General features: G+C 52.5%; 65 protein-coding genes, 1 tRNA gene and 1 other RNA gene (2 of these 67 only partly in view). 9 read left to right on the top strand and 58 right to left on the bottom strand.

Annotation, left to right across the window (positions count from 1 at the left end; all coding sequences use genetic code 11):
* From LKE88_RS01070 to LKE88_RS00940, 27 genes are all read right to left on the bottom strand, one after another.
* A protein-coding gene (locus LKE88_RS01070; protein WP_231086261.1) for an MgtC/SapB family protein crosses the window boundary here: on the bottom strand, positions 1-345 show its 5' portion. The gene continues 336 nt to the left of window position 1, outside the view; the window shows 345 of its 681 coding nt (coding positions 1-345); its start codon is at positions 343-345; its stop codon lies off the left edge, out of view.
* Positions 346-385: 40 nt separating this feature from the next.
* Complete coding sequence (locus LKE88_RS01065; protein ID WP_105325710.1) at positions 386-2,101, bottom strand: proline--tRNA ligase; 1,716 nt, start codon at positions 2,099-2,101, stop codon at positions 386-388.
* A gap of 5 nt (positions 2,102-2,106) precedes the next feature.
* Positions 2,107-3,174: a flavodoxin-dependent (E)-4-hydroxy-3-methylbut-2-enyl-diphosphate synthase gene (gene ispG / locus LKE88_RS01060; RefSeq protein WP_105325711.1), complete on the bottom strand. Its 1,068-nt coding sequence runs from the start codon at positions 3,172-3,174 to the stop codon at positions 2,107-2,109.
* Between the two features lie 13 nt (positions 3,175-3,187).
* The gene (gene rseP, locus LKE88_RS01055) at positions 3,188-4,204 is read right to left on the bottom strand and encodes an RIP metalloprotease RseP (RefSeq protein WP_105325712.1); all 1,017 of its coding nucleotides are present in this window, start codon (positions 4,202-4,204) and stop codon (positions 3,188-3,190) included.
* The gene (locus LKE88_RS01050) at positions 4,198-5,370 is read right to left on the bottom strand and encodes a 1-deoxy-D-xylulose-5-phosphate reductoisomerase (protein WP_105325713.1); all 1,173 of its coding nucleotides are present in this window, start codon (positions 5,368-5,370) and stop codon (positions 4,198-4,200) included. Before LKE88_RS01050 ends, rseP begins: the two co-directional genes overlap by 7 nt.
* A 12-nt stretch (positions 5,371-5,382) precedes the next feature.
* Complete coding sequence (locus LKE88_RS01045; protein ID WP_105325714.1) at positions 5,383-6,213, bottom strand: phosphatidate cytidylyltransferase; 831 nt, start codon at positions 6,211-6,213, stop codon at positions 5,383-5,385.
* 9 nt (positions 6,214-6,222) lie between these two features.
* Positions 6,223-7,014 carry an undecaprenyl pyrophosphate synthase gene (gene uppS / locus LKE88_RS01040; protein ID WP_105325715.1) on the bottom strand — a complete coding sequence of 264 codons (792 nt, stop codon included), beginning with the start codon at positions 7,012-7,014 and terminating at the stop codon, positions 6,223-6,225.
* A gap of 66 nt (positions 7,015-7,080) precedes the next feature.
* The gene (gene fdxA / locus LKE88_RS01035) at positions 7,081-7,254 is read right to left on the bottom strand and encodes a 4Fe-4S ferredoxin (RefSeq protein ID WP_105325716.1); all 174 of its coding nucleotides are present in this window, start codon (positions 7,252-7,254) and stop codon (positions 7,081-7,083) included.
* Complete coding sequence (locus LKE88_RS01030; protein WP_105325717.1) at positions 7,238-7,486, bottom strand: hypothetical protein; 249 nt, start codon at positions 7,484-7,486, stop codon at positions 7,238-7,240. Before LKE88_RS01030 ends, fdxA begins: the two co-directional genes overlap by 17 nt.
* Entirely contained in the window at positions 7,486-8,049 is a 564-nt protein-coding gene (frr, locus tag LKE88_RS01025) for a ribosome recycling factor (protein ID WP_105325718.1), read from the bottom strand. Before frr ends, LKE88_RS01030 begins: the two co-directional genes overlap by 1 nt.
* Complete coding sequence (pyrH, locus tag LKE88_RS01020; RefSeq protein ID WP_105325719.1) at positions 8,049-8,774, bottom strand: UMP kinase; 726 nt, start codon at positions 8,772-8,774, stop codon at positions 8,049-8,051. The genes frr and pyrH overlap by 1 nt, the downstream gene beginning before the upstream one ends.
* 113 nt (positions 8,775-8,887) lie before the next feature.
* On the bottom strand, positions 8,888-9,769 hold the full coding sequence (gene tsf / locus LKE88_RS01015; protein WP_105325720.1) for a translation elongation factor Ts: 882 nt from the start codon (positions 9,767-9,769) through the stop codon (positions 8,888-8,890).
* Between the two features lie 33 nt (positions 9,770-9,802).
* Positions 9,803-10,552, bottom strand: a complete 750-nt coding sequence (gene rpsB / locus LKE88_RS01010; protein WP_105325721.1) for a 30S ribosomal protein S2 — start codon at positions 10,550-10,552, stop codon at positions 9,803-9,805.
* 166 nt (positions 10,553-10,718) lie between these two features.
* Positions 10,719-11,924, bottom strand: a complete 1,206-nt coding sequence (locus tag LKE88_RS01005; protein WP_105325722.1) for an alanyl-tRNA editing protein — start codon at positions 11,922-11,924, stop codon at positions 10,719-10,721.
* Positions 11,905-12,903, bottom strand: coding sequence for an elongator complex protein 3 (locus LKE88_RS01000; protein WP_105325723.1), 999 nt, complete (start codon positions 12,901-12,903; stop codon positions 11,905-11,907). The genes LKE88_RS01005 and LKE88_RS01000 overlap by 20 nt, the downstream gene beginning before the upstream one ends.
* Positions 12,904-12,961: 58 nt before the next feature.
* Entirely contained in the window at positions 12,962-13,660 is a 699-nt protein-coding gene (rnc, locus tag LKE88_RS00995; protein WP_105325724.1) for a ribonuclease III, read from the bottom strand.
* Between the two features lie 11 nt (positions 13,661-13,671).
* On the bottom strand, positions 13,672-14,919 hold the full coding sequence (fabF, locus tag LKE88_RS00990; protein WP_105325725.1) for a beta-ketoacyl-ACP synthase II: 1,248 nt from the start codon (positions 14,917-14,919) through the stop codon (positions 13,672-13,674).
* Positions 14,920-14,931: 12 nt separating this feature from the next.
* Positions 14,932-15,885 carry an NAD(P)H-dependent flavin oxidoreductase gene (locus LKE88_RS00985; RefSeq protein WP_105325726.1) on the bottom strand — a complete coding sequence of 318 codons (954 nt, stop codon included), beginning with the start codon at positions 15,883-15,885 and terminating at the stop codon, positions 14,932-14,934.
* Positions 15,886-15,968: 83 nt separating this feature from the next.
* Positions 15,969-16,214, bottom strand: coding sequence for an acyl carrier protein (gene acpP, locus LKE88_RS00980; protein ID WP_105325727.1), 246 nt, complete (start codon positions 16,212-16,214; stop codon positions 15,969-15,971).
* Positions 16,215-16,254: 40 nt separating this feature from the next.
* Positions 16,255-16,998, bottom strand: a complete 744-nt coding sequence (gene fabG, locus LKE88_RS00975) for a 3-oxoacyl-[acyl-carrier-protein] reductase (protein WP_105325728.1) — start codon at positions 16,996-16,998, stop codon at positions 16,255-16,257.
* Between the two features lies 1 nt (position 16,999).
* Complete coding sequence (gene fabD, locus LKE88_RS00970) at positions 17,000-17,947, bottom strand: ACP S-malonyltransferase (RefSeq protein WP_105325729.1); 948 nt, start codon at positions 17,945-17,947, stop codon at positions 17,000-17,002.
* Positions 17,944-18,957 (bottom strand): beta-ketoacyl-ACP synthase III, encoded by a 1,014-nt coding sequence (locus LKE88_RS00965; RefSeq protein WP_105325730.1) that lies wholly within the window; start codon positions 18,955-18,957, stop codon positions 17,944-17,946. Before LKE88_RS00965 ends, fabD begins: the two co-directional genes overlap by 4 nt.
* Before the next feature lie 2 nt (positions 18,958-18,959).
* On the bottom strand, positions 18,960-19,976 hold the full coding sequence (plsX, locus tag LKE88_RS00960) for a phosphate acyltransferase PlsX (RefSeq protein WP_105325731.1): 1,017 nt from the start codon (positions 19,974-19,976) through the stop codon (positions 18,960-18,962).
* Complete coding sequence (fapR, locus tag LKE88_RS00955) at positions 19,960-20,550, bottom strand: transcription factor FapR (protein WP_276802432.1); 591 nt, start codon at positions 20,548-20,550, stop codon at positions 19,960-19,962. Before fapR ends, plsX begins: the two co-directional genes overlap by 17 nt.
* Before the next feature lie 346 nt (positions 20,551-20,896).
* Positions 20,897-21,076, bottom strand: coding sequence for a 50S ribosomal protein L32 (rpmF, locus tag LKE88_RS00950; protein ID WP_105325733.1), 180 nt, complete (start codon positions 21,074-21,076; stop codon positions 20,897-20,899).
* A 24-nt stretch (positions 21,077-21,100) separates the two neighbouring features.
* Complete coding sequence (locus LKE88_RS00945) at positions 21,101-21,604, bottom strand: YceD family protein (protein ID WP_105325734.1); 504 nt, start codon at positions 21,602-21,604, stop codon at positions 21,101-21,103.
* A gap of 66 nt (positions 21,605-21,670) precedes the next feature.
* Positions 21,671-22,864: an acetate/propionate family kinase gene (locus LKE88_RS00940; RefSeq protein WP_105325735.1), complete on the bottom strand. Its 1,194-nt coding sequence runs from the start codon at positions 22,862-22,864 to the stop codon at positions 21,671-21,673.
* A gap of 248 nt (positions 22,865-23,112) precedes the next feature.
* Between LKE88_RS00940 and LKE88_RS00935 the strand changes: the two genes are divergently transcribed.
* Positions 23,113-24,327: a tRNA(Met) cytidine acetate ligase gene (locus LKE88_RS00935; protein ID WP_105325736.1), complete on the top strand. Its 1,215-nt coding sequence runs from the start codon at positions 23,113-23,115 to the stop codon at positions 24,325-24,327.
* A gap of 61 nt (positions 24,328-24,388) precedes the next feature.
* Here LKE88_RS00935 and LKE88_RS00930 read toward each other — a convergent pair whose 3' ends face one another.
* From LKE88_RS00930 to rsmD, 3 genes are read right to left on the bottom strand one after another with little or no spacing between them, the layout of a single operon-like run.
* Complete coding sequence (locus LKE88_RS00930) at positions 24,389-24,940, bottom strand: F0F1 ATP synthase subunit B family protein (protein ID WP_105325763.1); 552 nt, start codon at positions 24,938-24,940, stop codon at positions 24,389-24,391.
* 39 nt (positions 24,941-24,979) lie between these two features.
* Positions 24,980-25,465, bottom strand: a complete 486-nt coding sequence (gene coaD, locus LKE88_RS00925; RefSeq protein WP_105325737.1) for a pantetheine-phosphate adenylyltransferase — start codon at positions 25,463-25,465, stop codon at positions 24,980-24,982.
* 54 nt (positions 25,466-25,519) lie between these two features.
* A complete protein-coding gene (rsmD, locus tag LKE88_RS00920) occupies positions 25,520-26,083 on the bottom strand; it encodes a 16S rRNA (guanine(966)-N(2))-methyltransferase RsmD (RefSeq protein ID WP_255419929.1) in 564 nt (187 codons plus the stop codon).
* Positions 26,084-26,267: 184 nt separating this feature from the next.
* Here rsmD and LKE88_RS00915 point away from each other — a divergent pair, with 184 nt between their 5' ends.
* Positions 26,268-27,917 carry a DUF4127 family protein gene (locus tag LKE88_RS00915; RefSeq protein ID WP_105325739.1) on the top strand — a complete coding sequence of 550 codons (1,650 nt, stop codon included), beginning with the start codon at positions 26,268-26,270 and terminating at the stop codon, positions 27,915-27,917.
* A 32-nt stretch (positions 27,918-27,949) separates the two neighbouring features.
* Positions 27,950-28,026 (top strand) — tRNA-Pro (locus tag LKE88_RS00910).
* 120 nt (positions 28,027-28,146) lie between these two features.
* Here LKE88_RS00910 and LKE88_RS00905 read toward each other — a convergent pair.
* On the bottom strand, positions 28,147-29,133 hold the full coding sequence (locus LKE88_RS00905; RefSeq protein WP_105325740.1) for a diaminopimelate dehydrogenase: 987 nt from the start codon (positions 29,131-29,133) through the stop codon (positions 28,147-28,149).
* A gap of 236 nt (positions 29,134-29,369) precedes the next feature.
* Positions 29,370-29,915: a glutathione peroxidase gene (locus tag LKE88_RS00900; protein ID WP_105325741.1), complete on the bottom strand. Its 546-nt coding sequence runs from the start codon at positions 29,913-29,915 to the stop codon at positions 29,370-29,372.
* A 202-nt stretch (positions 29,916-30,117) separates the two neighbouring features.
* On the opposite strand from LKE88_RS00900, the gene LKE88_RS00895 reads away from it, so the two are divergent.
* The 3 genes from LKE88_RS00895 to LKE88_RS00885 all read left to right on the top strand — a co-directional run bounded on the left by LKE88_RS00895 (position 30,118) and on the right by LKE88_RS00885 (position 32,403).
* A complete protein-coding gene (locus LKE88_RS00895) occupies positions 30,118-30,576 on the top strand; it encodes a MarR family winged helix-turn-helix transcriptional regulator (RefSeq protein ID WP_105325764.1) in 459 nt (152 codons plus the stop codon).
* Between the two features lie 151 nt (positions 30,577-30,727).
* Complete coding sequence (locus LKE88_RS00890; protein ID WP_105325742.1) at positions 30,728-31,489, top strand: helix-turn-helix domain-containing protein; 762 nt, start codon at positions 30,728-30,730, stop codon at positions 31,487-31,489.
* On the top strand, positions 31,486-32,403 hold the full coding sequence (locus tag LKE88_RS00885; protein WP_105325743.1) for an IS3 family transposase: 918 nt from the start codon (positions 31,486-31,488) through the stop codon (positions 32,401-32,403). The genes LKE88_RS00890 and LKE88_RS00885 overlap by 4 nt, the downstream gene beginning before the upstream one ends.
* Before the next feature lie 230 nt (positions 32,404-32,633).
* Here LKE88_RS00885 and ftsY read toward each other — a convergent pair whose 3' ends face one another.
* The 8 genes from ftsY to LKE88_RS00845 form a co-directional block, all read right to left on the bottom strand.
* Positions 32,634-33,548, bottom strand: a complete 915-nt coding sequence (ftsY, locus tag LKE88_RS00880; RefSeq protein ID WP_105325744.1) for a signal recognition particle-docking protein FtsY — start codon at positions 33,546-33,548, stop codon at positions 32,634-32,636.
* Positions 33,545-37,105, bottom strand: a complete 3,561-nt coding sequence (smc, locus tag LKE88_RS00875; RefSeq protein WP_276802425.1) for a chromosome segregation protein SMC — start codon at positions 37,103-37,105, stop codon at positions 33,545-33,547. The genes ftsY and smc overlap by 4 nt, the downstream gene beginning before the upstream one ends.
* A 14-nt stretch (positions 37,106-37,119) precedes the next feature.
* The gene (gene pyrR / locus LKE88_RS00870; protein WP_105325746.1) at positions 37,120-37,671 is read right to left on the bottom strand and encodes a bifunctional pyr operon transcriptional regulator/uracil phosphoribosyltransferase PyrR; all 552 of its coding nucleotides are present in this window, start codon (positions 37,669-37,671) and stop codon (positions 37,120-37,122) included.
* Positions 37,672-37,687: 16 nt separating this feature from the next.
* Positions 37,688-38,650, bottom strand: coding sequence for an RluA family pseudouridine synthase (locus LKE88_RS00865; protein WP_276802424.1), 963 nt, complete (start codon positions 38,648-38,650; stop codon positions 37,688-37,690).
* Complete coding sequence (gene lspA, locus LKE88_RS00860; RefSeq protein WP_105325748.1) at positions 38,602-39,051, bottom strand: signal peptidase II; 450 nt, start codon at positions 39,049-39,051, stop codon at positions 38,602-38,604. Before lspA ends, LKE88_RS00865 begins: the two co-directional genes overlap by 49 nt.
* A 46-nt stretch (positions 39,052-39,097) precedes the next feature.
* A non-coding RNA gene (gene ssrS / locus LKE88_RS00855) (6S RNA) lies at positions 39,098-39,280 on the bottom strand.
* A 59-nt stretch (positions 39,281-39,339) separates the two neighbouring features.
* Positions 39,340-40,038: an aspartate/glutamate racemase family protein gene (locus LKE88_RS00850; RefSeq protein WP_105325749.1), complete on the bottom strand. Its 699-nt coding sequence runs from the start codon at positions 40,036-40,038 to the stop codon at positions 39,340-39,342.
* A 307-nt stretch (positions 40,039-40,345) separates the two neighbouring features.
* Positions 40,346-41,143: a PhzF family protein gene (locus tag LKE88_RS00845; protein WP_105327527.1), complete on the bottom strand. Its 798-nt coding sequence runs from the start codon at positions 41,141-41,143 to the stop codon at positions 40,346-40,348.
* Between the two features lie 272 nt (positions 41,144-41,415).
* Here LKE88_RS00845 and LKE88_RS00840 point away from each other — a divergent pair, with 272 nt between their 5' ends.
* Positions 41,416-42,420 (top strand): gamma-glutamyl-gamma-aminobutyrate hydrolase family protein, encoded by a 1,005-nt coding sequence (locus LKE88_RS00840; protein WP_105327528.1) that lies wholly within the window; start codon positions 41,416-41,418, stop codon positions 42,418-42,420.
* Between the two features lie 113 nt (positions 42,421-42,533).
* Here LKE88_RS00840 and LKE88_RS00835 read toward each other — a convergent pair whose 3' ends face one another.
* From LKE88_RS00835 to LKE88_RS00795, 9 genes are all read right to left on the bottom strand, one after another.
* On the bottom strand, positions 42,534-43,424 hold the full coding sequence (locus LKE88_RS00835) for an IS3 family transposase (RefSeq protein WP_255419934.1): 891 nt from the start codon (positions 43,422-43,424) through the stop codon (positions 42,534-42,536).
* A 23-nt stretch (positions 43,425-43,447) separates the two neighbouring features.
* Positions 43,448-44,209: a helix-turn-helix domain-containing protein gene (locus LKE88_RS00830; RefSeq protein ID WP_105325742.1), complete on the bottom strand. Its 762-nt coding sequence runs from the start codon at positions 44,207-44,209 to the stop codon at positions 43,448-43,450.
* Positions 44,210-44,754: 545 nt separating this feature from the next.
* Positions 44,755-45,393 carry a flavodoxin family protein gene (locus tag LKE88_RS00825; protein ID WP_276802421.1) on the bottom strand — a complete coding sequence of 213 codons (639 nt, stop codon included), beginning with the start codon at positions 45,391-45,393 and terminating at the stop codon, positions 44,755-44,757.
* 372 nt (positions 45,394-45,765) lie between these two features.
* On the bottom strand, positions 45,766-45,984 hold the full coding sequence (locus tag LKE88_RS00820; protein WP_276802419.1) for a hypothetical protein: 219 nt from the start codon (positions 45,982-45,984) through the stop codon (positions 45,766-45,768).
* A gap of 65 nt (positions 45,985-46,049) precedes the next feature.
* Positions 46,050-46,265 carry a hypothetical protein gene (locus LKE88_RS00815; RefSeq protein ID WP_276802417.1) on the bottom strand — a complete coding sequence of 72 codons (216 nt, stop codon included), beginning with the start codon at positions 46,263-46,265 and terminating at the stop codon, positions 46,050-46,052.
* A 197-nt stretch (positions 46,266-46,462) separates the two neighbouring features.
* The gene (locus tag LKE88_RS00810) at positions 46,463-47,044 is read right to left on the bottom strand and encodes a hypothetical protein (RefSeq protein ID WP_276802415.1); all 582 of its coding nucleotides are present in this window, start codon (positions 47,042-47,044) and stop codon (positions 46,463-46,465) included.
* A gap of 5 nt (positions 47,045-47,049) precedes the next feature.
* Positions 47,050-47,646: a peptidoglycan recognition protein family protein gene (locus LKE88_RS00805; RefSeq protein WP_276802413.1), complete on the bottom strand. Its 597-nt coding sequence runs from the start codon at positions 47,644-47,646 to the stop codon at positions 47,050-47,052.
* Entirely contained in the window at positions 47,606-47,959 is a 354-nt protein-coding gene (locus LKE88_RS00800) for a hypothetical protein (protein ID WP_276802412.1), read from the bottom strand. The genes LKE88_RS00805 and LKE88_RS00800 overlap by 41 nt, the downstream gene beginning before the upstream one ends.
* Positions 47,932-48,213 carry a hypothetical protein gene (locus tag LKE88_RS00795; protein WP_026385459.1) on the bottom strand — a complete coding sequence of 94 codons (282 nt, stop codon included), beginning with the start codon at positions 48,211-48,213 and terminating at the stop codon, positions 47,932-47,934. The genes LKE88_RS00800 and LKE88_RS00795 overlap by 28 nt, the downstream gene beginning before the upstream one ends.
* A 56-nt stretch (positions 48,214-48,269) precedes the next feature.
* Between LKE88_RS00795 and LKE88_RS00790 the strand changes: the two genes are divergently transcribed.
* Positions 48,270-49,238, top strand: coding sequence for a tyrosine-type recombinase/integrase (locus tag LKE88_RS00790; protein WP_276802410.1), 969 nt, complete (start codon positions 48,270-48,272; stop codon positions 49,236-49,238).
* 549 nt (positions 49,239-49,787) lie between these two features.
* Here LKE88_RS00790 and LKE88_RS00785 read toward each other — a convergent pair.
* From LKE88_RS00785 to LKE88_RS00770, 4 genes are read right to left on the bottom strand one after another with little or no spacing between them, the layout of a single operon-like run.
* A complete protein-coding gene (locus LKE88_RS00785) occupies positions 49,788-50,081 on the bottom strand; it encodes a hypothetical protein (RefSeq protein ID WP_276802408.1) in 294 nt (97 codons plus the stop codon).
* Complete coding sequence (locus tag LKE88_RS00780) at positions 50,063-50,683, bottom strand: phage baseplate protein (protein ID WP_276802406.1); 621 nt, start codon at positions 50,681-50,683, stop codon at positions 50,063-50,065. The genes LKE88_RS00785 and LKE88_RS00780 overlap by 19 nt, the downstream gene beginning before the upstream one ends.
* The gene (locus LKE88_RS00775) at positions 50,680-50,811 is read right to left on the bottom strand and encodes a hypothetical protein (RefSeq protein WP_276802404.1); all 132 of its coding nucleotides are present in this window, start codon (positions 50,809-50,811) and stop codon (positions 50,680-50,682) included. Before LKE88_RS00775 ends, LKE88_RS00780 begins: the two co-directional genes overlap by 4 nt.
* A complete protein-coding gene (locus LKE88_RS00770) occupies positions 50,786-51,253 on the bottom strand; it encodes a hypothetical protein (protein WP_276802402.1) in 468 nt (155 codons plus the stop codon). The genes LKE88_RS00775 and LKE88_RS00770 overlap by 26 nt, the downstream gene beginning before the upstream one ends.
* A gap of 27 nt (positions 51,254-51,280) precedes the next feature.
* Between LKE88_RS00770 and LKE88_RS00765 the strand changes: the two genes are divergently transcribed.
* A complete protein-coding gene (locus tag LKE88_RS00765) occupies positions 51,281-51,583 on the top strand; it encodes a hypothetical protein (protein ID WP_276802400.1) in 303 nt (100 codons plus the stop codon).
* Here the strand turns inward: LKE88_RS00765 and LKE88_RS00760 are convergent.
* The 5 genes in view from LKE88_RS00760 to LKE88_RS00740 are tightly spaced (at most 13 nt apart) and all read right to left on the bottom strand, a layout consistent with a single transcriptional unit that may run on beyond the window.
* Complete coding sequence (locus LKE88_RS00760) at positions 51,580-52,728, bottom strand: phage baseplate protein (RefSeq protein ID WP_276802398.1); 1,149 nt, start codon at positions 52,726-52,728, stop codon at positions 51,580-51,582. The two genes, LKE88_RS00765 and LKE88_RS00760, sit on opposite strands and share 4 nt — an antisense overlap.
* 4 nt (positions 52,729-52,732) lie before the next feature.
* Positions 52,733-53,512: a putative phage tail protein gene (locus LKE88_RS00755; protein WP_276802397.1), complete on the bottom strand. Its 780-nt coding sequence runs from the start codon at positions 53,510-53,512 to the stop codon at positions 52,733-52,735.
* Positions 53,509-54,546, bottom strand: coding sequence for a baseplate J/gp47 family protein (locus LKE88_RS00750; protein ID WP_276802395.1), 1,038 nt, complete (start codon positions 54,544-54,546; stop codon positions 53,509-53,511). The genes LKE88_RS00755 and LKE88_RS00750 overlap by 4 nt, the downstream gene beginning before the upstream one ends.
* Positions 54,539-54,964, bottom strand: a complete 426-nt coding sequence (locus LKE88_RS00745) for a DUF2634 domain-containing protein (protein WP_276802394.1) — start codon at positions 54,962-54,964, stop codon at positions 54,539-54,541. Before LKE88_RS00745 ends, LKE88_RS00750 begins: the two co-directional genes overlap by 8 nt.
* A 13-nt stretch (positions 54,965-54,977) precedes the next feature.
* Positions 54,978-55,175 carry the 3' portion of a DUF2577 family protein gene (locus LKE88_RS00740; protein ID WP_276802392.1) on the bottom strand. It continues 198 nt past the right edge of the window, so only the last 198 of its 396 coding nucleotides appear in the window; its start codon lies beyond the right edge, outside the window; it ends in the stop codon at positions 54,978-54,980.

Here is a 55,175-nt window from a genome sequence, read left to right as displayed (position 1 = left end):
CCCGCAGCCCACCGCCAGACCAATGGCTGAAACAATCCACAGGCTGGCTGCCGTGGTGAGCCCCTTCACCGTCAGGCCCTCATGGAGAATAGTGCCGGCACCCAGAAACCCGATGCCGCTGACCACCTGGGAGGCAATCCGGGAAGGATCCCGGTACTGGGTATAGCCATCGGCGCCGTAAATGGAGACAATCATCAGAAGGGCCGAACCGGTAGCCACCAGAATGTGGGTACGCAGCCCTGCCGGCCGGTCCCCTGCACTCCGCTCCAGACCGATGAGCCCGCCCAAAATGGCGGCCACCAGAATCCGCAGCATCAGTCTCAGCACTTGTTCATCCCACAACATGACAATCCCTCCTAACGCCGTTTTACTGCCTAACTGCTTCTTATAAAGCCTTTGCCAAGAGAGCCTTGATGGCCTCTACGTAATTTCCTTCCAGGGAGATATCCGTCATTTCGCCCGTAGCACGCAGCTTGGCTTCCAGTGCATTTCTCTTTAAGGTCTTGGGACCTACTACAATACGCAGGGGAATCCCAATCAGGTCGGCATCCTTGAATTTTACCCCAGCCCGTTCGTCCCGGTCATCAATCAGGGTTTCAATGCCGGCAGCATTCAGGGCAGCATACACTTCTTCGGCCTTGCCGTTGGATTCCGCATCTTGGGTATTCACCGGCAGCACAATTACCTGATAAGGAGCAATGGCTTTGGGCATAATGATGCCGTCCTTGTCGTGGTGCTGTTCGATAACAGCAGCCAGGGTCCGGCCTACGCCGATACCGTAGCAACCCATGTACATGGGTTGTTCCTTGCCGTCCGCATCCAGATAGGTGGCGTGCAGGGCGGCGCTGTATTTGGTGTTCAGCTTGAAGACCTGGCCCACTTCAATGCCCCGGGCTTCCAGCAAGTGGCCGCCGCAGTGGGGGCATTTATCCCCTGCTACCGCGGTGCTGATATCCGTTACCAGGGTATACACAAAATCCCGGCTGGGTTCTGCGTTTACATAGTGGAGGTCCTTCTGGTTGGCGCCGCAGCAGATGTTGTGCATATTCATCACCGTTTGGTCGATGATGATGGTGCATTTATTGGTATCCAGGCCAATGGGGCCCATATAGCCAGGCACAGTGCCGGCTGCCCGAATCATATCATCGGGAGCCATTTCCACTTCCGGTACGCCGACCGCATTGGCCACCTTGGTTTCGTTGACAGTTTTGTCACCCCGGACAAAGCACAGGATCAGCTTGCCCTGTTCAGAGGTAAAGGCCACTGCCTTGACGCTTTTAAGAATGGGCGCCTTTAAGAATTCGCACACAGCTTCAATGGTGTTGCAGCCAGGGGTTTCCCGGGTTTCCAGGGGCAGCGCTTCTTCTGCAGGAGCTTCCAGGGCAGCACATTCTGCCTTTTCCACGTCCGCAGCATAATCGCAGGTATCGCAGTACACAATGCCGGCTTCACCACTTTCTGCCAGGCCCATAAATTCGTGGGTGGCATTGCCGCCGATGGCACCGCTGTCTGCTTCCACCGGCCGGTATTCCAGCCCGCAGCGGGTAAAGATGGCGCTGTAGGCATCGTACATTTTCTGATAAGCCACATCCAGCCCAGCCGGATCGGCATCAAAGGAATAGGCATCTTTCATGATAAATTCCCGGCTGCGCATCAGGCCAAAACGGGGTCTCTTTTCATCCCGGAATTTGCTTTGGATCTGGTACAGGTTCACCGGCAGCTGGCGGTAGGAACGCAGGTCGTCCCGCACCAGCGTAGTAATCAGTTCTTCGTGGGTAGGTCCCAGGCAGAATTGACGGCCATGACGGTCTTTGATCCGGAACATTTCTTCGCCGTAGACGGACCAGCGGCCGCTTTCTTCCCAGATTTCAGCAGGCTGCAGAATGGGCATCATAATTTCCTGGGCACCCTTTCCGTCCATTTCCTCCCGGATAATGGTTTCAATCTTTTTGATGCTTCTCCAGGCCAGGGGCAGGTAGGTATACAAACCGCCGGCAGCCTTGCGCAGATAACCGGCCCGGAGCATCAATTTGTGGCTCTCGATAACCGCCTCCGCAGGAACCTCTCTTAAAGTGGGTGCATACAATTGGGAAACGCGCATTCTATTTACTTCCTTTCTGCCAATATTTTTTGGATTTCCAGCATTAATTGGTCGACCAGTTGGTCTTCCGGAACTTTACGAATAATTTCTCCCTTGCGGAAGATCAGTCCCTCATTCTTGCCTCCGGCAATGCCCACGTCAGCTTCCCGGGCTTCTCCCGGGCCGTTGACCACGCAGCCCATAACGGCTACGGAAATGGGTTCCTTGATGTCCCGGAGTTTTGCTTCCACCTGGGAGGCCATGTTGTCCAGGCACACACTGGTCCGCCCGCAGGTGGGACAGGAAATCAGGGTGGGACCGTACTCCCGAAGGCCCAGGGACTTTAGGATTTCAAAACCGGCGTCAATTTCCGGCAGCGGGTCCCCGGTAAGGGATACCCTGATGGTATCCCCAATGCCTTCGGCCAAGAGGGTGCCAATCCCCACTGCGGACTTGATGAGCCCGGTGTGGAGGGTGCCTGCCTCAGTAATTCCCACATGCAGGGGATAATCGCACTCCTGCGCCATCAGCCGATAGGCTTCCAGGGTCAGGGGCACATCGTGGGCTTTCAGGGAAATCACAATATCCCGGAAGTCCATTTCCTCCAAAATCCGGATATGCCGCCAGGCCGCTTCCACCAACCCTTGGGCAGTAGGATGACCGTATTTGGCCAGCAGGTCCTTGGGCAGGGAGCCTGCATTCACCCCAATCCGAATGGGTACCCGGTGCTCCTTGGCGGCCTTCACCACCGCTTCTACCCGGTCCCGGCCCCCAATATTTCCCGGGTTGAGCCGCAGGGCGTCCACCCCGGAATTGATGGCCTCCAGGGCCAGTCTGTAATCAAAATGGATATCTGCCACCAGGGGAATATGGATTTTTGCCTTGATGGTCTTTAATGCCTTGGCCGCTTCCAGAGTGGGAACGGCACAGCGGATAATTTCACAGCCTGCCGCCGTCAGCTGGTAAATCTGCTTTACAGTGGCTTCTATATCTTCGGTTTTCGTGTTGGTCATGGACTGGACAGCCACCGGGTAACTGCCGCCGATAGAAACGCTGCCAATCTGCACCACACGGGCATTTCTGCGTTTTAGCACAGTACGACCTCCTTTAGTGAATCAAATCGTGGAGCGTTGCGTAAATGGTCAAAAACAGGATGCAGCCTACACCAATCATCTGAATAATACCCTTGGCCCGGGGTGCCAGCGGCTTGCCCCGCAGGCCTTCCACCACAAGGACCAGGAATTGTCCTCCGTCCAGGGCAGGAATGGGCAGCAGGTTTAAAACCGCCAGATTGATGCTGAGAAACGCCATAAAGCCCAAATAAGGAATGGCGCCCTGGGCAGCTACGTCCCCAGCCATTTGGGCTACCCCAATAGGTCCGGAAAGCTCTGCCGATACCTTGCGGGTGACCATCAGCTTGATGCCCTGCAGCATTCCCACGGTAATCCGGCTCACTGCCTTCACCGCCGTAGAAGCACTTTGTACAAGGCCCAGGTCCTTATGGTTCAGTTTGGGGGTAATACCAATCAGATACCGGTTGGTTTCGCTTTCGTATTGGGGCTTCAGGGTCAGGTTCTGTACCTTGCCGCCCCGTTCCACCACCAGCTTGCTGGGCACCGGCCCGCTGGCCTGCACCTGCTCACTGATTTCCTTCCACTGGGTAAGCTTGACGCCATTAATGGACACAATGCGGTCCCCAGGCACGACGCCGGCCTGCTCAGCAGGATACCCGGCCATGGTGGAGCCCACAATGGGCTGGTCCACGGGAATATCAATGCCGGAGAGGGCATACATGCCAAAGAAAATCACCACTGGCAGCAGAAAATTCATAAAGGGTCCTGCCAAGATGGTAATCATCCGGGCCCACAGGGGACGGCTGCCAAAGCCCCGGGGCAAGTCTTCCTCCCCAGGCTCCATACCGGCAATCCGGTTATAGCCCCCGAAAGGAATGATCCGCAGAGAATACAGGGTCTCCCCCACCTGACGCTGGTAAAGCAGCGGGCCAAAGCCCACGGAAAACTCCGTCACCAGCATGCCCGTGGCCTTGGCTGCCAAAAAGTGGCCCAGTTCATGCACGGTAATTAGTACACCAAACAGCACAATGGCTGCCAAAACTGTCAGCAAGGGATTCCCTCCCGGCCTTTCCGGGCCACCCAGGCTTCGGCGGTTTCCCGGGCTTTCCGGTCCGCTTCCACAATGGTTTCATAGGACTGAACCGACTGCTGGGGAGTCTTTTCCAGCACCTGTTCAATCAGGTCGGCGATTTCCAGGAAGGAAATCTGCCCCTTCAGGAAAGCAGCTACTGCCACCTCGTTGGCAGCGTTAAAGGCGCAGGGCAGGATGCCCCCGGCCTTCCCTGCCGAAATGGCAAGGGGCAGAGCCCGAAACACCGTCGTATCCGGCGCTTCAAAGGTCAGGTTCCCGGCCTTCACCAGGTCAAGCTGGTCAAAGGCCACGGGCCACCGGTCCGGATAACTCAGAGCATATTGGATGGGCAGCTTCATGTCCGCTGCTCCCAGTTGGGCAATCACAGCCCCGTCGCAGTATTCCACCAGAGAATGGACAATGCTTTGGGGATGGATGACCGGCACAATTTTGTCGTAAGCCGTATCAAACAGCCAATGGGCTTCAATCACTTCCAGGCCCTTGTTGGCCAGGGTGGAGGAATCAATGGTCACCTTGGTGCCCATACTCCAGGTAGGATGGTTCAGACACTGGCTGACCGTGACCTGTTCCAGTTCTTTCCGGCTTTTCCCCCGGAAGGGTCCGCCGGAAGCCGTCAGGAGAATCCGTTTGATATCCTTATGCTGGTTCCCCTGAAGGGATTGGAAAATGGCGCTGTGCTCACTGTCCACCGGGGTAAGCCCTACCCCCTGCTGCTTTACCGCAGCCATTACCAGGCTGCCAGCCGCCACCAGGGTTTCCTTGTTGGCCAGGGCAATGTTCTTGCCGGCAGCGATGGCGGCAAGGGTCGGTTTCAGCCCTGCGTAGCCCACCATGGCCCCCAGCACCGTATCGGCACCGCTGTAGGTAGCCACGGCCATGAGCCCCTCCTGACCTGAGAGGATTTCCGTTTTGCCCACGTCCAGCTTGGCCAGCTGAGCCGCCGCTTCCGGATCCGTCAGGCAGGCCAGGGCCGGCTGGAACAGGCGAATCTGTTCGGCCGTTAAAATCACGTTACTATGGGCAGCCAGAGCCACTACTTTCAGGCGCTCAGGATTGGCTGCCACTACCTCCAGGGTCTGGGTTCCAATAGAACCCGTGGACCCTAAAATTGCAATATTCTTCATAGGCGACTCCTTTTACCCTAGCAGCAGCTGGGTAATAAAATAGTAGGCCAAGGGAACGGAGAAAATCAGGCTGTCGCACCGGTCCAGCACGCCCCCGTGTCCGGGAAAGAAGTTCCCAGAATCCTTGATGCCGCAGGAGCGTTTCAAGATGGATTCCACCAGGTCTCCCAAAGGAGCGAAAATCCCGATGCCGACGCCCAGTACCAGCATGGGCAGCAGCCCATACCCCAGCCACAGGCAGCCCATGAGCAGCACCGTAGCCACGCAGCCGATAAAGCCGCACAGGGCCCCTTCCCGGGTCTTCTTGGGACTGATTTTGGGAGCCAATTTTGTCTTGCCCCAAAGCCGTCCTCCAAAATAGGCAAAGGTATCGCTGGCCCAGGTGGCAAACATCACCACCCACAAAAGGGCTTCTCCCAGGCTCATGGCGCCCCACACAGGAATGGTATGCACCGGTCCTGTAATTTCCCTCAGCAGGATAAAATGGGCAAAAGGAAGGCCCAAATAGACCAGGGACATGCAGGTAAGTCCTACCTTCTCCGGCCAATGGCCTTCCTCATAGAAATAAAGACCTTCCAGCATTACCAAAAGGGAAAACAGGGTCACCAGGGGCAGCAGCAATGCTTTAATTCCCAGGCCGGCCGCCAGTATCAGGAGAGCCGTACCCAGGCAGCCCGTCAGGGCATAGACCTTAAAGCCAGCCGCCTGGAGCATCCGGGCAAATTCCCGCCAGCCCACCAGGCCCAGCAGCAGCACCCCGGCCGCAAAAAACAAACCACCCATTTTAATCAAAAACAAAGCAATGGGAATGGCCACAATCGCAGTTCGTATTCTTTGTCCCATGTTCGCCTCTTATGCCTTGGTTAAGCCGCCAAATCGGCGGTCCCTTTTTTGAAAGCTGCCCACTGCCTCTACCAGCATCTCCTCGGAAAAATCCGGCCAATAGGCAGGAGTCGTCCAAAGTTCAGCATAGGCAATCTGCCACAGCATAAAATTGCTGACCCGCAGATCTCCCCCCGTCCGGATTAAAAGGTCCGGAGCAGGCAGGCCATGGGTGTTCAAATAGTCTTCAACCGTTTTTTCATTTATATCATCCGGCTGGAGGGTACCGTCTTTTACCAGTGCGGCAATTTCCCGCACAGCGCTGACGATTTCCCGCTGCCCGCCGTAATTGATTGCAATATTCAAGATGATGCCCGTATTGTTCTTGGTCACTTCCAGGGCATGATCCATTTTTTCCAGCACCACCGGCGGCAAGCCTTCACGGCTTCCCATAAAACGAATCCGCACGTTGTAGCGATGGAACTCCTCCAGTTCAATGGTCAGATACCGGCTGAGCAGCTCCATAATGAAGCGAACCTCCGTAACCGGCCGTTTCCAATTTTCCGTGGAAAAGGCATACACACTTAAAATCTCAATGCCCAGCTTATCGGCAAATTTTACAATTTTGCGCAGGGTCTTGGCCCCTGCCGCATGGCCGAAGGTACGGGGCTGGCCTTGGGCTTTGGCCCATCTGCCATTGCCATCCATGATGATGGCTACATGCCGGGGGATTCTTTTTCCGTCCAGCTTGGACAGGTCTACAGACCCGTAGTCGGGCAGTTCCGGCAGAGTATTCGTTTTTCCGAAGAATTTTTTCAGCATACCGTTTCCCCCTATAAAAAAATTTGCGCAGCCTGCATAACGCGGGCTGCGCAATCCGCTATCAGCTTATTCAGCAGAAATAGCGCCTACCGGGCAAGCGCCGGTGCAAGCATCGCAGTCGATGCAGCTAGCTTCATCAACTTTATACTTGCCGTTGTCTTCAGAAATTGCACCAACGGGGCAAGTTCCTGCGCAGGAACCGCAACCGATGCAATCGTCTTGGTTAATCTTGTGTGCCATCTTGAGTACACCTCCCTTCAAATTTGCAACCAACAATTAATTGTAATGTATGGTCAGACAGTATGCACTGCTTCAACACATAAGCGTGATCATCCTGCCAGACTTGCGAAGCACGGTGAAAATAGGGCTCTGCCCGCACCACCTGTACCTGCCAGCCCTGCTGCTCCAAAACCTCCAGAGCATACGGGAGAGGACGGGCCAGAAGATCCGGGACTTCCTTGGAGAGTTCCATCACACCGACATAACTTCTTTCTCTTTTTTGGCCAAAATATCATCAATTTTCTTGATGTACTTGTCCGTAAGTTTTTGGGAAGTTTCCGTTGCGTCCTTGGCGTCATCTTCGGTAATGGTTTTGGCCTTTACCTGTTTCTTGATGGCGTCATTGAAGTCGCGGCGGATGTTGCGGATTTCAACCCGGCTGGCTTCCCCTTTTTTATTGACTACCTTCACCAGATCCTTCCGGCGTTCTTCCGTCAGAATGGGCAGGTTCAGGCGAATTACAGTACCATCGTTGCTGGGGTTCAGACCCAAATCAGAGGTCATAATGGCCTTTTCAATATCTTTCAGCAGGCCTCTGTCCCAGGGTTTGATTTCAATCATTCTGGGTTCGGGCACGGAAACGTTGGCTACCTGGTTCACAGGGGTTGCCGTTCCATAATAATCCACCCTTACCTGATCCAGCAAAGAAGGAGTAGCACGGCCAGTACGAATAGCGGCCAGCTCAGTCAGCAGAGCTTGAATGGCTCTGTCCATTTTTCCTTCGGTCTCTTTTTGCAGTTCCTCAATCGTTGCCATCAAAATCCTCCTACCAGGGTTCCGATTTCTTCGCCGGCAGCTGCTTTCAGGATATTGCCTTCCTTGTCGATGTTGAACACAACGATGGGAATGTGGTTATCCATGCACAGGCTGATAGCGGTAGAATCCATGACACCCAAATTTTTCTGAATCACTTCAATGTATTCCAGATGGTCAAATTTTTTGGCATTGGGATTTTTGGCAGGATCGCTGTCATAGACACCATCCACACCCTTCTTGGCCATCAAAATGGCGTCTGCTTCGATTTCAGCAGCCCGCAGGGCAGCTGTAGTATCGGTGGAGAAATAAGGGTTCCCGGTGCCTGCCGCAAAAATGACGACCCGGTTCTTTTCCAAATGACGAACGGCTTTGCGCCGGATGTACGGTTCTGCAATGGCTCTCATTTCAATGGCCGTCTGCACCCGGGTAGCAACCCCGCGGTTTTCCAGAGCATCCTGGAGTGCCAGGGAATTGATGACCGTAGCCAGCATGCCCATATAGTCGGCCGTTGCCCGATCCATGCCTTCAGAAGCGCCGGAGAGACCTCTCCAGATGTTGCCGCCGCCGTTAACGACTGCCACATCCAATCCGCTTTCCCGTACAGCCTGAATCTGTGCTGCAATGTTGTCAACCGTAACAGGATCAATCCCGTAGCCTTTAGGGCCTGCCAGGGCTTCACCACTGAGTTTCAAAATTACGCGCTTGAACTTTCTATTTGCCGACACTGAACGTTACCTCCTACAGAACTCCGTTGTCTATTTGCTATTATATTTGAATTTGCCGCTTCATGCAAGCTTAATAAATAAGAGAACACCATTAAGTGTTCTCTTATAGGTCGTTATTTTACGAAGCTCATTACTTCAGAAGCGAAATCTTCCTGTTTCTTTTCAATGCCTTCGCCCAATTGATAACGAACGAATCTCTTGGCTTTGGCATTGTGTTCCTTCAGCAGGCCGGCAATGGATTTATCCGGATCCTTGATGAATTCCTGGTCAACCAGGCAAACTTCCTTGTAGTACTTCTGAATGCGGCCCAGAACCATTTTTTCAATGATTTTTTCAGGCTTGCCTTCGTTTTTAGCTTGTTCGGACAGAACTTCCTTTTCGTGATCCAGTTCAGCTTCAGGAACTTGGGTACGATCCAGGTAAGCAGGGTTGGCTGCAGCAATGTGCATAGCCACGTCCTTGGCAACTTCAGCGTCGCCGCCTTCCAGTTCAACCAGAACGCCGATTTTGCCGCCGCCATGGATGTAATGGCCAACGGTGTCATTGCCATATTCGTAAACGGTGAAACGACGGATGTCGATTTTTTCGCCGATTTTGGCAATGGCTTCGGTGATTACGTCGCTGACTTTCTTGTCAGTGCCCAGGAAGGTTTGGTTTGCCAGTTCAGCCACATCAGCCGGTTTGTTGGCAGCGATGTGTTTGGCCACGGACAGAACCAGGTTTTTATAGTCATCGGTGTTGGCCACGAAGTCAGTTTCGCAGTTGACTTCCAGCAGGACAGCGATTTTGTTAGCTTCGTCAACGTAAGCGTCAACAATGCCTTCAGCAGCTACGCGGCTGGCTTTCTTGGCAGCCTTGGACAGACCTTTTTCTCTCAGGTAGTCGATTGCCTTGTCCATATCACCATCGGTAGCGGTCAGGGCTTTTTTGCAGTCCATCATGCCGGCACCGGTACGTTCACGCAGTTCTTTTACTAAGCTTGCGGTAATTGCCATCAGTATTCCTCCTGTATAATGGATGTATTTATCTTAGTTTTCTTGAGCAGCTTCTTCAGCAGCGTTTTCTTCTTCAGCAGCAACGGCTTCTTCATCCACAGCGCTGGCTTTGCCTTCCAGAACGGCATCAGCCATTTTGCTGGTCAGCAGGCGTACGGCACGGATAGCGTCGTCGTTGGCAGGCATCAGGTAGTCAACTTCATCCGGATCGCAGTTGGTGTCAACGGTAGCTACGATAGGAATGTGCAGTTTACGGGCTTCCAGAATAGCGTTATGTTCTTTGCGGGGATCGATAACGAACAGAGCGCTGGGGAGCTTCTTCATGTTCTTGATACCGCCCAGGTATTTTTCCAATTTTTCCATTTCATGGCGCAGAACGATAACTTCTTTCTTCGGCAGAACGTCGAAGGTGCCTTCTTCTTCCATTTTTTCCAGATCATGCAGCCGTTTGATACGGGTTTGGATGGTCTTGAAGTTGGTCAGCATGCCGCCCAGCCATCTTTCGTTTACATAGAATTGGCCAGCACGTTCAGCTTCTTCTTTGATAGCGCCTTGGGCTTGTTTCTTGGTACCTACGAACAGAACGGTACCGCCATTGGCAGCCAGTTCACGCAGGAAGTTGTAGCATTCTTCTACCTTCTTAACGGTCTTTTGCAGGTCGATGATGTAGATGCCGTTTCTTTCGGTGAAGATGTAGGGAGCCATCTTAGGGTTCCAACGTCTGGTCTGATGACCAAAATGCACACCTGCTTCTAAAAGTTGTTTCATGGATACAATTGCCATTTTTCTTTCCTCCTGTTTTTCCTCCGCAGCTCATTTTTCGCTTAACCCCTTCCGAGGACAGCCGCGTTCTGACGCTGCGTGTGTGTTTAATGGGGCTGTGAATTCACAACCGCTCTAGATTATACCATAAGTGTTCCAAAAGTTGCAAGAGTGTTTTCGGCCTTCATTAGGCCTGCACTGCCTGCAAAATTTCCTGCTTCAGGGTTTCCGCCTTGTCCAGCCAGTCCTCGCCGGCTTCGCCCCCGCCCTGGGCAGATTGGGCCTTGCCCCCGCCCCGGCCTCCAAACAGCTGGTTGGCCATTTGGCAATAAGCCTTGCAGTCCCCGGAGCCACCCGGGCTCACGGCAAACTGGTACATCACCCGGGCGCCGTCCTTTACCAAAATGCAGCACAGGACATTTTCCAGGGAGGACAACTTCTTCAGGGCATTCTTCCCGTCGGCACTGGAGCCTTCCAGGGTCATAAACAGCAGCCTGGTGCCAGCCCCAAATACCGGTGCCTTTGCAAGCAGGGCCGGCAGCTGCAGCTCCAGCAGCTCCTGGTTTTTGCTGCGCAGGGCCCCCTTCAGGTCAACAATTTCCTGATGCAGCTTTTGCACCGCCGGCAGCACTTCCTCCGTCTTCACCGACAGAAAATTGCTGGTTTCTTCCAGAATGCAATTTCTCTGGTGCATAGCCGCAAGTGCCCGCTTGCCGCAGAGGAATTCGATCCGGGAGCCCCCCTTATGCTTGGCAAAGCGGATAATCTTGATAACGCCTACCATTCCCGTATAGGGCGGATGGGTGCCGCAGCAGGTGCAGATATCCCCGTTTTTGATGTCCACCAGCCGGATGGTGCCCCGGAGCTTTTCGTTCTTTTTCCGCAGGGGGTATTGATCCAGTTCCGTATGCTGCAAATAATGGACCGTTATAGGATCATTTTCCCAAATGCCCTGGTTGGCAAAAAGTTCCGCCTTGGCGGCCTTTTCCTCGTCAATTTCCTGGTCCAGGTCGATGAAAACACTTTCTTCGTTCATATGGAAGCCCACATTGTTGGCCCCGCAGGTTTTCCAAAAAGCATAGGACAGCATATGCTCGCCGCAATGCTGCTGCATCCGGTCAAGCCGCAGGTCCCAGTTGAGAACCACATGGACCTTCTGTCCAGCTTCCAGCGGGCTGTGGGTATAATGCCGCACTTCCCCAGCTGCATCAGAGGCGTAGTAAACCGGAACACCCTTAATCGTGCCCTGATCGGACAGCTGACCGCCGCCTTCGGGGAAAATCACCGTTTTGTCCAGGACCACTTCGTAATGGTCGTCCTTGGGTTCACAGGAGATGACCACCGCATCACATGCTTTTAACAGGGAATCCGTTTCATACAGTTTCTCGGTCATAGAACCTCACCTCTAATTTTTCTCCTGTCTCCAGAGTTACTGGCAGGCCCAGCTCCTCCTGAAAATACCGGAGATTGGACCGGTGCTGGCCCCTGACCATGGATTCCAGCCCTTTGGGACAGGTAATAACCATATTATAGTTTCCTGGGGGCAGAGATGCAATCTGCCGGAGAATTTTCAGACGAATGGAGTAGGACTTCACCAGTTCCCCAAAGGCCGGGTGGAAGGGCCCTGCCAGAATATGCCCGGGAGCGCACAGTTCCCTGTCCGGCTGAAGGCCCAAGCGGATTACCTGAATGCCGGCCCCAGTAAAGGCGTCGTAAAGCAGGGTGCTCTCCTCCACTGCGTCCTCCAGACTCTGGGGCTGATAGCTGCCCTGCCGGTACGCCGCAGCCAGAGGCGTGCCCTGGATTACCAGCACCGGATAAATCCGTACCAGTTCCGGGTGAATCGCCAGCACCTGGTCCCGGGTCTGGAGCAGACTTTCCCGGTCCTGCCCCGGCAGCCCCGTCATCAGCTGAAGCCCCAGGGTAAAGCCCGCTGCCTGGATAAGCCGGGAGGCTTCCCATACGTCCCTGGCGCTGTGCCCCCGTTCCGTTAGGGCCAGCACCCGGTCGTCCAGGGACTGGGCCCCCAATTCCACCACTGTGACCCCATGGGTTTTTAGCAAAGCCAGTTCCTGGTTATCAATAGCGTCCGGCCGGGTGGAAAGCCTGAGGCTGCCAAAAAGACCCTGGGCCCGATATGTTTCGGCCAGCTCCAAAAGGGCCTGCTGCAGCTTCAGGTCAAGGGCCGTAAAGGAACCCCCGTAAAAGGCCAGCTGGTTTTCCAGGCTGGGCCGCACCCAGGTACTGAGCTCCGCCAGCTGCCGTTGGGCCCCCCCCAGGCCGCTTTCCGTTTCCCCGCTGATGGTCCTCTGGTTGCAAAACACACATTGGTGGGGACAGCCCAGGTGGGGAATGAATACGGGCAGTATCATGTTAACGCCTTCTTCCTAAAAGAAAAGGTGCTCCAACCGAAATTGGAACACCTTCAGCCTATTTTTTTAATGCTTCGTGGGCAGCCCGCTGCTCGGCTTCCTTTTTGGTCCGGCCGCGGCCCCGTCCCCGCTCTACCTGGTTCACCAGCACCCGCATGACAAACGTGCGGTTATGGCTGGGACCATCGGCGGAAACCTGTTCGTACACAATATCCACCGGTCCATGTTCCTGAACCACTTCCTGGAACCGGGTCTTGTAGTCCCGGTCAATTCCGTTGGCCGTCAGTTCGGGAATCCGCTGGATCAGCAGACGGTTTAACAGCTCTGTGGCCTGGGCAAAACCCTGGTCCAGATAATAGGCACCCAGTACTGATTCAAAGGCGTCTGCCAGAATGGAAGGATTTTCCTCCCCATCCAGGTTCAGTTCCCCTTTGCCCAGCAGCAGGTGCTTACCCAGCTGCATTTCCGTAGCCAGCTGTGCCAGAGTTTCCTCACAGACCAGAAAGGCCCGGAATTTGGAAAGCTCCCCTTCATCCAGCTGGGGATAGTGGCGGTACAGATGGGTGCTGACCACCAGACTGAGAACGGAATCCCCCAGGAATTCCAGACGCTGGTTATGCTCTGGCCGGGGTTTTACCTTGGCCTCATACGCATAGGAGGTATGGGTCAAAGCCGTATTGAGTAAGCCCAGGTCCTGCATGGTCATACCCAAACCCTGACAGAACTCCTCAAGCTCCTTACGCCGTTTTTCTTCCATCACAGGAACCCTTAGTCCTGGTATTTGCGGAAGCAGATGCAGGCATTGTGACCGCCAAAACCAAAGTTGTTGGACAGTACCACATTGACTTCTGCTTTACGGGCCGTATTGGGCACGTAGTCCAGATCCAGGCCTTCTTCCGTATCCACATCTTCATAGTTGATGGTGGGAGGAAGAATGCCGTTTTCAATGGTCAGTACAGAAGCCACAGCTTCCACACCGCCGGCAGCACCCAGCAGGTGACCGGTCATGGATTTGTTGGAGCTCATGGGAACGTCTTTGGCCCGGTCGCCGAAGATTTTCTTGCAGCACAGGGTTTCGTTCAGGTCGTTCCGATGGGTGGAAGTACCGTGGGCGTTGACGTAGTCCACATCATCCGGAGTGAGGCCCGCATCTTTGATGGCAGCCAGCATGCATTCAGCAGGCATTTCGCCGCTGGGATCCGGAGCGGTAATATGGTAAGCATCGCAGTTGTAGCCATAGCCCACCAGTTCGGCGTAGATATGGGCACCGCGCTTCTTGGCATGTTCCAGTTCTTCCAGAACAATAATGCCGGCGCCTTCACCCATAACGAAACCGTCTCTCTTCTTGTCGAAGGGGCAGGAGGCTTTTTCCGGATGTTCATTGTTCCGGGACAGCGCTTTCATATTGTCGAAACCAGCCACGGCAATGGGAGAAATAGCAGCTTCCGTACCGCCGGCCAGCATAATGTCGGCATCGCCGTATTGGATAATGCGCAGGGCATCACCAATGCAGTTGGAACCCGTAGCACAGGCCGTTACAATGGCCGTGTTGGGGCCCTTGACACCCAGGTCAATGGCAATCTGGGCAGCCGGCATATTGGGGATTTCCATAGGAATAAAGAACGGGCTGATCTTGCTGGGGCCCTTGGTTACATATTTGTTGGCTGCATCCAGGAAAGTATGGATACCGCCAATACCCGTGCCAACGCAGACACCTACCCGGACAGCGTCTTCCTTGCTCAGGTCCAGGTCAGCATCCTTTACAGCCATTTTGCCGCAGGCAACAGCGAACTGGGTAACCCGGTCCATTCTCTTGCCTTCCTTGCGGTCGCCGTATTCGGAGAAATCAAAGCCCTTAACTTCCCCGGCAATTTTGCAGGAAAAGTCAGTGGTATCAAATTGCGTGATCAGGCCGATCCCGGATTTGCCTGCAATCAGGTTATTCCAGAATTCATCCTTACCAATACCAATGGGAGTAATGGCGCTAACACCGGTCACAACCACTCTACGTTTCAAAAGGATCACCTCTTATTTAGAATTGTTCAGTTCTTCCCGTAATCTTCTGAAGATCTCGTGGACGGGAAGAATTTCCTTAATTTTCCACATATTTGCACCGGTAAACACCAGGCCTGTTTCCAGATCTCCCTGCTGCGCCCGGGTCAGAGCCTTAATAATGCAGAAACTCCGGGAGCAATGTTTCAGACAGCTGTCACAGCTAAATGGCTTGGTTGGATGACCTTCCAATACCGCCTTGGAGAACGGATTCAATAAGGCTCTGCCTTTAAATCCCACCGGGCTATCTATCTGAACCACATCATCTTTGGTCATTTTCAAATAAAATTGTTTCAGCATGGGCGCACTATTGGATTCTTCACTGGCAGCAAACCGGCTGCCCATCTGAACCCCGCTGGCTCCCATTTGCAGCAATTCTGCCACATCATAGCCATCCACAGCACCACCGGCTGCAATGACGGGAATCTTCACTACCGAAAGGATTTCCGGCAAAATATCTTTAATCGAACGCTGAGTTCCCAGATGGCCACCGGCCTCCGTTCCTTCCACCACTACAGCGGAAGCGCCCAGACGCTCTGCTATTTTCGCTAATTTGGCATAAGAAACTATCGGCACAATAGGAACATCATATTCCTTGCCGACAGAAAACATATCTCTGGAAAAACCAGCCCCAGCCACAATCAAGTCGACTTTTTCCTGGGCTGCAGTCGTTATCAGCCCTTTAAATTCACGGGCGGCAACCATTGCATTGATACCAATCATTCCCTTGCCATTGGATAACTTTCTGGCAAGACGGATTTCTTTACGCAGCTCATCAAAGGGCAGACCAGAAGCAGCGATCAGTCCCACACCGCCCTCATTGGCCACCGAAGCCGCCAACCGCGCCGTGGACAAGCGGATAGCCATACCGCCTTGAACGATAGGCATAGTTGCTACTTTTTCACCAATCTTCAGCACTGGCACTTTCAACAACAATCCCCCATTTCAGATCAAAAAGATCATGGATAAAGCTCGGAAAGTCCCGTAAGGGACCTTCCGAAAATAATGGGATATTATTTTTTGTCTTCTTTATCCAACAGTTCTACTGCGTCTCTTACAGTGCGGATTTTTTCAGCAACTTCATCAGGGATTTCAGTGTTGAATTCTTCCTCAAAAGCCATGATCAATTCCACAATGTCCAGAGAATCAGCTCCCAAGTCATCAATAAAAGTAGAATCCATCTTTACGTCTTCAGGAGCTACGCTCAGCTGATCAACCGTAATAGCCTTTACTTTTTCAAAAGTACTTTGTTCGCTCATTCCTATTCACCTCCTTCCAGCTCTCTAACACATAATCATACTACATTACCATGCCACCGTCCACGTTTAAAACCTGGCCGGTTATATAAGCAGCTTCATCAGATACTAGAAATAAAACTGCGTTGGCAACATCTTGAGGCTCTCCTGCCCGTCCCAGAGGGATGGTGCAAGCCATTTCAGCTTTTTGCTCATCAGTGAGCACGCTGGTCATATCGGTTGCGATAAAGCCGGGAGCCACCGCATTCACGGTGATATTCCGGGAGGCCACTTCCTTGGCCAGGGACTTGGTAAAACCGATAACACCGGCTTTGGCAGAAGCATAGTTTGCCTGCCCTGCATTGCCCATTTCCCCAACTACAGAAGCCATATTTACAATACGGCCGCCTTTTTGCTTCATCATGGTTCTCAGTACTGCTTTGGAACAGTTGAACACACCCTTCAGGTTGGTGTTCATCACATCGTCCCAGTCGGCTTCCTTCATTCTCATGAGAAGGCCGTCCCGGGTAATCCCTGCGTTGTTCACCAGGATGTCCAGTCTGCCCAGTTCCTTTACCACACGGCCAACGATATCCGCAACCCCGTTGGTATCGGCAACACTGCCTTGTACCAGCAGCGCCTTGCGGCCCAGCTTTTCAATGGCAGCGGCTACTTCTTCAGCAGCAGCGGTGTTCCCAGCATAGTTGATGGCCACATCTGCGCCATGTTCTGCCAGGGTCAGGGCGATGGCACGGCCAATGCCCCGGGAGCCGCCTGTTACCAAAGCTACTTTGCCAGCTAAATTCATTTTATCTGACCTCCTTTAAATAAGCAAGAGTTTTTTCCAAACTAGCCAGGTCTTCTACGTTCTGGCCGCTAAAGGAGCGATCAATTTTCTTCACAAAGCCCGTCAGGACTTTGCCCGGGCCCACTTCGATAAAGGTGGTAACCCCAGCCTGGATCATGTAGCGTACGCTGTCTTCCCACAGTACCGGGCTGGCAGCCTGCTTAACCAGGATTTTGCGGATTTCGTCGCCTTTTTGTTCCGGCTGGGCCGTTACGTTGGCAATCACCGGAATCTTGGCGTCGGCAATTTTCACCTGGTCCAGCACTTCTGCCAAACGGTCGGCAGCAGGCTGCATCAGGGTGCTGTGGAAAGGTGCGCTGACCGGCAGGACAATGGCGCGCTTGGCACCAGCTGCCTTCAGGGCTTCCGAGGCTTCCCGCACTGCATCCGTGGCACCGGCGATAACTACCTGGCCCGGGCAGTTGAAGTTTACAGGCTGTACAGCAAGACCCGTACGGTCCTGTACTTCCTTGCAGATTTCCTTAATCTTTTCCGTATCCAGGGCAATAATGGCAGCCATGGCGCCTTGGCCCACAGGAACAGCTTCCTGCATGAATTGGCCTCTCTTGCGTACAACCCGTACGGCATCGGCAAATTTCAGGGAACCAGCAGCCACCAGAGCGGAATATTCACCCAAGCTGTGGCCGGCAGCCACGTCCGGGAATACTTCGTGTTCTTCCAGCACCTTCAGGGCAGCCACACTGCAAGTCAGAATGGCCGGCTGGGTGTTGTAGGTCAGCCGCAGCTGTTCTTCCGGGCCCTTAAAGCACAGGTCCGTCATGGAAAAGCCCAGGGCTTCGTCCGCTTCCTTGAAAACGTCCTTGACGCAGGCGTAATTGTCGTACAGTTCCTTCATCATGCCCACGGTCTGGGAACCCTGACCCGGGAATACAAAAGCAATCTTACTCATCCTTTAGCCTCCTCGTCCTTTTGCCATTTTACCACCAGCGAACCGTAGGTCAAGCCGGCCCCAAAGCCCACCATCACTACATTGTCGCCCTTATGGATGCGTCCCTGATCCCGTGCTTCACACAGTGCAATGGGAATGGAGGCACCGGAGGTGTTGGCGTATTTATCCAAATCAACCATAATTTTTTCTTCAGGCAGGTGCAGCCGTTTGGCAGCGGAAGCAATGATCCGCACATTGGCCTGATGGGGTACCAGCAAATCGATATCCCCCTTGGTCATGCCGGCCTTTTCCAGGGCCTTCAGGGTACTGTGCCCCATGACCTTTACGGCAAACTTAAAGACCTCGGACCCCACCATATGGATGGAGTGTTCCTTGTTGGCCACCGTTTCGTAGCTGGCAGGTTTCCGGGAACCGCCAGCAGGCATGTTCAGAAAATCTCCCCCAGCCCCGTTGGCGCCCAGGTCCACGGACAAAATCCCGTAGCCGTCTTCCACCTGGCCCAGTACTGCCGCACCGGCCCCATCACCAAAGATGATGCAGGTGTTGCGGTCTTCCCAGTTGAGAATCCGAGACAGGGTTTCTGCCCCTACCACCAGGACCTTCTTGTACAGCCCGGAGGCGATGGTCTGGCTGGCGATGCCGCAGGCATACACAAAACCGGAGCAGCCGGCCGCCAGGTCAAAGGCAGCCGCATGGGTGGCGTGAAGCTTGTCCTGCAAAATGCAGGCCACTGAAGGGAATTTCATATCCGGAGATTCGGTGCCTACCACAATCAGGTCCAGCTCCTCTGCCGCAACGCCGGCATCTTCCAGCGCCCGCTGGGCAGCAATCAGGGCCAAATCAGAGGTCGCCTGTTCCGGTGCTGCAATATGCCGCTCCCGGATACCCGTTCTCTCCACAATCCAGTCGTTGCTGGTGTCCACCATTTTTTCCAAATCAAAGTTGGTCAGTACTTTTTCAGGCACATAATAGCCCATGCCTAAAAAGCCAACACTGGGTTTATTGCTCATATTTACAGTTCACCACTTTCTTCGTCCTGCATAATGGTCTGACGAATATGCCCTACCACATCTTTCTCCGTCAGTTCCATGGCCACCCGCACTGCATTTTTGATGGCCTTGGCCTTGGAGCTGCCGTGGCAGATGATAAAGGGGGCACGGACACCCAGGAGCAGAGCACCGCCGTATTCCGAAGCATCCATCTGCTTCATCATGCTGTAAAGCGCCGGTTTCATCATCAGGGCTCCCAGCTTGGCCAGCACGCTGCTGCGCTTCAGGGTATTCTTGAAAATATCCACAATGGCAGAGCCCAGGCCTTCCATGGTCTTTAATACCACGTTGCCCACAAACCCGTCACAAACCACTACGTCTACGGAACCCTTGTTGATGTCCCGTCCTTCTACATTGCCAATAAAATTGATATGCGGGTCCGCTTTCATCAAAGGGTAGGTGGCCAGGCACTGCTCGTTGCCCTTGGTCTCCTCTTCCCCAATGTTTAGCAGCCCTACCCGGGGATTGGGAAGGCCCAGCTGCAGTTCTGCGTACACAGAACCCATTACAGCACTTTTCACCAGGTTTTCCGGCTTGGCGTCCACCATGGCGCCGGAGTCAACCAGAACCGTAGCCCCGGTAATGCTGGGAATCACCGTAGCAATGGCCGGACGGTCAATGCCTTTGATCCGGCCCAGGCCAAACAGGGCAGAAGCCACTGCAGCCCCGGTACTGCCGGAGGAAACCAGTGCGTCACATTCCCCTTCCTTCAGGAGGCGGGTTGCCACCACAATGGAAGCGTCCTTCTTTTTCTTCACGCTGATGCCGGGATGATCTTTCATCTCGATAACTTGGCTGGCGTGATGAATGGTAATCTTAGGATTCTTTTCCTGATGCTCCTGCATCAGTGCCTGGCGGATGGTTTCTTCATCTCCTACCAGTACTACCTCGCAGCCATATTCGTTGACAGCCTGAAGTACACCCTTGATAATTTCCTGAGGGCCATAGTCAGTACCCATTACATCAACTGCGATTTTCATCTTCTTGGTTCCTCTTTTCCGGAATGGCAACAATCAGAAATTTAGCCCGGAACACTTCCTTATGGTTGTTTCTGATTTTCACCCAAATCGTATATTTATCTTCCTGCTTCCGAACCACTTCGGCCCGGGCCACCAGAATGGCACCCGTATACACAGGAATCTTGTATTTCACATTTGCCACACCGGTCAACGCTGCCGGTGCGTCAATTACTGCCAAGGCCAGGGAATTGGCCTGGGCAAACATGTATTGCCCTCTTGCTACGCCTGTTTTCTCCAGAACCATCTCTTTGTCCACGGTCATCATGGAAATACCGCTGTGACCGATGTCCAGGTCAATCAGTTCGCCTACAATATCGGCACTGGTGATGGCCTGCAATTTTTCCTGGGCGTTTTCCGCCATGTGACGGGTCCGTTCCCGAAGTTCGGGAATCCCCAGGGCCAACCGATCCAGTCGGATGGTTTGGATACTGACTTGAAAGGTTTCGGCCAGATGCTCGTCGGTCAAGAAAGGATTCTTGTCCAAAAGCTGCCGAAGCCTCTGTTGGCGTGCCTTCTTCTGTGCTGCAGAACCCATTCTATCACCTACTTTTAGTACCTAGTCATAACACTAGAGCCTATTATACCAAAGAACGGGCAAAATACAATAGCTCGCACAAAAAACCTACAATAATTTACAGCTTCTTCATAGATTTTGCAGCATCCCTCCCCACTTGTCAGAAAGGTTAGGCCCGCCAGAAGAAATTCCGGCAGACAGCCAGGGATATTTTGCCTAAGCCAAATATCTCCAGCATCTATTATAATGCAAAACTTCGAAAGAAGAAACCTTATCCCTTTAGAAAGCACGCAGCGGCATTCACTGCAAAAAAAGAACGCCGCCCCATAGAGCGACGTTCATTTTTTCAGGTCTCCCGCAGGATTCCTTATTCAGCTTCTTTCACTACTTCCTTACCATCGTAATAGCCACATTCAGGGCAAACATGGTGAGGGCGCTTCAGCTCATGGCATTGAGGGCATTCAACCAAGCCAGGAGCAGCCAGTTTCCAATTAGCGCGACGGGAATCGCGGCGAGCTTTCGACATTTTTCTCTTTGGTACTGCCATTATCGTACACCTCCTAAACTCAACCTATTTCTCTAACAATGCCTCAAGAGCCTGCAGCCTGGGATCGATGGACCGAGTATCACAATGACATTCCGTCACGTTGCGATCCGCTCCACAGACAGGGCAAATCCCTTTGCAGTCCGGTTTGCACAGCATTCTGGCAGGTATGGCCAGCAGCAGGGACTCCCTTAAAGCATCTGTAACATCAACCACATCAAACTTATAGGTAAAGGCATCCTCTTCCAGCCCCGGGGTTCCTTCCGGATAGTACCGTTCGTCCACCTTGGCGGTGAGGTCCAGTACCACATCCTTCAGGCAGCGGGCACAGGTTCCCCGCACCGTGAAGTTCTCCGTGGCCGTCAGCAGCAGCACATCGCCGCCGTTGGCCAGGGTACCTTCTATGGTAATGGGACCTTGCAGTTCCGCATCTTCCGGCAGGATATTTAACTCTTTGCCGGTCAGGGTATACTGAAAAGATTCAGACCCTACGAGTTTCTTTTTGATTTCTGCTACATTGATTTTGATCATATTATCAACCGTTACATTATATCTAGGCTTTCACCCTTTGTCAAGCAAAAGCCCGAAAACATTTTCTTATTTGCAGAGTCTATTGGTATCCCGAGCGATAACCAATTCTTCGTTGGTGGGGATCAGAAATACCTTTACCTTGGAATCAGCAGCGCTGATTTCGGTGTCTTTGCCGCGTACATTGTTGCGGTCAGCATCAATCTTCACGCCCAGGAATTCCAGGCCAGCGCATACTTTGGCACGGGTGGTGATGTCGTTTTCGCCTACACCAGCAGTGAAGACGATGGCATCAACGCCGCCCATAGCAGCAGCATAAGCGCCGATGTAGCGTTTTACCTGATAGCAGAACATATCCAGGGCCAGTTGGGCCTTATCGTTGCCTTTGGCAGCAGCATCTTCAAGGTCACGGAAGTCGCTGGAAACGCCGGATACACCCAAAACGCCGCATTCCTTGTTCATGTATTTGTCCATGGCAGCAGCATCCAGGCCTTTTTTGCTCATCAGAATGGGCACTACAGCAGGATCGATGGAACCAGTACGGGTACCCATCAGAACGCCGTCCAGCGGAGTGAAGCCCATGGAAGTATCCACGGATTTGCCGCCGTCTACAGCGGTGATGCTGGAGCCGTTGCCCAGATGGCAGGTGATGATTTTGGTATCGGCAATGTCCTTGCCCAGCATTTCAGCAGCCCGAGCAGCTACGAATCTGTGGGAAGTACCATGGAAACCGTATTTACGGATGCCGTACTTTTCGTATTCTTCGTATTTAACGCCGAACATATAAGCCACAGGAGGCATGGTTTGATGGAAAGCCGTATCAAATACAGCCACTTGCGGGGTGTTGGGCATCAGTTTTTGGCAGGCACGGATACCAGCTACGTTAGGCGGCTGATGCAGAGGTGCCATATCGCTCAGGCCTTCAATCTTGGCCAGTACTTCGTCGTTAATGACAACGGATTCGCTGAAGATTTCGCCGCCATGTACCACTCTGTGGCCCACAGCATCGATTTCGTCCATGGATTTGATAACGCCATGGTTGGGATCAACCAGAGCAGCCAGTACTTTTTTGATACCGTCTACATGATCGGGGATCTCGCTTTCCAGTCTTACTTTGTCCTTACCGGCAGGCGTATGCGTCAAAACAGAGCCTTCAATACCGATACGTTCAACCAAACCTTTAGCAATGACAGATTCATCATTCATATCAATCAGCTGATATTTGATGGAAGAGCTGCCGCAGTTAACAACAAAAATCTTCATTCCCTTGCCTCCTGATCAACTACTGAGTTTTCAAGCAGTATTACGCATTTTCTATAATACCTAACTATTTTAGCAAAGTTAGCCCAGAATGTCTAGAAAAGAATTGTTTCCGGGCTGAATTCAGTCTCTTTTCCCCGGCCTCCGCCCTTGCGTGCCGCCCCTCCTGCCGCTACAATAGAAAGGAATACAAGGCAGGGGCAAAAAGTGATTTTCGCCCCGGGCCCAAACTTTTCTTTAAGGAGGCCCCTATGAACCCAGCTGCCGTCATCGGCATTATCGCAGAATATAACCCCTTCCACAAGGGGCATCAATACCAGCTTTCCCAGGTCCGGCAAAAATTTCCTGACGCACCTGTCATCGCCGTTAGCAGCGGCAGCCTGACCCAGCGGGGTGAGGCTCCTATTTGGGACAAATGGAAACGGACCCGGCTGGCCCTTTTGGGCGGCGTGGACCTGGTGCTGGAGCTGCCAGTGGTCTACAGCCTCCAAAGCGCCCGGGAATTTGCCCGGGGTGCCGTTGCCTGCCTTCAGGCTACAGGCGTAGTCACCCACCTGTCCTTTGGCTGTGAGACTCCGAATTTGGCCCTCTTGGAGCGCCTGGCCAAGGAACAGCCGGCCAAGGTACAGTGGGAAGCTGCCCTTTCCCAGGGACTATCCTATGCCAAGGCGGCGGAGCAGGTCTACGGTAGGCTGAATCCCCGCTACCCCGCCCTGCTCCAGGGCTCCAACAACCTTTTGGCCCTGGAATACCTGCGGGCAATTGGCAGCCTGGCACCCCAGCTTCAGCCCCTGCCCGTCCTGCGCCAGGGCAGCGCCTACGGCAGCACCACCCTGGAGGATACCCTGGCCAGCGCCTCCGCCCTGCGCAAAGCGCTGAAACGTGACGGGTTAACCCCAAGGGCCGCCCAGCAATTTCCCGAGGCCGAACTGCCCTGGATCAGGACCTGGTTAGCCCAGGGGCTTTGCGGTCTGCCGGAAGACCGCCTGTCCCTGCTGCTCTCCTACACCCTGGAATGCTCCTCCCCAGCGGCCATCCGCACGGCCTGCCTTACCAGCGAGGGCCTGGAAGACCTGGTGTACAAGCACCGCCGGGCCGGCTCCTTTACTGCCCTGGTAGAAGCGTGCGCCACCCGGCGCTACTCCCCTTCCCGGATTCGCCGGCTGCTGTGGCAGCTGCTGCTCTCCCAGCCAGACTGTACTTTTAGCCAGGGCGCCAACGCTGCTCCCACCTACCTGCGGGTATTGGGCTTTAGCCCCAGGGGCCAGGAGCTGCTTCGCCAGCTCAAGCAGAAGGCCCAGCTGCCCCTGGTGCTCCAGGTAAACAAAAACACCCTGGCAAAGGCCCCTTCCGCCGCCTTTGCCGCCCAGCTTGCCCTGGACCTTAGGGCCGCCAACCTGTACCAGCTGCTGCAAACAGGCACGATCACGGACCTGGACTACCGCCTGCCGCCAGTGCGCCTGTAGCTGCCAATTTTACCCATAAAAATAAGGACTGGGGATTTTCCTCAGTCCTTTGTTTTACCTATTATTTTCTGTCAGTACCGGATTCAATCCGATGATCTTCCGGATAGGAGGCCTTCAGGGCATCTCCATTTTCCTGAACAGCTTTCAGGGTCTTGTTCAGGTTTTCTTCCAGGTAGCTGAAGACATCTACCGCATACTGCATGGATTCACTATGCAGCTTATTGGCATAAGCTTCCGCAGCAGCCCGCATATCGTGGTCATACTGCTGGCCTTCAGCCAGAATCTGGTTGGCCTTGTTTTCCGCAGCTTTTACCACTTCTTCCTGGCGTACCAGGCGGTCAGCTTCAGCCTTGGCCAAATCCACAATCCGGTTGCCTTCGGCATGAGCCTGTTCCACAATGTGGTCCGCTTCCGTACGGGATTTTTCGATAATGCTCTTTTGTTCTTCCAGCAGGTCGTGGGCTCTCTTGATTTCCTGAGGTACAGCAGCCCGCAGCTTATCCATTACCATGGTAAGTTCATTTTCGTTGACAATCAATCTGCTGGTTAAGGGAATCCGAAATCCCTCTTGCAGAATACTTTCCATTTCGTCCAAGATTTTGTCTAATTCCATGACCATCTATCCCTTCCCTTAATGTAATAGAGAAAATCATTAGCGAGCTTTTCCGCGCTGCATGACTTCATTTTGAATACATTCCGGTACAAAACCGGTGATGTTGCCGCCGAAATACACCATTTCCCGCACCCCTGAAGAACTGAGATACGAATATTTCGCGTTGGTCATAATAAAGACCGTTTCCAAATTCTTATCGATTTCCTTCATCAGCAGGGCGCGCTGGAATTCGTACTCAAAATCAGTGAATGCCCGCAAGCCACGTACAATAAACTTGGCCCCTTCCTGTTCGCAGAACTCGTTCAAAAGCCCTGAAAAACTGGTAACCCGGATATTCGGGATGTGGGCGGTCGCTTTCTCGATCATGGCTACCCGCTCTTCCATGGAAAACATGGCTTTGTCCTTGGCGGGGTTGACGAATACGCTGACAATCAGCTCGTCAAACATTTTGCTGGCTCGTTCAAAAATATCCAAATGGCCCATGGTAACCGGGTCAAAACTACCCGGACAAACGGCTTTCCGCACGTTAAACCTCCAATAGCAGCAAGATTTGCTAAATCTCATTATAACAAAAACAGCTTACGATTTCCACCTAATTAAAGATATTTTCGTGTCTCCGTACTTTTCTGTTCGGATTTCTGTCCCTTCCTCCACATATTGGGCTGGATCCTCTTCCAGGGAATGTTCCAACACCAAAAGGCCGCCGGGTTTCAGCACCGGACGCTTTAGCAGTGCCTTGTACACCAGCTCGTTAAGGCCCTTGTTGTAGGGCGGGTCCGAAAAAATCAGGTCAAACTGCTGGTGTTCCTGCTCCAATATAGCCAGGCCATTGACGGCGTCCGTATGAATCAGCCGCACCGCCTCCTGGGCCCGGGCCTTTTCCACATTGGCCTTCACCAGTTTCAGGCTCTCCCGGCTCTTGTCAAAATACACCACACTGGCTGCACCCCGGCTCCAGGCTTCCAGGCCCAGATTGCCGGTTCCCGCAAAGGCATCCAGCACCACTGCTCCAGGAAGCCGGGACTGGATAATGCTAAACAGGGCTTCCTTTACCCTATCGGAAGTGGGGCGTACCAGATAATTTTTGGGAGTAACCAGTTTCAGGCCCCTGGCCTTGCCGGTAATAATGCGCATCTGCGCCACTTCCTTTCGTGAGATATCAAATCAATTATAAACTGTACCCGTTCCTGGTGCAAGAAAAAACCTGGGTGTACACAAATTGTGCGGAATTTTTTGCACCCCTCCCCCCGTTTTCCCGGGGAAGTGTAGTCATTTTCTGGCACTTACGATATAATGATACCATTCTATAAGAAAAGGAGCCTTCCCCGTGAAACGAAAACCCCTGCTTGCCCTGGCAGTGCTTTGCACCGCAGCCGGCCTTCTGCTCCACGGCCGCCTTGCGCCCCGGGGGGAGAACTATACACCGCCGCCCGTACCAGCTACAGCCCATTGGGCCCTGCTGCCCATTGACAACCGGCCGCCCTGCCGGGACTTTACCGTGGAACTGGGTGCCCTGGCAGGGATTTCCGTTACCGCACCTCCGGACAATATCATGGACTGGTACGAAAAGCCGGCCAATATTCCTGCCCTGAAAACCTGGCTGGAAGCCCAGCTGCCCCAGCAGCAGGGAGCTATCATTTCCACGGACCTGATCCTGTTCGGCGGTCTTCTCCACTCCCGGATTCACCAGGTAGATGAAGAAAAGGCCGGGGAACTGTTCACCTACCTGTCCGATTTAAAAGAAACCTATCCGGACAAGCAGTACTACCTGTACAGCATCATCCCCCGGCTGCTGATCAGCGACCATGTGCTCCCTGACCGGTGGTACCAGTGGCATCTCATGACCTGGACCATCAACATGGACAAAAAGCTCCAGGGCCTGCCCTATGACCATGCCCTGTACGAAGAAGTCAAGGCCCTGATTCCCATGGATTTGAAGTGGAAATACATTACCCTGTACCAGAACAACGACCGGCTGAACCAGGAACTGATCCAGTTCGTTACAGAAGAAAACCTCACGGACCTGGTCATCGGTCAGGACGACGCCCAGCCCTACGGCCTGCCCAACCATAACCGGCACAACGCTACAGCCTACCTCAAGGAATACGACGAACATCCCCCCATCTATACCTCCCAGGGAGCCGATGAGCTGGGGGCCCTGGCCATTTCTCGGATCTACACCCGCAGCAATCACTGGCAGCCCAAAATCAAGGTAATGTACGGCACCCCCGAAATGCGGGACTACACCCTCCACTTTGTGCCCCAGACCCTGGGCCAGATTGCTTCGGACAAGATTCAGCTGGCAGGCGGCGTGGAAACGGATTCCCTGGACCAGGCGGATTTTGTGCTGTTCATCCACTGCGGCAGCGAAAAGAAGGAAAACTACACCCAAATTGCTGAGAATATCAAACTGCTCATGACCCAAAAACCCGTAGCCCTGGTGGACCTGTCCACCCGCTTTGCAGCCGGGGACTGCATCCTGCCCCACCTGGCGGCCAATGGCACGCCCCTGCCCCAGCTGCTGTCCTATTCCGGCTGGAATACGGCTTCCAATTCCATTGGCACCGCCGCAGCCCAGGGCACCATTGTCACCGGCCAGGCAAAGCGCCTGCCCAAGGACCAGCTGCCCGGCCTGTACAGCGCCAACTTCCGCTTCAACTACGCCCGGTTCCTGGACGACTGGGCCTACCAGAAGCTGATTCGCCCCCACATGGCCGAGCTCCAGGACCTTAACGGAGTAAATCCCCAGGACGCCGACCCCTACGCCCGGCAGACCCTGTTCTACATTGCCCGGGAACTGGGCATCTACAACAAGCTGCTGCTGTGGTACTGCCGGAAATATCCCTACTACCAGGACGGAACCGACGCCTACTACCTGCAAAACGCGGACTTTACCGTAGGCCTCCCCTGGGAGAGGCCCTTTGAAATCCGCTTAAAAATTTATCAAGATTTTGGCAAATACCAATTGACAAATTAAGGAATAGCCTTTATAATCTATTAATGTGTTGTCGGGGCGTAGCGCAGTTTGGTAGCGCGCCTGGTTCGGGACTAGGAGGCCGCAGGTTCGAATCCTGTCGCCCCGACCATCTTAAAAAATAAGACAGTAACTTCGGTTGCTGTCTTTTTTGTTTGCCCTGAATCTCCTATAAAGCAACGAAAAAAATCCGGCTCTCCCAAAGGAAAGCCGGATTTTCTTTTTCGTTGCTTTACAGCATCTTGGCCCGCAGTTCTTCGCCGCTGAGAGGGCTCAAATAAGCAGGAGCAATATCGAATACAGTCTTGCAGCCCGTTGCCCCTTCCTTGGCCAGCCGTGCCAGGGCTCTTACATAGGCAATCACTGCATGAGCGGTGAATTCCGGGTTGGAATCCAAGGTCAGCCGGTATTCGATCACGTGGTTGTTTTCCTTGTTCACGCCAGTTTTGCCGGAACGGAATACGAAACCGCCATGGGCAAAGCCCTGGTGATTTTTGTTGAATTCTTCTTCCGAGATGAAGTGTACCGTAGTATCGTAATCGGAGAAGTAGTTGGGCATGGTTTTGATTTCCTCTTCCACCTTGGCAGCATCAGCGCCTTCTTCCAGCACCACGAAGCATTCCCGGGTATGTTTCTGCCGGGTGGTCAGTTCCGGATTCTTGCCGGCTCTTACCGCTTCCAGGGCTGCCTCCACAGGAATGGTGTATTGTTTGCCGTTCTTTACCCCTTTAATCCGGCGAATGGCATCAGAGTGGCCTTGGGATACGCCCTTGCCCCAGAAGGTATAATCCTTGCCGTCCGGCAGCAGTACGTTGCCATACAACCGTGCCAGGGAAAACAGGCCCGGATCCCAGCCTACAGAAATCATAGCCACCTTGCCGGCAGCCTTGGCAGCTGCATCTACTGCAGCAAAATGCTGAGGAATATGGGCATGGGTGTCAAAGGTATCGATGACATTAAACAAGGAAGCGTATTTAGGAGTTTGTACAGGCAGATCGGTAGCAGAACCACCGGCCAGGACCAGCACGTCGATTTTGTCCGTCCATTGGGCAATGTCGTTAACAGAAACTACAGGCACCCCTGCCGTAGCAATTTTCACCTGAGCCGGGTCACGCCGGGTAAATACCGCAGCCAGCTTTACATCCGGGTTATCCAAGAGAGCTGTTTCCACCCCTCTGCCAATATTACCATAACCTAAAATACCGATTTGCACTGTCATATGATCAACCTTCCTTTTGTATAATCTAGTGAACACGTTTTGCATTATACACGTATTGCGTTTATTTGTAAATATTTTAAACCGATTGTAACGCAAATAATACTGTATACTTTTTAAAAGATACGAAGTACTTAAAATACTGTATACAGTGTACGCTCAGGGTATCCTACCCTGCTCCCTTCCAGACAAAAAAGACTGCATCCCAGGCGTACCCCAGAATGCAGTCTTCGCAACGTTTACAGCAATTTTTCGATATCGGCAGCGATGGCAGAAGGAACCGTGGTGGGTTCATACCGTTCCACCACATTGCCGCTGCGGTCAATCAGGAACTTGGTGAAGTTCCATTTGATGCCGTCCCCTTCCAGGTAGGACGGGAAGTGGTTCTTCAGGGCATCCACCAGGCCGGCAGCCACAGGATGGCTCATATCAAAGCCCTTGAAGCCCTTTTGCTGGGTCAGGTACTTGAACAGCGGCTGGGCATTTTCGCCCCGCACATCGCCTTTGGCAAAAATCTTGAAGGTAACCCCGTAGTTTACCCGGCAGAAATGTTCAATTTCATCATTGGTGCCAGGATCCTGTTCGGCAAACTGGTTGCAGGGAAAGCCCAGGATTTCCAAGCCCTTGTCCTGATACTTCTTGTACAGTTCTTCCAGTTCCTTAAATTGGGGCGTAAAACCGCATTTGCTGGCAGTGTTCACAATCAGCAGCACCTTGCCCTGGTAATCCTTCAAAGAAACGTCTTCACCTTTTTTATTTTTAACAACAAAATCATATACGTTCATTACAAATCCTCCTTACAGGTTCCGGCAGCTGCGCACCGCAGCTCCGCTTTTTGTTTGGCTGACTTTCTGCTAATCACTTTCTGTCTTTATTATAACGTGTTATTTAATTTTGTCAAATACTATTTTTTAAAATTTAATTTGACGTGATAAATTTTATCCGTTACAATAATTCTAAACAACGAAAGGATGCAAGGTGATTGCCATGACCTCAGAAAACGAATACGCCGGCCTGCTGCTGCAAAACCAGCTGTGCTTCCCCCTCTACGCCGCAGCCCGAAAAATTGTGGCGGCCTACCATCCCCTGCTCAAAGCCCTGGACCTGACCTACGCCCAGTACGTGACGCTGATGGTCCTGTGGGAAGAAAAGGAGATTTCCATGCACCAGCTGGGAAAACGCCTGTACCTGGATTCCGGTACTCTGACCCCAGTGTTAAAAAAGCTGGAGGCCGCCGGTTATATCCGCCGCTATCGGGACCCCCAGGACGAACGGAACCTTATTGCCGCCCTTACGGACCAGGGCCTGGCGCTCCGGGACAAGGCCAAAACCATTCCCCACGCCATGACCTGCAAATTGAACCAAAAGGGAACCCTCTTTTCCCCGGAGGAAATGGCCCAACTGAAAAAAGAACTCTATGCCCTGATTGCTGCCCTGGATTCCTAAGTTGACCGGCAGCAAAAAAGGGGCTGTGAAAAAATGGCTTGCGAACTAGTTTGAGTTCGCAAGCCATTTTTATTGTTCGTTTTAGCCGTATCCAAACCTCAAAACTTTCTCCGAGGCCCTGCGGTCCCCACCTCCTTCACGCTGGTATGCTATGAATAAAGTAGACTGGCATATAGTTAAACCTCCTGGATTCGTTGAAAGGAGAGTATGTAAAATGTCTATATCGAAAGTCAGTGCAGAGGATAAATTAAAGGCTGTCAAAGCTGTTCTTGCTCATGAAGAATCACCAATGGTTTCTGCAAAAAGGTTAGGGGTTCACTGGAAAGCAGTACAGTATTGGGTAGATGAATATATAGGAAATGGTCCTGAGGTATTTAACAAAAGACAGGTTAAAAGTTATTCTGCTGATCTTAAGATCCAATGCGTAGAGGAATATCTTAAGGGCGAAACGACTATGTCCCAGCTGGTACAAAAATACGGATTAAAAAGTTCTCGTCAAATCAGAGACTGGTTAAAGAAGTATAATAGTCATGAGGAACTAAAAAGTTCGGGTACTGGAGGTGCCAAGATCATGACTAAAGCTAGACAAACGACCTTTGACGAGCGCGTTGAAATCGTAAAATACTGCATTGAAAACGGGAATGCTTACCATGAAACCGCTGAAAAGTTTAAGGTTTCCTACCAGCAAGTCAGAAATTACGTCTTAAAATATAATAAGTACAATACCGAAGGACTCATAGATGGGCGCGGACACAGGAAGCCAGTAGAAGTCCCTGAAGAAGCCCCTACAGAATATGAGTGTATGAAAGCTGAACTCAAACTGGCTAATGCAAAACTCAAAGCCAAGGATATGGAGATTGATTTCCTAAAAAAACTCGATATTGTGGAAAGGAGGCGGGATTCACACAAATAAGATATGGAGCCATTTATGAAGCCATTAAAGAACTGCACGCTGAAAAGAATTACCCTATTCTTGGCCTGTGCAAATTGGGAAAAGTGTCCCGGGCCGGCTACTACAAATGGCTTCATAGAGAGCCTTCAGCACGCGAAATTGACGACAAGGAAATTGCTAAAAGAATAGAAGAGATATACAAGGCTGACCCAGCTAAAGGGTACAGACGAATAGCTGATGACTTACGAGCCCCAAATAAGAAGATCTATCCTGACACGAAACCAATAGCAATTGGTGACGGTCGCGTTCTTCATCTTTGTCGAGTGATAAATATAAAGTCTACGATTAAATATGCCCCTAAGGGCTGCACCCAGCGTGCAATAGATCCTGCATACATTGCAGAAAATATCTTGAATAGGGAATTTAAAGCCGATGCCCCTAACCAGAAATGGTGTACTGACGTCTCAGAATTTCACTACTATGAGGGGGTAGTTGTGCATAAGGTATATCTGAGCGCGATTATTGACCTGTATGACAGACGAATTGTTTCCTATGTGATAAGCAACCGGAACGATAAAAATTTGGTATTCAATACCTTCAATAAGGCATTGTTGAAAAACCCTGGCGCGCATCCCCTGTTTCACTCTGACCGGGGATTCCAATACACCTGCAGGGATTTCCGCAAGATGATTCTAGATGCTGGTATGACGCAGAGTATGTCACGGATAGGAAAATGCATTGATAATGGCCCGATGGAAGGCTTCTGGGGCATGCTGAAAAGAGAACGGTACTATACTCGTGACTTCGACAGCCGTAAAGCTTTGGTAACGATGATTAATAACTACATGGAGTATTACAACAGTAGCCGTTTGCAGCGGAATTTGGGCCGTTTGACCCCTATGCAAAAACATAATAGCTACCAAATGGCGGCGTAGAGGTTTATATTATTAGGAACTGTCTACTTGACGGGGAGCACACCACGCTTGAAGGAGGCATACTAGGCCACTACTGGTCAGCTTATGTCTGAACTATAGTGCAAATATTGTTAAACACTGGGAACCTGATGGGTCTGAACGGCCCCTTCAAGCGTGAAGGGGCTGTCATCCTATAGGGATGAATGAGGAAGTTTTATTTTTTCACAGCCCCTTTTGATTTTTTCGCTTTATTATTCTCTGCTGAACAGGGCATCCACAAACTGCTGGGGATCAAAGGGACGGAAGTCCATCATACCTTCCCCAATCCCAATCCATTTCACGTCCAGCCCCAGTTCTTCCTTGATGGCGATAACCACGCCGCCTTTGGCCGTGCCGTCCAGTTTGGTCAGCACCACCCCGGTCACATGGGCCGTCTCCAGGAAAATCTTGGCCTGGGAAATGGCATTCTGCCCGGTGGTGGCATCCAGCACCAGCAGGGTTTCGTGGGGACCGTCCGGGACTTCCTTCCGGATTACCCGGTAAATCTTGTCCAGTTCCTTCATCAGGTTGGTCTTGTTGTGAAGCCGGCCAGCGGTATCCACAAACAGTACGTCGGCTTTCCGGGCAATGGCCGCCTGAAGGCCGTCGTACACCACCGCAGCCGGGTCCGCCCCGTCACCATGGGCGATTACATCCACCTGGGCCCGTTTGCCCCAGATTTGGAGCTGCTCGGTAGCCCCGGCCCGGAAAGTATCCGCTGCTGCCAGCATAACCTTATACCCCATAAGCCGGTAATAATTGCCCAGTTTGCCAATGGTGGTGGTCTTCCCCACCCCATTGACGCCAACTACCAGCACAATGGACGGATGGCCGGAAAAATGCATCCGGGGACCCGTGGTCTTTAGCATATTGGCAATATAGTTTTTCAAGAACGGCAGCGCTTCCGCCGGGGATTTGATTTCCCGGGTAGCCGCAGCCTTCCGCAAGGCAGCCATGATTTTTTCCGTAGTCTTGACCCCTACGTCCCCGGCCACCAGAATCATTTCCATTTCATCCATAAAATCGTCGTCCAGCTCCACGCTGACGCCGATTAGGTCTTCCATCCGATCCGTAAAATTCTTACGGGTCTTGCTCAAGCCATCTTTCAGTTGTTCTACAAAACTCATGCTTCCGCCACCTCCGACAACTTCACCGACAGGATCCGGGAAATACCGGACTGTTCCATGGTTACCCCATGGAGTACGTCCGCCGCCTCCATCGTCCCCTTCCGGTGGGTTATCACGATAAATTGGGTTTTCTCCCCGTACTCCCGCAGAAAACGGGCGAACCGGGAAATATTGGTTTCATCCAGGGGCGCATCAATTTCATCTAAGATGACAAAGGGCGCCGGCTGGTATTTTAACAGGGCAAACAAGAGGGCAATAACGGTCAGGGCCCGTTCCCCGCCGGAGAAAAGGGATAAGTTCCGCATTTTCTTTCCCGGGGGCTGCACCTCAATATCAATGCCTGATTCCAGTATATGATTTTCGTCCAAAATACGCAACCGGGCTTTTCCGCCCCCAAACAGCTGCTCATAGCATTCTGCAAAATAGCTGTTGATTTTGGCGAAGGCTTCCCTAAAACGCCGGGCCATATCGGAGTTGATGCTGGCAATAACGGTTTCCAGCTGCTCCTTGGCAGCGGTCATATCCTCGTACTGCCGGTTCAGGAAATCATACCGTTCCTTGGCCGTTTGGTACTCATCCTCCGCCGTCAGGTTCACCGCACCCATGGCCTCCAGGTCCCCGGACAGCTGGTTCTCCTGCCGGTGCAGGTCCCCGGTTTCCACGTCCTTGAGGCTCTTGTTCCGGGCCTCTTCCTCCGTCACCTGGTAGGTTTCCTGGAGCTGCTGAAGGCAATGACTCTGCTCCGTAGCCTTCCGGACCTGCTCCATTTCCACGCTGCGGATTTTCTGCCGGACGCCTTCTTCCTGGCCGGCCAGTTTGGCCAGCTTTTCCTCAGTACCGGTCTTTTCCTGGGCCAGGGCTTCCCGCTCCGTCAGGAACTGGGCCTTGGCGTCTTCGGTGCCCGTCAGCGTTGCCTTGAGAGCTTCTGCCTGGGCTGCCAGCTTCTGGCAGGCCGCTTCGCTGTCCTTCTGGCTCTGCACCTGTTTCGCCTGCTGGGCTTCGTTGTCCGACAGCTCCTGCTGGGTCTTTTCCTCGTAGCTGTCCATGGTCTGGATCCGCTGGTTCAGGGCTTCCAGCTGGGTCTTTAGGCCGCTGGCCTCCACCAGGGCATCCTGGTACCGGCCGCTGGCCTGCTCCAGGTCCTGCCGCTGCTTGCCCAGCTGGGCCTCCAGTTCCTGGGACTCACTCTTTTCACGGGCATCCGCCTGTTCCATAGCCGCTACCTGGGGCTCCAGCTGCTTGCGCTGCTCCACCAGCTTCAGAAACTCTGCCGTCTGGCTGCGTTTTTCTTCCCGCAGCAGTTCCAGAGCTTCCTGCTTTTCCTGCCGCTCCTTTTGCTTCTGCTCCGCCTGGGTTTCCAGGCCCGCCCGGCGCACCGCCAGTTTCTGGAGCTCCGCCAGGCAATCGTCTTGGGCTTGTCGCTGCTCCTTCCCCTTTTGGGTAATAGCGTCCAGTTCCTTTTCCTGCTGCTGCAGCAGCTTCTCCAGTCCCTGGACTTCTTCCGTCAGATGGACGATTTCCTGCCGTCTGGCCAAAAAGCTCTTTCCCTGCTGCTTCTGGCCGCCGCTCATGGACCCACCGGCGCTGATTACGTCCCCGTCCAGGGTCACAATCCGCACCCGCATATCTGCCTTCCGGGCAGCTGCCAATGCATCGTCCAGGTTTTCTGCCACCAGCACCGTTCCCAAAAGGAACTGCACCGCCGGCCGCAGCTTTTCGTCACAGGTTACCAGGTCCGCAGCGACCCCCACAATACCCTTGGCCTGCGCGGCTTCCTTTTCCTTCCCATAAAGGGACCGGGGCCGGATGGTGTCCAGCGGCAGGAACGTAGCCCGGCCGCCCTGCTGCCGTTTCAGGTAGCCAATGGCATCTCGGGCCGATTGGGCGTCCTGGGTAATGATATTCTGCAAAGCGCCTCCCAGGGCTGTTTCCAGCGCCGTTACGTACTGGTCTTCCACGTGGAACAGCTCCGCCGTTACCCCGTATACCTGGGCCCGCCAGGGAGCCTTGGCCCCCAGCACGGTCTTAACCCCTTTGCTGAACCCCTCGTGCTCCCGTTCCATATTGGACAGCACCTGAAGCCGGGCTTTTTTCTGGTTCAGGCTCCGGCGGTTGGCCTCCACCAGCTCGTGTTCCTTCCGGTAGTCCTCCGCCGCAGCCAGCAGTTCTTCTTCCAGGGTCTTTTTCTGCTTTTCCAGACTGGTGAGCCGGTCCGCCAGCCCCTGGAGTTCCTCCTGGGCTGCCTGGGCTGCCTGCTGGGCTTCGGCCACCTGGGCTTCCCCCGCCGCAAGCTTTTCCTTGCTTTGTTCCTGCTGCCGGTGGAGCCGGTCCTGCTCCTGGCAGATTCCCGTCAGCGTGTTCCGGGCCATCACCAGTTCCCGCATACTGTCAAACGCCTTGTCCTGGTACGTCTTGATCTTATCCTGGGCGTCCTGGACCTCTTGGCTGAGCCGATTCTTTTCTTCCCCAGCAACAGCCAGCTTTTTCTGGGCCCGGGCCTCCGCCCCTTCCAGCCGGTCGTACTCCTCCGTTACCGTCAAAAGGTTCCGCTGGCTGATTTCCAGCTCGCCTTCCAGCCTGCTTTTGGCCTTGGCCAGCTGTTCCAGGCGGTTTTTCCCCTGTTCCAGCCGCTCCTGGTACACCGCCAGTTGACGGCCGTAGGAAGCAATTTCCCGCTCCTTGGCCAGGATTTCTTCCTGATACTGGGAATAGGCGTCTTCCTTTTCCTGGATCTTCTGGTTCAGTTCCTGGAGCTCCGTCTTCACCTGTTTCTGCTGGGCCTGGAGGGAGAGCAGTTCCTGCTCCCTGGCCGCACAAAGCTCCGTCAGCTGGGCCTTTTCCTGGTCAATTTTTTCCAGGGTCCGAAACAGCAAAGTCAGCCGCACCAGCTTTAACTGGGCGGCCTTTTCCTTATAGGCATGGGCCTTGGCTGCCGCCTCTCCTAACGGTTCCAGCTGTCCCTGGATCTCCGTCCGGATGTCCCGAATGCGCAGCAAATTGGCCCCGGTTTCTTCCAGCTTCCGCAGGGCCTCCTTCTTCCGCATCCGGTACTTGGCAATCCCGGCCGCTTCCTCAAATATGGAACGCCGGTCCTCAGGACGGCTGTTTAAGATTTCATCAATCTTGTTCTGGCCGATAATGGACATGGAACCCCGTCCCAGTCCCGTATCAGCCAAAAGGGCCAGCACGTCCTTCAGGCGGCAGTTCTTTTTGTTGATAAAATATTCACTTTCACCGCTGCGGTACACCCGGCGGCACAAGCTCACCTGGTCAAAGTCCAAAGGCAGCTCGTGGTCCGAATTGTCAAACAGCAGGGTGACTTCTGCCATGCCCATGGCCCGGCGAACCGAGCTGCCGGCAAAAATCACGTCCTCCATTTTGGTGCCCCGCAGGTACTTGATGCTCTGTTCCCCCATGACCCAGCGGATGGCATCGGAAATATTGCTCTTGCCGCTGCCGTTGGGCCCTACAATGGCGGTAATCCCCGGCTCAAAGTCCAGGCTCACCCGATCCGCAAAGGACTTGAACCCATGGGCCTCAAATGATTTTAAACGCACGGTACCGTTCCTTCTTACGCCTGAATATCGGACAGCGATACTTCATCTTCGCCGTCGATTTCTGCCAGGGTCACGTCCACCGTTTCGCTGGTGCTGGTAGGCACGTTCTTGCCTACGTAGTCCGCCCGGATGGGCAGCTCCCGATGACCCCGGTCCACCAAAACCGCCAGCTGAATGGCTTTGGGACGGCCCATATCAATCAGGGCGTCCAGGGCGCAGCGGATGGTACGGCCGGTAAACAGCACATCATCCACCAAAATCACCGTCTTGCCGTTGATGTCAAAGTCCAGTTCCGTTTCCTTTACAATGGGGTTATAGGCCAGGGTGGACAGGTCGTCCCGGTACAGGGTAATGTCCAGGGAACCCACAGGTACCTTTACGCCTTCAATTTCTGCCACCTGCTCCGCCAGGCGCTGGGCCAGGGGCACGCCCCGGGTCCGGATACCTACCAGGACCACATTTTCAACACCCTTGTTCTTTTCCACGATTTCGTGGGAAATCCGCACCAGGGAGCGGCGGATGGCATCTGCATCCAAAATGGTTTTTTTCTTGACGGAAGTACTCATGTTGTTCTCCTCCTTGTTAATGGAACTGCCCATTGCGCAAACGGGTCAGGATGGTTGCCATATCCTGGGGCACCGGGGCTTCAAACGTCATCCACTCCTGGGTCCGGGGATGCCGGAAAGTCAGGGTTTCCGAATGAAGCGCCTGCCCCTCAATGGAAAAACAGGTTTTCTGGGGACCATACTTGGGGTCCCCTACCAGCGGGTGGCCAATATACGTCATATGGACCCGGATCTGGTGGGTCCGCCCGGTCAGCAGCTTGCAGCGCACCACGGTAAATTTTCCGTAGCGCTCCAGCACCTGATAGTCCGTAGCCGCAAAACGGCCGCCCTGGGCCACCACCGCCATCTTTTTCCGGTCCTTGGGGTCCCGGTCCAGCTGGGTTTCAATATGCCCCTGGTCCTCCTTGATATTGCCCCGGACAATAGCCAGGTAGGTCCGCTTGGCCTCCTTGCTCTGAATCTGCTGGGACAGGGACAAATGGGCCAGGTCGTTCTTGGCCGCAATCATCACCCCAGAAGTATCCTTGTCCAGCCGGTGCACAATCCCCGGCCGCACCACCCCGTTGATGCCGGACAAATCATGGCAGTGGTACAAAAGAGCATTGACCAGCGTCCCGTCCGGATTGCCGGCTGCCGGATGCACCACCATGCCCCGGGGTTTGTTGATGACGATAACATCTTCATCTTCGTATAATATATCCAAAGGGATGTTTTGGGGTACCGCCTCCAGCGTTACCGCCAGGGGAATCAGCACCTGAAATACATCCCCTGTCTTTACTTTATAATTGGCTTTCACCGCTTTTCCCTGCCGGGTTACCCGGCCTTCCGCCAGGTCGTGCTGTACATTGGAACGGGTCAGGTCCAGCCGGGCTGCCAAAAACACATCTGCCCGCTGCCCCTTTTCTTCTTCCGTTACCGGGTCAGTGGTAATCAGTCGGTCTTGCCCGTTTTCCCCGAGTCCTTCTTCAGCGTACTCCATACAATCATTCCCACTCCTACACAGATAAAAATATCCGCCACGTTGAACACGGGCCAGATGAGAAAATCAAAAAAATCAATTACGTAACCGGTATGAATCCGGTCAATCATATTGCCCACAGCTCCGCCTAAAAAAAAGGCGGCACCCCAGCGGGTCAATCTTCCTTCCTGGCGGATATGGTCCCGCAGCAGAAAGGCAGCAATGGCTACCACTACAGTTATGCCGACAAAAAACAAACGCTGGTATTTTAACAAGCCAAAGGCAGCTCCAGGGTTCAGTACATACGTAAAGTGAAACACCCCGGGAATTACCGGAATGCTCATCCCTTCCGTCATGACGGACGCCGCCAGGAGCTTGGTCAGCCGATCCAGCACGGCCACCCCAAGAATGATTTCCAGCATGGATCTCGTTCTCTCCTTTACAGGCAAATTTTGATATAAAAAAAGAAAGAGCCCTACAATGCCGTACCAATTCCGAGTTTTGAACCTGCATGAGCAGGTGGGTGCCCTCCCTGCCACTTCTGATGTCCCCTCGAAAGGGCATATCATCAACGACCGGAGTACACGGGCTCCCTTATAGAGAGTGTTGGCTCAAAACATATGGAATTCGACTCGCACATCGGAGGGTTGCTCTTTTATTTGTATTATAACGCAAGGACAGCCAGTTGTCCAGTTTCTGAGAGAATTTCTTTACTCTGCCCGGAGCATCAGCCGAATCAGGGCCCGGATATGCAGGCGCATTACGTCCAAGGTTGGTACCGGGAGGGTCACCTGGTCAAACAGCAGGGGCAGTTCCGTACAGCCCAGCACCACCGCATCCAGCTTATGCTCCTCAATCATCCCTTCAGCCATTTCCGCCATAATCTTCCGGGTAGCCGGCACCACCCGGCCATACTCCAGTTCTGTCTTGATTTTATCGGCGATATACAGCTTTTCATTTTCACTGGGCGTAAAAATACCGATGCCCCGTTTGGCAAAGGCTCTCTGTACAAAATTTCCTTCCATGGTGGGCAGGGTGCCCAACAGCCCCACTTTTTTGTACCCGGATTCTTCTGCTTCCTCACAGGCCGTTTCCACCATGCTTACCAGAGGAATGGGAGACCGGGCCGCCAGGTCATCAAATACCACATGGGGCGTAATACCCGTTAACGCGCCGTAATCGGCCCCAGCCGCTGCCAAATGTTCAATCCCCTGCAGTAAGTATTGAATCAGGCCCTCATAATCCCGCTTGGCACAATAATCCAACACTTGAAATACGCTTAGGCTCTCAATGACCATGGGAGGAAACACCGGTTTATTCAGCTGTTCCTGAACGCCATAGACCAGTTCCCGATAATACATGATGGTGGATTCTGGGCCAATGCCGCCAATCAATCCTATTTTCTTCAATTCGCTGCCTCCTTAGTATCACCTGCCCGGCGCTGCCGGGCTCGCTGGTTTGGAGAATGGATAACCATACGAAAAAAGTGCAATTACCTTATCAGTATACCGCAAATATAAGAAATAGTAAATTTCATCTTTTCGTTTTTTCTTATAGACAGTTTTTCTTTGCCGCAAAACACCATTTTGTCCGCCTGCCGAGTACCTTATTCGGCTTTGAACGCACAAAAAAAGGATACACCGAAATGTACCCTTTCCTCTAGCTTATCTATAGACAAATTCTTATGCCAGGCAAAATTATTTATGCATGCTTTTTTTATTTAATGGGCAGATAAATTTCTCCCCTGCTGTACAGGGCGCCCTTCCCAGACAGCAGCACCCGGTCCTTTTTCAGGTGGCAGTACAGCACCCCGGTCCGCTGAGAGGCCTGGAAGGCCACCAGTTTCTTTCTGTCCAGCTTTTTCGCCCATAGGGGCACCACATGGCAATGGCCGGAACCACACACCGGATCCTCGATTACCTCCAGCTTGGGAGCGAAGCTCCGGGTCACACAGTCATACTTTTTCCCCGGTGCCGTCAAGTGGAGCAACAGCCCGTCCAGCTTCTTGACCTTTTCCGGGTCCGGCTGGGCTTTTTTCACCTGTTCCGCCGTTTCCAGTACGCACACCAGATCCCTGCCCATATAGGCTTCCTTGGGCTCCACCCCAATGGCTTCCGTCATAGCCTTGGTGACAGGCACGCTCTTCAGTTCATAGGCCGGCATATCCAAGGTAAACAGATCCCCGTCCCGGGTCACGGTCAACTTGCCGCTTTTGGTGACAAACACCAGCTCCGTGGCCTTCTTTTCCACAAAGTGGGACAGCACATAAGCCGTACCCAGGGTAGCATGACCACACAGGTCGATTTCCCCACCCGGGGTAAACCAGCGCAGGCCGTACTTCTTCCCCTGCTTTACCGTAAAAGCCGTTTCCGACAGCCGGTTTTCCTGGGCAATTTGCTGCATCACCTGGTCTTCCGGCCAGGCTTCCAGCACGCACACCGCCGCCGGATTCCCTTGGAATACCTGATCCGTAAAAGCATCCACTACATATTGCTTAAAAATTTTATGTTTCATTGGCTTTTCCTCCTTGAATCTCCACTTTCTCACTACATAGGCCCATTTCATTATATCCTGCCCACGGCTCTCTGTAAATGTTTCTAAAAGCTATAGATAAATGCGGATATATTAGTACATATTCAAAAAATCTTGTACGTTCTTGAACATTTTTCCTGTTTTTTTAGAGTAAAATCACTGCTTGTTCACAAATTCTTGACAACTTTATGAGATTTTTTTATATTGAAATTGTCAAAATCGGCAGTACCTGAATACGAAAGGATGTGGATGAAATGCAGTTCAAAAAGTTGGAAAAAATGCTGGCCGTTTCTGCCCTGTCTTTGGGCCTGTCCCTGGGCTTTATGGTGGATGCCCACGCCATGGTAGGCGGCAAGCCCGTCATCGGCATCTCCTGGAAGATCAATACCCAGGATTACGCAGCCTTTAAGCGCATTATTGAGCTGGCAGGGGGCGTACCCGTGGAATTGGGTCAGATTAAGAGCCAGTCCGTTGCCTACGACAAGGACGGCGCCGTAGCCCCCGCAGACCTGGAACCCTCCGGTATGCTCAAGCACAAATATGCTGTGAAAATCAAAGACAAGAACTTTGCCAAAACCAACGTGACGGAAGTCATGCAGGGCGTAGACGGCGTCTTTGGCACCGGTGGTGAAGACATCAGTCCCTCCCTGTATAAGGATGAAGAAAAAGAACTGAACCATAACGAAACCATCAATGCTGCCCGGGATATTTCTGACTACACCCTTCAGGCCTACTGCCTGGCCAAGGACATCCCCACCCTGGACGTCTGCCGCAGCGAGCAAATGCTGGGCGTAGTTTCCGGCGCCAAGATGATTCAGGATATGACCGACTACTATGCCGGCAAGGATAAGGTCTACGAAGGTACCTTCCACCGGATGCCCCCCGGCGTCCCCAACCGGACCTACGCCCGTCACGACGTGCATATTCTTCCGGTAAACTCCTACCTGCGGGCCATTGTAGGCAGCGATGAGCTGAAGAACGTTTCCAGCTGGCACCATCAGGCCATTGAAAGCATTGCGGGTACTGACCTGGTACAGACCGCAGAAACTACCTACAAAGGCGTTTCCATTATCGAAGGGGTGGAAAATCCTCACAAGACCTTTATGGTTGCGCTCCAGTTCCATCCAGAAAACGACCTGAAGCAGGTTCTCATCAACAAAAAAGACCCCAAGGACTTCTGCGACACCAAGATTTCCCTGGACTTCTTTAAAGCCCTGGTAAAAGCCGCCAAAGATAAAGCCCTGCAAGCAACCAAATAAAATTGTAAAAAAGACTGTGAAATAATAAAACTTCTATCGTCGTTCGTTCCTTATTACCTTCAACATTTTGGTGTGCTCCCCGTCAAGTAGACAGTTCCTAATAATATAAACCTCTACGCCGCCATTTGGTAGCTATTATGTTTTTGCATAGGGGTCAAACGGCCCAAATTCCGCTGCAAACGGCCACTGTTGTAATACTCCATGTAGTTATTAATCATCGTTACCAAAGCTTTACGGCTGTCGAAGTCACGAGTATAGTACCGTTCTCTTTTCAGCATGCCCCAGAAGCCTTCCATCGGGCCATTATCAATGCATTTTCCTATCCGTGACATACTCTGCGTCATACCAGCATCTAGAATCATCTTGCGGAAATCCCTGCAGGTGTATTGGAATCCCCGGTCAGAGTGAAACAGGGGATGCGCGCCAGGGTTTTTCAACAATGCCTTATTGAAGGTATTGAATACCAAATTTTTATCGTTCCGGTTGCTTATCACATAGGAAACAATTCGTCTGTCATACAGGTCAATAATCGCGCTCAGATATACCTTATGCACAACTACCCCCTCATAGTAGTGAAATTCTGAGACGTCAGTACACCATTTCTGGTTAGGGGCATCGGCTTTAAATTCCCTATTCAAGATATTTTCTGCAATGTATGCAGGATCTATTGCACGCTGGGTGCAGCCCTTAGGGGCATATTTAATCGTAGACTTTATATTTATCACTCGACAAAGATGAAGAACGCGACCGTCACCAATTGCTATTGGTTTCGTGTCAGGATAGATCTTCTTATTTGGGGCTCGTAAGTCATCAGCTATTCGTCTGTACCCTTTAGCTGGGTCAGCCTTGTATATCTCTTCTATTCTTTTAGCAATTTCCTTGTCGTCAATTTCGCGTGCTGAAGGCTCTCTATGAAGCCATTTGTAGTAGCCGGCCCGGGACACTTTTCCCAATTTGCACAGGCCAAGAATAGGGTAATTCTTTTCAGCGTGCAGTTCTTTAATGGCTTCATAAATGGCTCCATATCTTATTTGTGTGAATCCCGCCTCCTTTCCACAATATCGAGTTTTTTTAGGAAATCAATCTCCATATCCTTGGCTTTGAGTTTTGCATTAGCCAGTTTGAGTTCAGCTTTCATACACTCATATTCTGTAGGGGCTTCTTCAGGGACTTCTACTGGCTTCCTGTGTCCGCGCCCATCTATGAGTCCTTCGGTATTGTACTTATTATATTTTAAGACGTAATTTCTGACTTGCTGGTAGGAAACCTTAAACTTTTCAGCGGTTTCATGGTAAGCATTCCCGTTTTCAATGCAGTATTTTACGATTTCAACGCGCTCGTCAAAGGTCGTTTGTCTAGCTTTAGTCATGATCTTGGCACCTCCAGTACCCGAACTTTTTAGTTCCTCATGACTATTATACTTCTTTAACCAGTCTCTGATTTGACGAGAACTTTTTAATCCGTATTTTTGTACCAGCTGGGACATAGTCGTTTCGCCCTTAAGATATTCCTCTACGCATTGGATCTTAAGATCAGCAGAATAACTTTTAACCTGTCTTTTGTTAAATACCTCAGGACCATTTCCTATATATTCATCTACCCAATACTGTACTGCTTTCCAGTGAACCCCTAACCTTTTTGCAGAAACCATTGGTGATTCTTCATGAGCAAGAACAGCTTTGACAGCCTTTAATTTATCCTCTGCACTGACTTTCGATATAGACATTTTACATACTCTCCTTTCAACGAATCCAGGAGGTTTAACTATATGCCAGTCTACTTTATTCATAGCATACCATTTATGGGGAAGGTGCCGCACAACGTGCGGCGGAAAGGGCGGCGACACTTCCTGAGCGGTTCGCTGCTAGCCAGTCATTTTCGCCTTGCAGGCTCAATTTCTGGGCAGCTATCGCATGGGCCTTATTGACCAAACAGCCACTTGCAGAATGTGTCGGGCTGTTTGGATGCGGCCGCAATGCTTGCAGGAAGCGTTCTATACCACTACTGGTCAGGTAACAGACTAGGGGTAGTGCAGACATTTACGAACTATGCTGCTTTGCTATACCCGTTTAGTACATGACTCGTAGTGGTCTAAGACTGGCCCCTGCAAGCGTGAAGGGGCCGTCAGTCCGCAGGACTGACTGAGGAAGTTTATTAGAATACGGTTATAAAGAACAAAAAAACGGCTTGCAAACTCTTTTGAGCTCGCAAGCTGTTTTTTCTTTCGGGGTAGGTATTATTTCACACCCCCTTTTTCGTATACTACCTCAAAAGGAGTTTCAAGAGCCCCGCTACGCTTAATTGCGCTGGGGTGAGGAACTCCTTTTTTATGCCTTACAGCAAATTCAGCTGCCGCCCCAGCTTTTCTGCTTCTGCCAAATCCTTGGGGAATTGCAGGCTGTGATGGGCCTGTTTATCCCCTTCACTAAAGCTGGCCATGTTGTACTGGCTGTAATCCTTCACCTGAAGGGTATCACAGGAGGCCAGGGTAAAAATCTGTCCGCCCAAGATGTGGAACAGCTCCGCTTCCCCAGCCCATTTGGTCTTGTAATGTTCTTCGTAATATTCCTTGGGAGCGTTCATGGTATAAATCAGCCCCACCTGGATATGTCCATGGAAATAGGAAGAATAGTCATCGTAAGAAAAACCGCAGAAAATCAGCCGTTCCAAAAAAGCCTTCAGCTGAGCCACCGGCTCCCCAAAATAGATGGGCGTACCGATAATCAGCGTATCAGCCTGGTAAATCTTGTCAATGAGCGGAGAATAGTCGTCGGGCCATACGCAGTGGCAGTGCTTCCCGCTCTTGCTCTTGCAGGCCAGGCAGCTCCGGCAGCCGGAACCCTTCAAATCATACAAATGAACCAGTTCCGTTTCCGAGCCCGCCGCCTTGGCGCCCCGCTCTGCTGCCTCTACCAATTGGGCCGTATTCCAATCCTTCCGGGGACTGGCATTGATGAGTATTGTCTTTTTCATAGGAACTCCTTCTTTCGCAAACCTAGCGCAATTGTTGTACACATCTATTATACACCCATCTCCCAGCTTCCACCTGCACTTTCCGCTTTTAGGAGAAAAATATCGCCGTGCGCTGGGGCTACGTGTCACGCCCTTTGGGCTGGCCAGTTGGGTTCGCTTTAACTTTAACCGCCGGAGCCCCACCACACACGGAAAAAGGCCCGCATCCCTAAGGACGCGGGCCAAACTTGTTTTGCAATTATTTCGGGTAATATATTAAATGAAGGGAAATTTTGCATGAATTGGCAGAGCGTGTATATATCACGGTGGCCATTTTTTGCAAGGTGATATTTTTTGGATATAGCACTATATTTCCTATGGTTTTTTTGCCGTTTATTTGCCGTCTGCCGCTTCTAATTGGCCCAATGCAGCTTTACAGGCTTCCATTTTTCCATGCTTTACCAGCCTGGCAAAATGCCGAATCAGATCCCACTCTTCGTCATAAGCACGGAGCTGGTGCTGGGAACGTACACCCTCCGGTTTTATTGTGCCTTTTGGTCTTCCGGTTTGGTTGGGGCGACGTCCGCCCCAACCGTTTTTAGTTTCTTCCACGAAAATCCCTCCCCAGGCCAAAGTACACTACCCAGGCGCTAATAACACCGCCGCAGGCAAGCCCTTTAACCCAGCTGCTCCAGTCTATAGATGAAAGGCTGAGCAGCATACCAACAACCACTACCGCCGTGATAAAAATGATTGTTTTCATGATACTCATGTGATAAAATCAAGGCAGGTGGGGAACCTTTTGGCTCCCCGGTGGCTCTGGTTACTTCTTCGCTTTGGACTGTTTGAGGAGTTTCCGGAGCTTTTTCTTTGCCGATTTCGTCATTTTCCATGTCCATATCATCGCTTGGATGAATGAAATCCAGAAAATGAAATTTTCGGCAGCTGCCTTTAATTTTTCTATCACATCTTTCGCACCTCCCTTCCTCTTGATGATTTAAGTATCCTACTTTCTTGCTTATTTGTCAATGCTTTTAAACGAAAAAATCACCCGTAAAGCCAGATATTTCCTAGCCTTACGGGTTTTCTTTTACCACTCCGCCAGGGTATAGGTAATGGCCGCCGCGTCCACTTTCCTCCCGTTGCGGGTATAGACCATACCTTCCCAGCGGCCTGCCTGGTAGCCGATACCACCGTAGGTCTTGCCGTCGGCGGTCATCAGCCCGGCTTTGATCTTATGAGGCTTGCGCAAGCTAACCTTATAGACATCCACCTTCTGGTGGTCATGATCGGCCGTCACCACGGTGCGGTCCGTCTTTTCCCGGGCTGCTGCCGGGACAGATGGCTTATCCTCCTTGATCTCCTTGGCCACGACCTCTGCTCCGCTCGTCAGATCCGGAGCCTGGACATAGTAGGTCACCTGGGGCGTGGGCTGTGTCTGCTGTATCCGGTAGATCTCTTTGGTCACTGCCTTGGCGGAGTCATCTGACAGCTTGAGCTTGTCGGCAGCCTTGACCGGATCCGTTGTGTCCTGATAGGGCATCACAGTGGGCTGGGTGGCATTCCGCTCTTTATGGCATCCGTAAATCATCCCGGCGATGAGGCAGATCAAGCACGCTCCCGCTATGATAAAGGCCTTTTTCCGGGCGTCCGGGTCCTGCATATCGATCATAGGACTCACTCCCCCATCTGCTGCCTGTACCAGATAGCCTTGCCCCTAATGACATTTCCCCCAGTCCAGGGGTCGTCATAGTCGATAGTCCACTCCGGGCTCTCATCGGTGCCCAGGTACTGGAGGTCCCAGCGCTCGCAGGTGGTCTGGGGACCGTACTCGTCACCCACGGGCAGCAGACCGTCCACGTTGTCCGCTGCCTCCGCATGGGTCAGCACCCGGTCCTGGTCAATGGTCAGCCACAGGGTCTTGGCCAGGACGGCCACCACCTGGGCCATAGTTTCAATCTGGGCCACCGTGGGCGGGTAGCCCCCCAAGTCGTCCGTAGTAGCCCCGTAGGCACAGCACAAGGCAACGCCGATAGCAGCGGTGTTTCGTTGCCAAGTATGGGCCAGGGTTTCGCCGAGGTCGTCCGTACTTGCCCAAAGGCTTCCATCTTCATCGATATTGATATGGTAGTCGTTAAACTTCTGGTCATACCGCCCCGCCGTCCAGTGCAGATATACCTTGACGTCACGGTCCATGTTCCGGGCATCCTTCCAGAGCTGAGCACGTGCAGCCTCAGCCATCGTCTGGATGTCTTCCAGCGTTACTTTTTTCATCAGATTTTTCCTCCTTTTCGTCCAGATCCGGGATCCCATCGCCGTTGGAGTCGGTCACCCGGGGCACGATGTTAAGCAGCCCGGAGACAACGGCTGGCCCCAGGACCTGATTCCCAATACGTAAAGCGGCGTCGATCATCTTAAAAAGCCATTCCTCGTGGAGACCTGTTACTAGGGCGAATACCCACAGAAAAAGGGACAGCGTAAAAGGCGCCAGCCCAATGAAAACGATAAAACGAAAAAGCCATACGGATTGAATCGTAAAGCGCAGCTGTTTCAGGCTCTTCAATTTACGAGAGATTTGTTCAAGCATTTTTTCTGTTGTTCCTCCAGGTCGTCAATCCTGTGAGTGTTACTTTTCCCCCTGGCTTCAATTGCTTCCAGCCGGATTTCAATCTGTTCCCGCCTGGCGCGCTCCTTGCTGAGTGTTTCATCCAACTTGTCCAGGCTTTGTACCACCCGGTCCAGCAGGACCTTGAGTGGGCTAATGATCACGTGGATTACCCACACGAGGGCTCCGCCCAGGAGAGTCAGTACAGCTACAATGTCACCTAGTGATACATCCATAAGCCGCCTCCTTTTCGGTATAATGCTCCCTATATGAGATATAAGGAGATGTTTTCATGAGATTACCAAATGGTTATGGTTCCGTTTATAAGCTGTCAGGGCATCGGAGGCGACCGTACGTCGTCAAAAAGACCATCGATGGACGGCAGCGTGCCCTGGGATATTTTGAGTCGTATCAAGCTGCGTTTGAATTTCTCGTTGAGATTAATCACTGCACACCCACCCATCAAGTCACGTTTTCCGCCGTCTATGCCGCATGGAGTCAAAGGCATTTTCCGGATGTATCCCTGTCCAGCCGTCAGGCCTACTCCATCAGCTACAGGCATCTGAGTCCGCTCCATGCCATGCCTTTCGGCTCCATCTCCTATTCGGATTTACAGTCAGCCATTGACGCTGTCCCTGCTGGGTATTGCACCCGTAAGAAATGCCGCGTCCTGCTCTCACAGCTGTACAAGTACGCCATCAAAAATGGCATCGTCGACGCAGATTTGAGTCCCTACGTCGAATTGCCTAAGCATGTGCCAGTGTTTAAGAAAAAGCCTTTTACTGCCCGACAAATTGGCAAGCTCTGGCGCTCAACCGACGTCGACGGCGTTGTGGATGTCCTCATCCTCATCTATACAGGGATGCGCGTCGGTGAGTATCTCGCGCTGACTCCTGCCGACATCAAGCCGCGTCAGCGATACATCGACATCAAACACAGCAAAACGGCGGCAGGCATCCGCAAAATCCCCATCCATCACAAAATCTTACCGTACCTCATCGAGCGGAAAGCAAGCGGCCAGATTTGTCCTTGTGCGACTTATGACAGCTTCCGCCGTCTCTGGGATAGAGCCATGAACGCCGTAAAGATGAAACACACGCCGCATGAATGCCGCCATACGCTGGCTACCTTGCTTGACCGGGCAGAGGTCAACGAAACCACCATCCGGATGATATTGGGGCATGCCAGGCCTGGAATCACCAAAGGAGTCTACACGCATAAGACTCTGGCGGACCTGAGAAAGGCCATAGACCGTGTTTAATGCGTGAGTAACCCGGGCTAATAATATAGGTAGGAAACCGCTTTGGGATTAGCTGTGGCTGTGTGCTTAATACGGTTTTAACTGTCACTTGTCAAGGGGATAAAGTGAGATGAAATTGACATAAAATTGCTTTCTCAGGTATCCACCGATGAACTACCAGTCCCGTTGAATCGCATCAGATACAATGACGATTCGAAGTTTCACCCGATCTGGGAAGCTGACCCCAACCTGGAAAGCGTAATCGCAAATCGGAATTTGACCACAGCATCAGTGGCCCATGAAAACCTCCCTCCATGCACCGCCGCTTATGCTTGGATGAGAACAGCATAGTGCCACCGATGAAATGCCATCACATCACCATCAGTATGATCGGAAGCCAAAGTCTTTTAGCAATACCAAACTGTATGATGATGGACCACAGTCAAACTGCATCCAATCTGCACGGCAAGCATCCAATGATGAAATCGCAAGCACTCTGGACAGTGGCGGGAATATTCCGCATAACAACATCCAGCCGTCAGTCGGTGCATACGGATGGAAACGCACGGCCTAGGCGGTCCTGCGCCAGCCGTAGGAGGCGATGGACGGGGGCAGGGTGCTGTGGGGCTGATTGTTCCCGAACTCGAGATGCAAAACATCGGTGTTGTCCGTGGCTTGCTTACTGCTTGCGGCAACGCTTGTTACCCATTTCCCGCCACTATATGGCAAAGTTGAAAAGACACCAGAATCCGATAGACTATCGTTTTTGTTGCCCATGATATTTGACGCCCCATCAAATAGGCGAAACTGGGCATCGCCTGTAATTTTTGGCAGTTCATCGGTGGTCAAGCCGTTCTCTTCCACCCATAGCTGGCAATCACAGGCTGGACGTTGCTATGCGGTGCGTCATTCCCGGATAATTGGGTCCACGTTCTTTGAGTGTCTTTCCCATCTGCGTAGGTTGTGGCATTGCCGGAAGAGCCCCCTGGGATATTGTATGTGCCGGTATTAAAACCTTTTGACACTGCCCATATCCAATCAGGTTGCTCATGGCTGTGTTTAGGCAGCTCATCGGTGGTGAGCTGGTGCTTCCGTTCCCCGTACTGCTTCCCGGACTCGTACGTAAAACTCCCGAAAGAGTCGCTCCCGGACCCCTGTGCAATTAGTGTGTAACCGGGCGGCAGGGCTTCCCACGTGCCGCCAAACAGCGTGGCCGGGCTGGTGCTGTCGTTGCTCCAGTAGTAGGACCCAACGGGGTGGGCGTCCAGTTTGGCTTGTTTGTAGATTTCATCTTTCGCAGTCTTTATGGCATCAGCAACAATCGCCTGTACCCATGCCGTAGTTGGCACCTGGCCGCTGTTCTCCCCGCTGGCCGGGTCAGACGAGTAAATGGCGCCCCATTTAGCCGTAGAGGTGCCCAGGGAGCCTTCCCCATCGCCGTTCGGTACGATTGCTCTCGTTGTCATTTTGACTCACCTTCCTTCTTATCTTCAGCGGCCTTTTCTGGCTTGTAAGCGATGCAGGCCGGGTTGACGCACTTTCCATCCACCAGCTTATGGGCGCAATACTCACAGCGTTTCGGAATTTTGAACATTTTCAACCGCCTCCTTGTATGCTTTTTGCAGGTCAGAAAAGTCCGCCCGGATGCTCTCCTGGGCCGCAGTGTCCCCGGTCAAGAGGGCCACAGCCACGGAGTCAGTCAGCTCTTTGACAGCGCTGTCGTAGTCGGCTTTAAGGCTGGCTTTCTGCTCCTCTTGTCGCTCTTCTTCCGTCGGTTCAGTCGGTGGCACGTAGGTACGTTTAGTCTGGGTATCCAGCAGGTCCTGGATGCGGTCACAGTAGCCGCTGTAGGTGCCGTTGGGATAAGCTCGGAAATCGCCGTCTACAACACAGCACTCCTGGTCGTCGTCGTAGACTACTGATTCCGGGACGGATACTGCCCCGGCGTCGAGCAAAAAATTGTCGACGGTATCCGTATAGGTCCTGGAACCGTCGATGATCAAAACATTGTTTTTTAAAATCTGAAAAACACTCATTGGATCAGTCCTTTCTCTGCTGATGAGATGCCGTCGCATAGCCACAGCTTTGCCTTTGGTACTAAAAATATTTCGTTCAGCTTCTCCATCCGCTCCCAATCTAAAGATGCCGCCAACGTAATCGCTGGGAGCAACACTGTTGTAACTAGAAAAGAACACAACTCTGGCAACGCAGTAGAGCCTTCTTCTGCTGGTTCCTGGTATCGTGATGAGCTGAGCTTTAGCCAGGGAATTACGCCAACCGGAACGATGGGCAGCACCGGCGGAAACGGCCTGCATGAAAACCGTATGCCTTATCAAGTGGTGTCTTTCTGGCGCAGGAACGCCTAGGCCGTGCGTCTCCAAAAGCTTACCACGACGTACGGTTGCCTGTTTTCATGAAATCCGTTGCCGCCTGTAGAAGCGATTGTGATTGTATGAGAGTGGTTCCCTGCAGCGGCTGTGTCCACGGTTTCCCAGTGCCCAGCACTAGAACCTGTTGCCGCATTATCCGGATTCGCCGTAGTCGTTCGGCTATAGCCATGATAGTGATTGCCGTTGGTGCTACAGCTGGCACTGTGGCTATGCGACGGCATTTCATCAGCAGTGAGCTGGTGCTTCACCTCGCCGCCCGTGGCTCTGTTGGTGTAGGTGTAGGTCACGCCGTTTTCGGTGTACGTACCTGCGCCCATCAGCACCCGGCCTGCAGCGTAGCGTTCCCAGGAGGTGCCTGCCCACAGCTGGTTCGGGTTCTGGTCGCCGGTCAGGGTAATGATGTATCCAACCGGGTACAGGATATCAATCAGGTCCTTTACGCTTCGCTGCTTGACCTGCTTCCAGGTTCCGTCAGCGTTCAGATAGTACTCGTTGTCCTGGCCGGCCATGGGACGCGGCACAAATCCCCGCTGCCCGTTGGCGGTCGACGTGCAGCCCTTGAAGTCGCTGTGGGCGTTGACGTCCGTCAGGTGGAACTGGAACTCTGCCTCCCCTACCGTCTGGGTATCGGATACATGGACGGATACGGTTTCAGCGTCACCCACGCTGGTGTAGATACCGACTTCCTGGGGCGTCATGGGGATATCCTTGCTGGGCAGCCAGTCGGTTTTCCCTTCGTCAGCGTATCCATAGCAGAACAGGACAGCATCTCCGGTGTACCCGTCCCAGCTGTCGCCGGTATAGTAGGAGGATTCCACTTTCGCCCACAGCCCTACTTCAGAGATGTGGAACCCGGTGGCCAGCGTGCTGTTCGAGAATTTCCCGAACGCTACGTACCGGCCTTCCGTAGTGTCAGTGTTCTTGATTTTCTTCAGGCTAGTGATGTCACTGGTCAGCTTCTCGTTGACCAGGGCCGTCATGGCACTGATGGTGCTGGTGTCCGTCGGTCTGCTGTCGCCGATGGCCATTTTCGTAAATACCAGAGGGCATTTATTCACCCTGGACAGGGCAATCAGGTTGAGGCCCTGTTTTGTGGTGACACATTGATGAAATTCAGCCATGCTTTCACTCCTTTACTCGTATCGTTCCGTCACTGTTAATGACGAAGACGTCATCCGTAGCACCCACCGGGGCTGCAGCAGCGGGAGACACTGTACTCGTATTGGCGTTCCATACCGTGTTCGCCTTGAGTCCAAGCTCTGTCAGATGGACAGCGTCGTCTTTTATCTCGAATACCGGCGTATCCACGGACCACAGAACAGCCGTCTGCAGCACTTCGTCGTTGGCCAGCAGGCCGCACTCCACGCCCCTGGACGCCATCCGAATTACCGTACCGATGTACTCGGAAGCATCCAGATGGGTCTTGAAGTGGTAGGTGTGGCCCAGGTGGGCCGGCAGGTAGGTATTCACAGCCTCGTCAATTTTCGTGAAATCGTGCGTTCCGCTATCAGGTAAATAAATATCCACCGTGTATTCGGATGGGTGCTCCACGATTTGCGTAGCAGCCACCGTGGTGAACAGGTTAATCATCCTGGTCAGGAAAGCGGGAGTCACTGTGGGCGGCTTCCCCATTTTGGCCAGTACGGATGCCCGTCTGGTCTCCAGGTCCACACTGGTATCCACATTGATGCCCAACATACGCTCCCAGGACGCCATGCCCCAGGTAGCCGTTTCCGCGTGGAACTGTTTGGCTACGTCAATTTGTACCTTCCGCTGCCGTTCATGCTCTTTTCCCAGGGTTTCCTGCAATGCCTTGAACTCAGGACTCAGATATAAGAAAACCGGCAGATACCTTTTCAGGTCTACCGGTTCAGTTCTCAAAAACTGGAAATCTGGATTCGTCAAGACAGCACCACTTCCTTCACGTGGGGAATCTGATCATCCGTTACCGAGATATTCCCGGTAGCATCGTTGATCAGAAGCCAACTGTAGTCATCCACGCCTGTTTTTGCATCGGTCAGAATCATATTTCCGACTTTGGCATAGGAAATCGTAGTTCCTGTAAAATTTCTGCTGACAAAATACTTGTTTAGCATGGATTTGATGTAATCAGCATCGCCGGATCCAGATGTTACTGTGAGTTTGATGGTCAGATCAAACAGAGCAGGAGTAACTACTGTTACTTCCGCTCCAATGGGCCGGACTGATTCAATGTATGCCTTGACAGTATTCAGCAGGGTAGGTGATGCCGGTTCCCCATTGGCATCCGTCACCAGGACTTTTACCGTACCCGGTCCTTTCCAGATAGGCAGCACTTTTACATGTCCTACCCCCGGGATGCTGGAGGCCCATTCGATATAGTGATTCACATTGCCACTGGTGGCCGGCTGAGTCACATGGAAGTGAAACCGTTCATACAGATCATCGTCACTTTCCTGGTCGAAACCATCTGTCATTGCATCAGGATTCGTCACTGAAGTAATCCCCGGAATGCTCATGGGAATAACAGTAATGGTATTAGCTCCTACATTGCCCACTGTCCCGGCTTCAATGCATTGAACAGGGATCGTAGCTTCATTCTTCACTGCTGTAGTAGTAGTAGTAGTAGTAGTAGTAAAGGAAACACCTGCTTCCGTCTGGAACAGAGTCCCGACAGGCACCGTGCCATTTCCTTTAACCACTACATTTCCGACTGCCTGTGTGGCTTCTTTCCGGATAACTCCATGGTCTTCAGCGATCAGAGTAAGGTAATCTCCGGAAGCCGTCTCAGCAAAGGCAGATTTATACATTTCTTCCCGTTCCACTTCCTGTTTGGCGAATTCAATGCTGTTGGAAGCCAACACGTCATAGGCAAAAGTCCCTTCAAACGAACTGACCTGACTGCCGGCGTTCTGCTGCAACCGTTTTAAAATATCCTCCTGGCTTTCTGCTTCATACATTCATGCTCACCTCCCCGTAGATTGTAGTCAGGGTAATATCGACTGTCAGTTTCTCCCGGTTCGGAGTGAACTCGATGCTGTCGATACTTTTGATGTACGGATTCACCATCAGACATTCAATGATAATCCGCTTCATTTCGCTGTACCGCTCCTGGACACCCATAACCTTGCCGATGAAAGGACGGATTTCCAGCCCATACTGCCAGCTGTAGGCAAGGTACCGGAACCGTTCCGTGCTGAGTGCTTTGTAGATCCAGATTTTTAAGGCATCGTTGCCGGAAACAATGATATGCTGGCCGTTCTTGTCGTACTTGTAATCATGCTTATCAAAGTCATAATCAAGTTCTTTCGGCAGGTCCAGCGTTTCTTCGTAGTCTGTTTCCGCACTGGTGCCCGTAAAAGGATATTCATCACTCATGGATTTCACCTCCCTACAGTTTCACCAGACTGTCAGCAACGATGTACAGCTGGTCATTTTGGCCACCTACAGGAATCACTACCACCAGGGTCCCAGGCTTCAGAGTATCGGTCCAGGTTTCGTCATTGTCGATGGGGTGCCGATGACTCTCGTATTTAGCTTCACCGCTGCCCCCAGATTTGTCGCTGGTTTCGCCCACCATATGCCGGGT

Source organism: Acidaminococcus hominis, from assembly GCF_022484025.1.
GTDB lineage: Bacteria > Bacillota > Negativicutes > Acidaminococcales > Acidaminococcaceae > Acidaminococcus > Acidaminococcus hominis.
Note: the sequence above shows the minus strand (reverse complement) of the source record. Positions and strands in the feature narration are given on the sequence as shown.

Coding starts and splice junctions, on each gene's coding strand:
- LKE88_RS01065 (WP_105325710.1), bottom strand. CDS start 2,101: ATGCGCGTTTCCCAATTGTATGCACCCACTTTAAGAGAGGTTCCTGCG.
- LKE88_RS01050 (WP_105325713.1), bottom strand. CDS start 5,370: ATGAAGAATATTGCAATTTTAGGGTCCACGGGTTCTATTGGAACCCAG.
- LKE88_RS01045 (WP_105325714.1), bottom strand. CDS start 6,213: ATGGGACAAAGAATACGAACTGCGATTGTGGCCATTCCCATTGCTTTG.
- uppS (WP_105325715.1), bottom strand. CDS start 7,014: ATGCTGAAAAAATTCTTCGGAAAAACGAATACTCTGCCGGAACTGCCC.
- fdxA (WP_105325716.1), bottom strand. CDS start 7,254: ATGGCACACAAGATTAACCAAGACGATTGCATCGGTTGCGGTTCCTGC.
- LKE88_RS01030 (WP_105325717.1), bottom strand. CDS start 7,486: ATGGAACTCTCCAAGGAAGTCCCGGATCTTCTGGCCCGTCCTCTCCCG.
- frr (WP_105325718.1), bottom strand. CDS start 8,049: ATGGCAACGATTGAGGAACTGCAAAAAGAGACCGAAGGAAAAATGGAC.
- tsf (WP_105325720.1), bottom strand. CDS start 9,769: ATGGCAATTACCGCAAGCTTAGTAAAAGAACTGCGTGAACGTACCGGT.
- rpsB (WP_105325721.1), bottom strand. CDS start 10,552: ATGGCAATTGTATCCATGAAACAACTTTTAGAAGCAGGTGTGCATTTT.
- LKE88_RS01005 (WP_105325722.1), bottom strand. CDS start 11,924: ATGACCGAGAAACTGTATGAAACGGATTCCCTGTTAAAAGCATGTGAT.
- LKE88_RS01000 (WP_105325723.1), bottom strand. CDS start 12,903: ATGATACTGCCCGTATTCATTCCCCACCTGGGCTGTCCCCACCAATGT.
- rnc (WP_105325724.1), bottom strand. CDS start 13,660: ATGGAAGAAAAACGGCGTAAGGAGCTTGAGGAGTTCTGTCAGGGTTTG.
- acpP (WP_105325727.1), bottom strand. CDS start 16,214: ATGAGCGAACAAAGTACTTTTGAAAAAGTAAAGGCTATTACGGTTGAT.
- fabG (WP_105325728.1), bottom strand. CDS start 16,998: ATGAATTTAGCTGGCAAAGTAGCTTTGGTAACAGGCGGCTCCCGGGGC.
- fabD (WP_105325729.1), bottom strand. CDS start 17,947: ATGAGTAAGATTGCTTTTGTATTCCCGGGTCAGGGTTCCCAGACCGTG.
- LKE88_RS00965 (WP_105325730.1), bottom strand. CDS start 18,957: ATGAGCAATAAACCCAGTGTTGGCTTTTTAGGCATGGGCTATTATGTG.
- plsX (WP_105325731.1), bottom strand. CDS start 19,976: ATGAAAATCGCAGTTGATGTAATGGGTACTGACTATGGCCCTCAGGAA.
- fapR (WP_276802432.1), bottom strand. CDS start 20,550: ATGGGTTCTGCAGCACAGAAGAAGGCACGCCAACAGAGGCTTCGGCAG.
- rpmF (WP_105325733.1), bottom strand. CDS start 21,076: ATGGCAGTACCAAAGAGAAAAATGTCGAAAGCTCGCCGCGATTCCCGT.
- LKE88_RS00945 (WP_105325734.1), bottom strand. CDS start 21,604: ATGATCAAAATCAATGTAGCAGAAATCAAAAAGAAACTCGTAGGGTCT.
- LKE88_RS00940 (WP_105325735.1), bottom strand. CDS start 22,864: ATGAAGATTTTTGTTGTTAACTGCGGCAGCTCTTCCATCAAATATCAG.
- LKE88_RS00935 (WP_105325736.1), top strand. CDS start 23,113: ATGAACCCAGCTGCCGTCATCGGCATTATCGCAGAATATAACCCCTTC.
- LKE88_RS00930 (WP_105325763.1), bottom strand. CDS start 24,940: ATGGAATTAGACAAAATCTTGGACGAAATGGAAAGTATTCTGCAAGAG.
- LKE88_RS00905 (WP_105325740.1), bottom strand. CDS start 29,133: ATGACAGTGCAAATCGGTATTTTAGGTTATGGTAATATTGGCAGAGGG.
- LKE88_RS00900 (WP_105325741.1), bottom strand. CDS start 29,915: ATGAACGTATATGATTTTGTTGTTAAAAATAAAAAAGGTGAAGACGTT.
- LKE88_RS00895 (WP_105325764.1), top strand. CDS start 30,118: ATGACCTCAGAAAACGAATACGCCGGCCTGCTGCTGCAAAACCAGCTG.
- LKE88_RS00890 (WP_105325742.1), top strand. CDS start 30,728: ATGAATAAAGTAGACTGGCATATAGTTAAACCTCCTGGATTCGTTGAA.
- ftsY (WP_105325744.1), bottom strand. CDS start 33,548: ATGAGTTTTGTAGAACAACTGAAAGATGGCTTGAGCAAGACCCGTAAG.
- pyrR (WP_105325746.1), bottom strand. CDS start 37,671: ATGAGTACTTCCGTCAAGAAAAAAACCATTTTGGATGCAGATGCCATC.
- LKE88_RS00865 (WP_276802424.1), bottom strand. CDS start 38,650: ATGGAGTACGCTGAAGAAGGACTCGGGGAAAACGGGCAAGACCGACTG.
- lspA (WP_105325748.1), bottom strand. CDS start 39,051: ATGCTGGAAATCATTCTTGGGGTGGCCGTGCTGGATCGGCTGACCAAG.
- LKE88_RS00845 (WP_105327527.1), bottom strand. CDS start 41,143: ATGAAACATAAAATTTTTAAGCAATATGTAGTGGATGCTTTTACGGAT.
- LKE88_RS00840 (WP_105327528.1), top strand. CDS start 41,416: ATGCAGTTCAAAAAGTTGGAAAAAATGCTGGCCGTTTCTGCCCTGTCT.
- LKE88_RS00830 (WP_105325742.1), bottom strand. CDS start 44,209: ATGAATAAAGTAGACTGGCATATAGTTAAACCTCCTGGATTCGTTGAA.
- LKE88_RS00825 (WP_276802421.1), bottom strand. CDS start 45,393: ATGAAAAAGACAATACTCATCAATGCCAGTCCCCGGAAGGATTGGAAT.
- LKE88_RS00815 (WP_276802417.1), bottom strand. CDS start 46,265: ATGGAAAATGACGAAATCGGCAAAGAAAAAGCTCCGGAAACTCCTCAA.
- LKE88_RS00810 (WP_276802415.1), bottom strand. CDS start 47,044: ATGATCGATATGCAGGACCCGGACGCCCGGAAAAAGGCCTTTATCATA.
- LKE88_RS00805 (WP_276802413.1), bottom strand. CDS start 47,646: ATGAAAAAAGTAACGCTGGAAGACATCCAGACGATGGCTGAGGCTGCA.
- LKE88_RS00800 (WP_276802412.1), bottom strand. CDS start 47,959: ATGCTTGAACAAATCTCTCGTAAATTGAAGAGCCTGAAACAGCTGCGC.
- LKE88_RS00795 (WP_026385459.1), bottom strand. CDS start 48,213: ATGGATGTATCACTAGGTGACATTGTAGCTGTACTGACTCTCCTGGGC.
- LKE88_RS00790 (WP_276802410.1), top strand. CDS start 48,270: ATGAGATTACCAAATGGTTATGGTTCCGTTTATAAGCTGTCAGGGCAT.
- LKE88_RS00780 (WP_276802406.1), bottom strand. CDS start 50,683: ATGACAACGAGAGCAATCGTACCGAACGGCGATGGGGAAGGCTCCCTG.
- LKE88_RS00775 (WP_276802404.1), bottom strand. CDS start 50,811: ATGTTCAAAATTCCGAAACGCTGTGAGTATTGCGCCCATAAGCTGGTG.
- LKE88_RS00770 (WP_276802402.1), bottom strand. CDS start 51,253: ATGAGTGTTTTTCAGATTTTAAAAAACAATGTTTTGATCATCGACGGT.
- LKE88_RS00765 (WP_276802400.1), top strand. CDS start 51,281: ATGCCGTCGCATAGCCACAGCTTTGCCTTTGGTACTAAAAATATTTCG.
- LKE88_RS00760 (WP_276802398.1), bottom strand. CDS start 52,728: ATGGCTGAATTTCATCAATGTGTCACCACAAAACAGGGCCTCAACCTG.
- LKE88_RS00750 (WP_276802395.1), bottom strand. CDS start 54,546: ATGTATGAAGCAGAAAGCCAGGAGGATATTTTAAAACGGTTGCAGCAG.
- LKE88_RS00745 (WP_276802394.1), bottom strand. CDS start 54,964: ATGAGTGATGAATATCCTTTTACGGGCACCAGTGCGGAAACAGACTAC.